Here is a 57,671-nt window from a genome sequence, read left to right as displayed (position 1 = left end):
GACGAGGCCATCGAGGCGGCAACGCGCGCGGGGTTCCTCCACGGGGCGGCGTTCAGCAACGAGCTGGCCGGGCGCTTCTATCACGGGCTCGGCCGGGCGCGGATCGCGGCCATGTACCTGCGCGCCGCGCGGCAGGGGTTCGACCGCTGGGGGGCCACGGAGAAGGCGCGCGCGCTCGCGGACGAGTTCAGCCTCAGCGCGCCCGGCGAGGATCCCGAGCTCGCCGAGGAGCGCTTGCCCGCGGCCGCCCTCGACGCGCTCAGCCTGCTCAAGGCCGCCGAGACCCTCTCGGGCGAGATCGTGCTCGATCGGCTGCTCGAGAAGCTCCTCGGCGTCTGCCTGGAGGCCGCCGGCGCGCAGCGCGGCGCGCTCGTGTTCGAGGAGGAGGGGGAGCTCTTCGTGCAGGCCGTGGGCCGCGTCGCGGCGCCGGTCTCCATCGCGCGCACGCCGCTCGCCGGGTCGCGCGAGGTCCCGGCGAAGGTCGTCGAGCGCGCGCACGCGACGCAGGAGATCCTCGTGAGCGACGACGCGGCCGGCGATCCGGCGCTCGCCGGCGATCCCTACTTCGCCGAGGGCGGCTCGAGGTCGGTGCTGGTCCTGCCGATCCGCCGGAACGAGGCCCGGCTCGGGGTCGTCTACCTCGAGAACAAGCTCGCCACGCGCGCGTTCACGCGCGACCGCGTCCACGTGCTGGAGCTCCTGTCCGACCAGATCGCGATCGCCCTCGAGAACGCCCGGCTCTACCGCGAGGCGCAGCGCGCGGTCCGCGTCCGCGACGACTTCCTCAGCGTCGCGTCGCACGAGCTGAGGACGCCCGTCACCTCCCTGCGCCTCGGCCTCCAGTCGATGCTCCGGCGCAACGACCTCGCGCCCGAGGAGCACCTCACGCGCGGCCTGCACAGGATGGACCGGCAGGTGCAGCGGCTCGTCCGGCTGATCGACGATCTCCTGGACGTCTCGCAGCTCCACACCGGCCGGCTGGAGCTGCACGTGGAGCCGGTCGACCTCGCGGAGGCCGTGGGCGACGTCGTGGAGCGGCTCGGCGCGCGCATCGCGCAATCGGGCTCGACCGTGAGCGTGCGCGCGGAGCCGTCAGTCGTGGGCTCGTGGGACAGGAGCAGGCTGGAGCAGGTGATCTCGAACCTGCTCGACAACGCCCTCAAGTTCGGCGCGGGCGCGCCGATCGAGATCGCGGTCGCGCGCAGGAACGGCACGGCAGAGCTCGTGGTGCAGGACCACGGCATCGGGATCCCGGCCGAGCGGCTCCCGCACGTGTTCGAGCGGTTCGAGCGGGCCGTGTCGAGCCGCCATTTCGGGGGGCTCGGCCTCGGGCTCCACGTGGTGAAGAGCATCGTGGAGGCGCTCGGCGGGGCGGCGCGCGCGGACAGCCGCCCGGGCGAGGGGGCGCGGATCACGGTGGAGCTGCCCTGCGACGTCGCAGGCAGCGCCGGCGGTGCTCGGCGGCCTGCCGCCTGAGGCGAACCGCCCCGGGGGAGGCGCTACGGCCTGCGCGCCGGCTGCTGCGGGACCATCAGGATGTACGGCGTCTCCGGCTCCTCGCCCGGCGGCACCGCCTGCGGCGCGGGGGCGCCCTTCTCCCCCAGGCTCCGGATGAAGCGGTACATCGCCACGAGATCGCCCTCGTGCATGGTCACGTAGTTCAGCCAGGGCATCGGCGGGCGGCCGGCGGCCGCGCGGAACATCTGCACCCACGCCTCCTCGCTGAGGTTCTGGGCGGTGATCCGGAGGTTCGCCGCGTAGCTCGTCCCCCACGGACCCCGGTAGCCGACGTCGTTGCCCGTGAGCCACTCCGAGGCCGGGAGCCTGCCGCTCGAGCGGTCCCAGCCGGGCGTGTGGCAATCGTTGCACCCGCCCACGAGGATCAGGTACCGGCCGGCCTCCTCCGGGCTCGACGCTTTCACGTACGGCGAGCTCTCGGGCTGGGCGAAGGCCGCACACCCGATCACCGCCGCCAGCGCCGCGACCGGCAGCCCGCGCACAGCCCAGCGCGCCGCGCGCGCCCGCGCGGCGGAGGAGGAGGTCACGTCAGTTCGCATTGCGCTCCCCATGCCAGCCATTCCATCCGTAGTGCAGCGAGCGTGCCGGGCCGCAGCGCGGCGCGCGGCGGAACGCGTCCGCCGGCGTCGGACGCGCGGTGGATCCTACGTCGCAAACGTCGACAGCGTCTCGCGCGTCGCGCACGTCGCGCGCCGCGTCGCGCCGGCGCGCTGCGCGCTCATCCGCCGCGGGCGGCGCGGGACCGCCGGCGCGGCGCCCCCATGAGCGGCCGGAGGCCGTTCACGCAGGCGAGGACCGCGGAGCCGTTGTTCATGAGCGTCGCCATGACCGGGTTCAGCAGCCCGGGGATCGACAGCGCGTACGCGGCCGCGTTCACGGCGAGGATCATCGAGAAGTTCTGGTGGATGATGCGCATCGCGGCGCGCGATATGTCGATCGCCTCGACGAGCTTGGACAGATCGTCCTCCACGAGGACGACGCCCGCCGTCTCCCGGGCGATCTCCGCGCCCGCGGAGACGGAGATGCCGATATCGGCGTACGAGAGCGCCGGCGAGTCGTTGATGCCGTCCCCGACGACCGCGACCGTGCGGCCCTCCTGCGTGAGCCGGCGCGTGATCTCCGCCTTGTCCTCGGGCAGCATCTCCGCGAAGAACCGCGTGATCCCGAGCTCGAGGGCCACCTGTCGGGCCACCTCGCGGCTGTCGCCCGTCAGCATGACGATGTCGTCGATCCCGCGCTCGCGCAGGCTCCGGATCGTCGCGCGGCTCTCGGCCCGGATCGCGTCGCGGTAGGCGAGCGTGGCGACGTGCCGCCCGTCGACGGCGAGGAAGAGGAGCGATTTCGCCGTCGACTCGAGCGCCTGCCTGGCGCTGGCCTCGGTGCGGCAGGCGATGCCGAGCTCCTCGATGAAGCGCGGGCTGCCGAGCTGCACGACCCTGCCGAGGACCCTCGCCTGCACCCCCCGGCCGACGAGGTATCGCGACTCCTCCCGGTCCGGGATCGACAGCCGCCACGCGTCGGCGAGCCGCAGCACCGCCTGCGAGACGGGGTGGGTCTGCCGCGCGGACACCGCGGCCGCCAGCGTCGCCGCCTCGCGCTCGGACAGGGCGTCGTGGACGAGGAAGTCCGTGACCTCGGGGACGCCGGAGGTCAGCGTGCCCGTCTTGTCGAACACCACGGTCGACACCTTCGCGAGCTTCTCGATGTAGGCGCCGCCCTTGATGAGGATCCCGCGGCGCGCCGCGGCGTTCATCGAGGCGAGGACCGTGGTCGGCGCCGAGACGCGCGGGCCGGTGCCGAAGTCGATCGTCAGGATCGCGGACACGCGGCCGAGATCGCGCGTGGCCGCGAGCACGACGGCCGAGCAGGCGAGCGCCGGCGGGACGAGGCGGTCCGCCACGACCTCCGCGTAGTTCTGCGCGCGCGTCTCCAGCGCGGGCGCGCTCTCGATGAGCCGCGCCGTGCTCGCGGCGGTCGTGTCGCCGCCGACGCGCTCGGCGCGGATGTACAGCTTGCCGTCCTTGATGGCGGTCGCCGCGAAGCAGCGGTCGCCGGGGCCCTTGAGCACGGGCATCGACTCGCCGGTCAGCGACTGCTGGTCGACGAGCCCCTCCCCGTCCGTGACCGTGCCGTCGACCGGGATCACCGAGCCGGTGTAGACGACGAGGACGTCGCCCACGGCGAGCTCGGCCACCGGGACCTGCACCTTGGCGTCGCCGCGGACCACCCACGCGAGGTCCTTCTGGTACCCGAGCAGGCCGACGATCGCGCGCCGGGCGCGGGCCTGGGTGCGGTCGCGGATGTGGTCGCCGAGCGTGACGAGCCAGATGATCCCGGCGGCGTTGATCGCGTCCCCGGTCGCCACGGCCGAGGCGATCGCGAGGCTGTCGAGCAGGTCGACGTTGAGCTTGCGCTGCCGCACCACCGAGTCCCACGCCCGCTTGAAGATGGGCGCGCACGTCGCGGCGATGAACGGGTACGCGAGCAGCGGCGAGACGAAGCCGAGCGAGAAGAGCATCCCGGCGCTCGAGAGGTAGAGCGGGCGCCGCGCGACGGCGGACGCGCGGCGCGCCTCCCGGGCGTGGCGGGCGACGCGCAGCGCCCCGCGCGGGGCCGGCGCGGCGGAGGCCTGGGCGGCGGCGCGCACGATGGCGGCGACGTCCGCCTGCCGCGGGTCGTGCTCGACGACGGCGCTCGCCGCGCCCTCGGCGAGGCGCACGGACAGGACCCCCGGCACGGCGGTGAGCCCCGCCTCGAGCAGCGGGCCGAACGCCGCGTCCCGGCGGAGGCGCGGGAGCCGCAGGCGGACCCTGCCCGGGATCGCGTGGACGACGTCGACGCTGCCCGCGCGGTCCACGACCGAGAGGACGGAGGCCGGCTCGGCCCCGCTCGACGGAAGCGCTGCCATCGTCACACCGCCTCGCCGCCGGTGGGCGCCCCCGAGCTCGCGAGGAAGCCCTGGATGCGGCCGTGGTTCAGCACCACGAACGCGTCGAATCCGTACTTGACCAGCGTGATCCAGTGAGGCGCGCTCGGGGCGCGCCGCAGGAGCACCTGGAGCAGCCCGGAGCCGACGAGGAGCCCGGGGATCACGAGCTTGAGATCGACCTGCGGCGGCGGGACGACCTGCGACGCCGCGTTCAGCCGGTCCACGGCCTTGACCACGAGGCGCGCCGTCCGTCCCGGGCTCGGCGGCTCGACCGGCCCGGCGCAGCGCGGCGGCGGGGGCGCGAGCTCGTCGAGCGAGCCGCAGCCGCAGCCGGAGAGCTCGGGGATGTGCGCGAGCTCGGAGAGGACGTCCTCGAGCGGGACGTCCGGCTCGTGCTCGACGGTGAGGCTCGCGGCCCACGCGTTCTCCCGCGCGTCGACGACGCTCGGACACGCGCGCGCCAGCTCCGCGATCTCCGCCGCCCGCGCCGGGTCCCGGCGGAGGGCGGGGACGCCGAGGCGCGCGCGCCCTGGAATGCAGTGAATGATGAAGACCCCTCGATCGCTCGGCATGGCACACCTCCCGGCCGGCGGAGGCCGGGTCACCAGGACAGCCCTCTCCTCAGCGCGCGGGCGGCTCCATCTCGACGCGCACCCCGGCGTCGGCGCTCTGCTGCTGCCGCGCCATCTCGTCCTTCACCTCGGCGACGAGGTCGGCGAGCCGCTCCCTGCCCTCGCCGAGCGCGCCCTTGACCCTCTCGAACGCGACGAAGCCGAGCCGCATGGCCCGCTTGACGGTCGGACGGGTGATCCTCGTCAAGCTGGCGAGACCAACACCGATGATGATGCCGAGCCCGAGGCGTTCCATCTCCCCTCCTCTCCTCGAATTACACGACCGGCGGCGCCGACAGGCGCGCGCCGCGGACGCATGGAATCACGGAATCACAGAATCATGAGATGACAGAGCATTTGAACCACAGAGGCACAGAGGGCACAGAGGGAGAGAGTCAGAGCGAGAATCTCGCTCTCCGCGCCTCGGCGCGGCTGGTCCTCTGGAGTCCGAGCCGCGCGGGGCGCCAGGGCCGCGCCGCGCGGCCACGACCTGGACGGGCGCACCCGCGCTGGCGGCGGCGCCGGATCCGGGATCATGAGAGGCCGCCTTCGAGCAAAACCCCCTGCTTCCGCGCCTTCCGTGAGAGCACCCACAGGAATTTGTAACACCCTAGTCGCTCGATCGCCACGTACATTTCATGTCCACTCGACACCTGACTTACGTGCTGGCGGAGCGTCCTGTCCGGACCTCCGGGGCGAGGGGCGCCGCCACGTCGGCCGCCTCGCTGGGCGCGAGTCCGCGCTGGTCGGGCGCGGGGCCGCGGGGCGCCCGGTTGTCCGTCGCTTCCAGCCGGCGAGCGACCGTGGTAAATTTGTGGACATGCAAGCGGGGCAGCACGAAGAGCCCGCGAAGGAGGGCGGCGGCTCTCTGATCGCGGCGCTCCTGGCGGAGGCGGGGGTCGCGCCGGCCAGCGACGCGTACGAGGGCGTCAAGCGGGGCATGGAGGTCGCGCTGGGCAAGGCGGTCCGCCGGCCGGAGGACGGCGCGGGGATCGACAACGCCCTGGTCGACCTGTGGATCGCCGAGATCGACCAGCGGCTGTCGCGCCAGATCGACGAGATCCTGCACCACCCGGTGTTCCAGCGGCTGGAGGCCGCGTGGCGCGGGCTCAAGTTCGCGATCGATCACATCGACTTCCGCGAGAACATCCGGGTCGAGGTCCTCAATTGCTCGAAGGAGGATCTGCTCGCGGATTTCGAGGATTCGTCCGAGGTGGTGAGGAGCGGCCTTTACAAGATCGTCTATTCCTCGGAGTTCGGCTCCTTCGGCGGCAAGCCGTTCGCGGCCGTCATCTCGAACTACGAGTTTGGCCCCGGGCCCCAGGACATCGTGCTCCTCCAGAAATGCGCGGCGGTGGCGACGATGGCGCACGCGCCGTTCCTGGCCGTCGCTGGCCCGCAGTTCTTCGGGCTCACGGACTACCGGAAGGTGCCGCACCTCGGCGACGTCAAGGCGCTCTTCGAGGGGCCGCAGTACGTGAAGTACACCGCGTTCCGCGAGTCCGAGGACGCGCGCTACGTGGGCCTGCTCCTCCCGCGCTTCCTCTTGCGCCTGCCGTACGGCGCGAGCACCGTCCCGGTCAAGGCGTTCTCGTACGAGGAGGACGTCGTCGGCGACCACGCGGCCTACTGCTGGGGCGCCCCGACGTACGCCATGGCGACCCGGCTCGCCGAGAGCTTCGCGCGCCACCGCTGGTGTCTGCACATCATCGGGCCGCAGTCGGGCGGCACGGTCGAGGGGCTCACGCTCCACGAGTACGAGGCGCTGGGCGCGATCCAGACGAAGATCCCGACCGAGATCATGCTGACCGAGCGCCGCGAGTTCGAGCTCAGCGAGGAGGGCTTCATCGGGCTCACGTTCCGGAAGGACACCGACAACGCCTGCTTCTTCTCCGCGAACTCCGTGCAGAAGCCCAAATTCTTCGGCCAGAGCGAGGAGGGGCGCACCGCGGAGGTCAATTACCGGCTCGGCACGCAGCTACCGTACATCTTCCTGGTCAGCCGGCTCGCGCACTACCTCAAGGTGATGCAGCGGGAGCAGATCGGCACATGGAAGGAGCGCGCCGATCTCGAGCGCGAGCTGAACGGCTGGCTGAGCCAGTACGTCGCGGACATGGATGTCGTGTCGCCCGCCGTGCGCTCGCGCAGGCCGCTCCGCAAGGCGCGGACCGCGGTGACCGAGGTCGAGGGGAGCGCGGGCTGGTACCGGGTGCACCTCGAGGTGCGCCCGCACCTCAAGTACATGGGGGCTTACTTCACCCTGAGCCTGATGGGAAAGCTCGACAAGGAGTGATGTAGCCCGCGCTCCAGGACGGACGTGCGGTCACGGACCGCGCATCACGCGGATCGTGGTAAAGCGCCGCATGCGCACGCAACGACAGCCTGGAGCTCTCCTCGCGATCACCCTGGCCCTCTCTGCGCTGCCGGCCTGCGGCCCCGCCGCGAGCCCGCCGCCGCTCCCCGCCGGCGGCGCCAAGGCGACACCTGCGCCGCCCGCGCCGCAGGGCCTGCCGGTCGTCGAGACGCGGCTCGAGAACGTCGGGCTCGACGAGTCCGCCCTCGATCGCTCCGCGAACCCCTGCGAGGACTTCTACCAGTTCGCCTGCGGCGGGTGGCTGGCGAAGGCGGCGATCCCGGGGGACGAGCCTTACTGGATGCGGAGCTTCAACGAGATCGAGAAGCGCAACGAGGCGGAGCTGCGGCGCATCCTCGAGGAGGCCGCGCAGGCCGGCGACCGGGATCCGGTGAGCAAGAAGATCGGGGCCTACTACGGGGCGTGCATGGACGAGGCCGCGGTCGAGGCCGCCGGCGTGAAGCCGATCGCGGACCTCCTCGCGAAGGCGCGGCGGGTGCGCGACGCGAAGGGCATCGGGGCGCTCGTCACCGAGCTCCACGGCCGCGGCATCTGGGCGCTGTTCGACATCGCCGCCGCGCAGGACATGAAGGACGCGACGCGCGTCATCGCGCAGCTCGACCAGAGCGGGCTCGGCCTGCCGGACCGCGATTACTACCTCAACGAGGACGACAAATCGAAGGCGCTCCGCAGGACGTATGAAGAGCACGTCGCGCGGATGATGCGGCTCGCCGGCGCGCAGGAGGCCGCGGCGAGGAAGGCGGCGGCCGACGTGATGCAGATCGAGACCGAGCTCGCGAAGATCTCGAAGACGCGGGTCGAGCGGCGGGATCCGAAGGGGCTTTACAACAAGCTGGACCGGGCGGCGCTCGCGAAGGCGTCGCCGGATTTCCCGTGGGACGCGTACTTCCAGGGGCTCGGCCGCCCCGACGTCAAGGAGGTCAACGTGACCTCCGTGCGCTTCTTCGAGGGGCTCTCGCGGCTGCTCAAGGCGGCGAAGCCCGCCGCGTGGCAGAATTACCTGGCGTGGCACGTGGTGCGCTCGATGGCGCCCGCGCTGCCCAAGGCGTTCGTCGACGAGAGCTTCACGCTGCGCGCAGCGCTCACGGGGCAGCAGGAGGAGCGGCCGCGCTGGAAGCGGTGCGTGAGCGCGACCGACGACGCGCTCGGCGAGCTGCTCGCGCAGCCGTTCGTCAAGACGAGCTTCCCCGGCGAGAGCAAGCCGGCGGCCGAGGCGATGGTGCGCGAGATCAGCGGCGCGTTCGGGCGCGAGGTCCGGTCGCTCGACTGGATGGATGAGGGGACGAAGCAGCGCGCGCTCGCGAAGCTCGGCGCGATGGCGTACCTCATCGGGTATCCCGACAAGTGGAGGACGTACGACTTCGAGGTCGATCCGAAGGAGTACGCGAAGAACGAGCTCGCGTCGCGCGCCTTCGACGTCCGCTGGCACCTCGGGAAGATCGACAAGCCGGTCGACCGCGACGAGTGGCAGATGAGCCCGCCCACCGTGAACGCCTATTACGACCCGCAGCGGAATCACATGGTGTTCCCCGCCGGCATCCTTCAGCCGCCGTTCTACAGCGTGACGTCGGGCGTGGCGGTGAACCTCGGCGGCATCGGCATGGTGGTCGGGCACGAGCTCACGCACGGGTTCGACGACGAGGGGTCGCAGTTCGACGCGAAGGGCAACCTGGAGGACTGGTGGGCGAAGGAGGTCGGGGCGGCGTTCAGGGAGAAGACCGGCTGTGTCGAGGCGCAGTATTCGGCCTACGAGGCGCTGCCGGGGCTCAAGGTGAACGGCAAGCTGACGCTCGGCGAGAACATCGCGGACCTCGGGGGCCTGAAGCTCGCGTTCATGGCGTACCGGGAGATGCGCAAGGGCGCGGCGGAGCAGACGGTGGCGGGCGGGCTCACGGAAGATCAGCAGTTCTTCCTGGCGCACGGGCAGTCCTGGTGCGGCCAGATGCGCGACGAGGCGCTGCGGCTGATGGTGCAGGTGAACCCGCACTCCCCGCCGCGCTTCCGCGTGAACGGGCCGCTCGCGAACCTCCCGGAGTTCGGCGAGGCCTTCAAGTGCGCGCCCGGCACGCCGATGCGGCCGACCCGCACGTGCGCGGTCTGGTAGGCAGCGCGCCGGGCCGCGCGTTGCCGCGCGCGGCGTCCTCGGTTACAGGCTGGCCATGATCCTGATTGGCCAGTACGACTCGCCGTTCGTGCGCCGCGTCGCCGTGGCGCTCCAGCATCATGGGCTCGCGTACGAGCACCGCCCGTGGTCGGTGTGGGCAGACGCCGAGTCCATCGCGAAGTACAACCCGCTCCGGCGCGTGCCGGTGCTCGTCACGGACGACGGGGAGTCGCTCGTGGAGAGCGCGGCGATCCTCGACGCCCTCGACGGGATGGTGGGGCCCGAGCGCGCGCTCCTGCCGCCCTCGGGCGAGGCGCGCCGCGCCGGGCTGCGGGTCTGCGCGCTCGCCACCGGGCTCGCCGACAAGGCGGTGAGCCTGCTCTACGAGCACGTGCTGCGCTCCGGCGACCGCCGCAGCCCGGTGTGGGTGAGCCGCTGCGTCACGCAGATCGGCGAGACGCTCGATCTGCTGGAGCGCGAGCGCGCCGCACGCGTCGGCGACGAGTGGTGGCTGGGCGCCTTCAGCCACGCCGACATCGCGGTCGCCTGCGCGCTGCGCTTCCTCGGCGAGGCGCACCCGACCCTCACCGACGCCGCGCGGCGGCCGACCCTGGCCGCGCTCGCGGCCCGCTGCGAGGCGCTCCCGGCGTTCGCCGCGGTGGTCCAGCCGCTCCACGTCGCCGTGTAGCGCCAGGCTGCAAGAATACCGCAACAACAGAACGACGTGCCCCCGCTGCCCGCTCACGCCTCGGGCGCCCGCTCCGCGGAGAGCGCGCGCTGCGCGAGCGCGCGCAGGTCGGCGAGGCTGGCGCCCTCGAGCGGCGAGGCCTCGGCGTCCAGCTCGGCGTCCAGGCGCGCGGGGGCCGCGCCCTGGCCGAGCGCCTCGAGGAGCCAGCGCGCCGTGAGGACATCGCCGCCGATCCACGCGCGCGGCGGCGCCGGCCCGCCGAGCGCGGCGGCCTCGATCCAGCCGATGGGCACCCGCGCGACCACCGCGGGGCCGGCGCCCGGCGGCACCGGGTCGTCGGGCGAGGCGATCGGCTGGAAGCGCTCGACCGCGAGCTCCGGCGCGCGGCCGCCGTCGGTCAGCGGGAGCCCCGCGCGGACGGCGACGGCCTCGATCACGACGCCCGCGAGCTCCTCGAGCGAGCGGCGCGCCGGGAGGACCTCGGCGAGCGCCGCCGGCGCCTTGCCCAGCCAGCGGTCGACCGCGCGCTCGTCCGGCGCCGCGAGCTCGGCCGGGATCGCGAGCGGCGCGTCGTGGCCCGCGAGGACCTCGATGAGCACCGCGCCGTCCGGCGCCGCGTCGACGCCGAGCAGCGCGGCGGGGCGGTGCTGCAGGGAGATCCACTCGCGCCCGAAGTAGTGCGCGGGCGCGCCCGCCCGGGCGAAGCCCCGGAGGAAGCCGCGCACGTTGCGGTTCAGGAGCGTGCGCGCCGTGGCGTCGGGCGCGAGCGCGGCGACGTGCGGCAGCGCGAGGGTCCAGACGACGCCGCGCCCGCCGAGGAACGCGGCCGTGCCCGTCGTGGAGCGCCGGAGCACCGGCGCGCCGCGCGCCGCGCAGGCCGCGAGGTCGACCACGCGCCCGGCGCGCTGGGCCGCGCCGAGCACCACGGCGGGGCCCTCGACGAGGCTGGCGGCGAGCCACGGGGCCGCCGCCGAGCGGGCGCGCTCGAGCAAGGCGGGGCCGAGCGCGAGGGCGTCCGCGAGGGGGCGGTGAGCAGGCGGGAGGGAGTGGATCGGCATGGCGGGCATCGCGTCGGAGTATCCTCGGTTGCGCGGAGGGAGGCGCCCCCTGCGCCGAGGACCGCGGTCCTGCGCCGAGGGCTGCGGCGGTGCGCCAGGGACCGCGGCCCTGCGCGGCGGAGCGGGCCGTGGCCGTCGGCCGAAGACGAGATCGGCCGGGCGGCGCCGGTGATAGCATCGCCGCATGACCGAAGAGGAGCTGGCAGAGCAGCGCGTCGGCACGCGGATCGGCCCATGGACCGCGGTGCGCGTGCTCGGGGTCGGCGGCATGGCCAGCGTCTTCTACGGCATCCGCGCGGACGGGTGCGTGGCGGCGGTCAAGGTCCTGCACAGCGAGCTCGCCTGCATCGACGAGGTGCGAAAGCGGTTCTTGCGCGAGGGGCCGATCGGCAGCGCGCTGGCCGCGGTGGCGCCGCTCTGCGAGGGGTTGCCCCAGGTGCTGGAGTCGGGGGCGACGGACGACGGCGTCGTCTACATGGCCATGGAGCTGCTCGAGGGAGAGACGGTGTTCGACCGCATGGTCCGGCACGGGACGCTCCCTGTCGGCCAGGTCATCGCGCTCGCCGAGCGGGTCCTCGACGTGCTGATCGTGGCGCACGACCACGGCATCGTTCACCGCGATCTCAAGCCCGAGAACCTGCACATCGGCAACGACGGGCGCGTGCGGGTGCTCGACTTCGGCCTCGCGCGCGTCCTCGATCCGCTGCTCGAGAACGTCGCGGGCGTGCCGGAGATGACGAAGACCAGCACGGGCGTGTCGATCGGCACCGACGACTACATGGCGCCCGAGCAGGGCCTGGGCCTCATCCGCGAGATCGACGGCCGCACCGATCTCTTCGGCCTCGGCGCGACGATGTTCCGTCTGCTCGCGGGCCGCACGATCCACGGCAAGCTGGAGGACGCGCGCCTGCTCATCGCCGTCGCCACGGAGAGGGCGCCGCCGCTCGCGCAACACGCCCCCACGGCGCCCCCCGGCCTGTGCGCCGTCGTCGACCGCGCCCTCGCCTTCCTCAAGCACGAGCGCTACCCCGACGCGAGGACGATGCGCGCCGACCTCGCCGCCGTGCGCGCCGGCCGTGAGCCGCCCTATGCGACGGCGGCGGCGACAGGGCGAGCCTAGCTCGACTCGGGCACAGCGGCGCGATGTCGGGCCGCTGTGTCCAAGCCCTCGACACCTGGATCGAGCGCCGATAGCCTCCGTGGGGGGGACGTGAAGAGCAAGAGAGACAGGCGAGCAAGCGCCCCGCCGGCCCGGCGGCCTCGCAGCCAGCTTCGGCCGGTGACGGAGGAGGAAGACGGCGAGGACGAGGCGACCGTCGCGCGGAGGCCGCGGACCCGAGCCGGCGTGGCGCTCGGCCTCTTCTCGCTGGGTCTGGGCGTGATCGGGGTGTTCTCCGCGCTCGACGAGGACCGGAGCTCGCCGGCCTCCACGGCGCTGCCCGCCGTCGCCGCGACGGCGACCGCGCCCACGCCGACAAGGACCCCGGCGGAGCAGGCAGAATGGCGGGCGAAGCAGCACGCGCGGATCGGGGCCGCCCGGCTCGAGGGCGACGCTGCGCTCGCCCGGGGAGACTTCGAGCTCGCCAGCCTACGCCTCGAAGAGGGCTTCCGCGTGGCGCAGGATGTCCTCGCGCAGACGGACGAGGACGGCGATGCGACGCTCGATGCCGCCGTCATGCTGATCGAGCTTGCCGACCTGGAGCGGAAGCGCGGCAACGAGGGGCAGATGACGCTGCGCCGGCGCGGCGCCGATGTCTTGCTGACGGTGGCCAAGCACCTCGACGTCACGGACCAACCGCTCCTCGACGCGACACTCGCCCGCTCGCACGAGATGGGCGGACCGGCGCCGTGATGGGCGGCGGCTCCCTCGGCAGGGCAAGCTGCTCTGCGGGGCGCGCCGCGCGCTTATCACGGCCCATCGCGCAGAGCCACGTCAGGGGGAGCAGGTGCTCGTGGCGTTCTCTTCCTCGCGGACGCTGCCGACCTCCTCGAGGCCCGCGACGAACGCCGCGATCTCACAGCTCGTCAAGCTCTGGTTGCCCATGACCTCGATCGAAGAGATGGACCGGGCGCCCAGGCCGCTGAGCGTCGTGAGCGCCAGGTTGTCGCTGATGACCAGGCTCTCGAGCTCGCTCACTTCCTCGAGCCCCGTGAGATCGAGCAAGGCGTCGTTGTCCGTGACGACCAATGAGCGCACGGATTCGAGGGAGGTGAGCCCCGTCAGGTCCGCGAGCTCCGGGTTGCCCGAGATATCGAGGATGCCCACCTGAACGAGGTCCTCGAGTCTTTCGAGCGAGCTCAGACTTTCATTCGTCCACAGGTGCAGCTCGTCGGCGGTCCGGAGCTTCTCGAGCCCTTCGAGCGAGCTCAAATTCAGGTTCTCATGCAGCACCAGGAGCCCGACGGTCTCGAGCGCGTTGATCCCCTTCAAGCTGACGAGCCCGTCACACCCTGTGATGTGGAGCCCGTCGAGGTGCGGTGCATTGATCCCCTCGAGGCTCGTGAGCGCATCGTTGTCGAGCAGCGTGATCGCACTTTGGCGCAAGTTGCCGAGCGGCCTCAGGCTCGCGAGCCGAGCGTTCGCCTCGAGCGAGATCACTCCCGCCTCGACCACCTCGAAACCTGAAAGGGACTCGAGGGAAGCGTTGTGGGCGATATGCCACATTTGTGCCTTCACCGCGACGCCCGCAACGCTCTCGAGCAGTGGGTTCCCGGAGACGATGATGGTACCCGCGACCTCCTCCAGGCTGCGCAGCCCATCGAGATTGCGCAGCTTTGGATTTTCCAAGATCATGAGGTTACCGTCGATGGTCGTCAGACATTCCAGCGGGGACAGGTCGGTGACGCGGCGGGTGATCTCGAGGTTGCCGCGGAGCGCGGTCATCCCGCGCAGTTGCTCGAGCTCCGCCTGACTCGTGACGAGCAGGCTGCCCTCGCGAACGTCGGGATCGCAGCCTTGCACGCACGTGCCACCGCCGCAGTCGTCCGTGCAGCGCCACGTCCCGGTCGCGGGGTCGCATTCGCAGCTCGACGGCGTGCAGCCCTCGTCGACGCAGGTCTGCCCCGCGGGGCAGCCCTCGGTCTTGCAGCCGGCGGGGCTCGGGCCGGGGCACGCGGCGCCAGCGCCGCTCGATGAGCTCGAGCCGGCGCCAGCGCCGCTCGATGCGCTCGAGCCGCCTCCGGCGCCGCTCGATGAGCTCGATCCGTCGCCGGCGCCGGAGCTGCTCGTGCTGTCTCCACCGCCGTCACCTCCTGCGCCGCTGCCGAGGGGAGATACCCCGCATGCAGAGACGAGCAGCGAGAGCGCCGAGGCGCAACAGAGCGTGGACACGGTGTTGAAGGGTGTCATGGCAAAGCCTCCTGCCGTGTCAATCTCCGGTATCGCTCCTCCGGATCACGGTTTCTCCGCGCGCGCCGATGCCGGCGGCCGACTCGACGCGATCGACGTGCGGGCTGCCGGGGTGCGCTTCGAGGAAGCGCCGCGCCGCCGCGCGCGCGCCCGCGCGATCTCCGTTGCTCGCCAGCGCCTCGACGCGGATCGCGGCGGCCTCGTCGGCGAGCTGCGCGCCGGCGAACTCGCGCGCGTGGCGATCCAGCAGCGCGAGGGCGGCCGCCGGATCGCCGCCCCGCAGCGCGCGCCGCGCGGTGTCGAGCAACGCCAGCTCGGAGGCCAGCGTCGATGGGTTCCTTTCGGGCGCGCGCGGGCCGCTCGCGGCCGGGGCGGCTTTCGCCAGCGCCGCTGGATCCGGGGCAGCTCGACCTGGGGCGGCTGGCCGGGACAGGGGCGGGACGTCGTCGACGCGCGCGCGCTCCTCCGCGACGTGCTGCGGCTCCGCCGCCGCCGCGCCGGAGGTCGGCGGCGGGGCGAGCGCCGCCGGCGCCCTGGCGGGCGGGTGTACGGGTGCTGCCGGCGCGGTGGGCGCCTCCTGCGAGCGCCGCGCCGGCGCCGCGACGCCGGTCCATTGCACGACCCCGAGCATGAGGACGCCCGCGAGCGCGCCGATCCCGAACGCGCTCAAGATCCCGCCTCCGCTGGCCGCGCCCGCCACGTTCAGCGCGGCCCCCGCGGCCGCGCCGCCCGCGGCCTCGCTCCCCGCGGCCGCGCCGCCCGAGCTCGCGGCCGCGCCGCTCGCCCCCGCCTTGGCTATGCTGCCCGCGAGCGTCGCGGCGGTCGCGACGCCGAGCGCGGCCAGCGTACGCCCCGTCAGGCCGCTCGGCGGGCTCTCGTCGAGCGCCGCGCGGAGGAGCGCCGTCTGCAGATCACCCTCCTTCTTGTCCAGGAGGCGCTCGGGATCGGTCATGGCGATTCTCCTCGGTGATGGGCCCGCGCCTCCAGCCGCTTCACGGCGGCCTGGAAGTGCTCGCGCGCGCGACGAAGCCGGGACGCGACCGTCCCCGCCGGGAGCTCGAGCAGCACCGCGATGGCCGCCGTCGTCATCTGCTCCAGCTCGAACAGCACGAAGACGGCGCGCAGGTCGAGCGGCATCGTGTCGAGGATGGCGTCGAGCGTCGCGCGGGCGCGCGCGCGATCCATCATCTCCTCGAGGCCCGGCGCCGGGTCCGCGCGCTCGTGGGGCTCGTCCTCCAGGACTTCCCGGCGCCGCTGCTGTGTCCTCCGCGCGCGCGAGGCGATCCGCAGCGTCGTGCTGAACAGGAACGCAGACTCCCGGCCCGCTTCGATGTCCCCGAGCCTCCGGGCCGCCACCAGGAAGACCTGCTGCACCGCGTCCTCCGCGTCCGCGCGCGGCACGCCGAGCCGCACCAGCGAGCGCCATACGAAGGCCGAGTGCTGCGTCACGAGCGCAGCGAGACGCCCGGGCGCCGTCCGGCTCTCGGGTGGAACGGCGGCGGGGAGCTCCGCCAGGGTCAGCGCTTCGCCACGGCTCACGCCCCGTGCAATCTCCGGATCCAGGCGACCCGATCATCAAAACGACAGGCCGGCGCCGGCGCGCAGCGTCCAGGTCACCACGGGCACCTCGTGGATGAGGTGCGCGGGGCTCTCGAACACGAACGAGCGCCGCACCAGCGGGAGCTGCGGGCCGCCTTGCACGTCGACGCGCACGCGCGCCCCGAGCGAGGCGGTCGCGCGCGCGAGGAGCCCGAGGCTGGCCCAGGGCACCGTGGCCTGCTTCGCCTCGGCGATCGACCCGCCGACCAGCCCGGCGCCGCGGAGGAAGCCGCCCTCGGCGCCCACGCAGGGCGCGAGCGCGAGCCAGCGCGCCGGACGAAACAGGTCCGCGCAGGCGTCGAGCCGAGCGATCCCGCGGGTGAAGCGGGCGCCGCCCGGCCCGGAATCGACGACGCCCGTGGCGGCCAGCTCGACCGCGCCGCGAAGCGAGACGCCGAGCCCCGCACCGGCGCGCAGCTCGATGAACGGCCCCCCGCCGAGGAGGGCGAGAGGGGTGACTCCGTACGCCGCGCTCGCGTGGAGGCCGAGCGCCCACCGGCGCTCCTCGGGCAGCGGCTGCCGCGGGGAGCCCAGAACGACACGGTCGGCCGGTGACGGCGGTCGGGCCGGCACGGGCGCGGCGCGCGCGACCTCTGCCGATGAGGCCAGGGTGGCGGCGGGCGGCGGCGTGTCGGCGCGGGGCGGGCTCGACGATCCCGGCGCTTCGCCGGCGGCGGCTTCCGCCGCGCCGGTGGGGTCCGCCGCGCCGCCGCGGGGCGCCGCCCCGCCGGGCGCCGGATCCTCGGTCGAGCGCGGCGCGGCGGCCGGCGGCTGCGGATCGACGGACGCGGTGGGGTCGACCCGGAGGGCCGTGATGAGCGCCAGGGCCGCGACGACCTCCGCGCACGTGGCGCTGCCGACCTCGCGGACGCGCGCCCCCTCCCCCGCGCCGAGGGAGATCCGGCCGCGGGTAGCGCCCGCGCTCCGGGTGATGCGCACGTGCACCTCGAGCGCCGCTTCGTCGGGCGCGGCGGCGCGGGCGCGGCTCGTGCGCTGGGTCAGCTCGCGCAGGAACGCCTCGGCGCTGGGACAGCCCTCGTGCGCCTCGTAGGTGATGCGCAGGGGCTGGACCTCCGCCCGCGCGTCCGCCCCGGCCAGGGCACCGGTGAGCACGGCGACGGCCACGAGACGGCGCGGGTGGAGCACGGCGCTCCGGGAACATCGCACGGCGGGGCAGCGTACGCGAGCCGCCGTGCGTGGCGTCGGGGTGGCGAAGAAGAGCCCCGACGGCACGAGCGCCGCGCCGAGCGCGGGCGTGAGCTCCGCGGCGCTGGCCGCGCGCCGCGGCGCCCGGACCACACGCTCCTCGTGATGCGGACACATGAACCAACAGTAAAACCAGCAAGCTGGAGGGAGCGACCGCCAGGAGGTCCTTGCGGCCGGGCTGCCTGGGTCGCGCGGCGCGCAGCAGGTCAACCTGGGTCGGGTCGCCACCGCTCTTCGTCGACTCGCCGTCGCGGGGCAGAAATCCTGCCAGGGATCTGCGTCGAGAAAGGAGAGAGATTTCAACGCAAAGGCGCCAAGAGCGCAAAGACGCAAAATGCATGGTAATTGTCTTTTTGCGCCCTGGCGTCTTTGCGCCTTTGCGTTGAAATCTCTCTCCTGATCGCTGACCGGACTCCTGGCGGGCGAAACTGGCCGGTGCGGTGACCTGTCGATCGCGTGATGGCCAGTGTGGTACCGAGCGCGGCAGCTCGTCTTGTGAGCATCCCACCATTCGAGTAGCCTTGACGGATGCGGAGCTCCTTTCCCCTGTGGCTTGCGCTCGCCCCCCTCCTGCTCGGCTGCGCCGATCTCCTCGGGATTCATGACGTGACCAGGGACCCCGGTCTGGGCGGCGGGGGCGGCGGGAGCGGCGATGGCGGCGGGAGCAGCGATGGCGGCGGTGGCAGCGGAGGCGGCGGCGGGAGCACCGAGGAGCGGCCTCCCGCGACGCCGGTCCCGAGGCTGCCGCTCCAGGATGCCGCGGTCGGCTCGATGCACGTGCCGGACACCCGACGACCCACCTTCGTCTGGGAACCCTCGGAGTCGACCGCCGAGGGGAGCATCGAGTACACGATCGAGCTCAGCGAGGACCCCTCGTTCGCCGTGCTCCTCGCGACCGAGACGACGACGGCGACGCGCTGGCAGCCGGCCGCCGATCTCGAGGGCTCCGCGGCTCCTCCCGTGGGCAGCCGCGTGTACTGGCGGGTCCGCGCGTGCGCGGGCGACGCCTGCTCCGCTCCCTCTGCCGTCCGACGGATCAACGTGGGACGGGGCCACCGCGATCTCGACGGCGACGCCTTTGACGACATCCTCGTCGGCGCGACAGGTTACGCGGTCCCGGGCTTCATCCCTTGCGGAGCCGCTTACGTGTTCCGGGGCGGAGAAGGAGAAGGCGACGGCTTCGATGCGGCGTCCGATGGGCTCCTGCTGGGGGTGAGCATGAGCGGAACCCCCATCGAAGCGGCCGGGTTCGGGAGCACCGCGGCCACCGCGGACGTGAACGGCGATGGGTTCGCCGACGCCGTTGTCGCGGCAACGGCGTTCGGGGACAACAAGGGCTTCGTCCGCGTGGTCTTCGGGAGCTCGACGGATCCGGGGACGTGGCCGCCGGGCCAGGACCTCTCGGGGAGCCTCCCTGGCGACGATCGCAGGTTCGGTGAAGCGCTGGCGTCCGGGGACATGAACGGCGACGGCTACGCGGACGTCGTGGTCGGCGCCCCGGGGCAGGGCCCCACGCTGGCGACCGACCCCGGCAGCGCCTACGTATTCCCGGGCGGCCCCGAGGGCCTCGATCGCGACGCCAGCGTGATGTTCACGGGGGTGCAGAGCTCCAGCGCGTTCGGCGCGTCGGTCGCCTCGGCGGACTTCAACGGCGATGGTTTCTCGGACGTCGCGGTCGGCGCGCCTGGCAGCCAGCGCGTCCATGTCTATTTCGGCTCGGCCGGGGCGCTGGACACCGTACCTGACGGCGTCCTGGTCGGCGAGGGTGAGCTCGGCCTTGCGCTGGACGCAGGGGACGTCAACGGAGACGGGTTTGCCGACCTGCTCGTCGGAGAGCCGGTGAGCAGCATGGCTTTCCTGTTCCTCGGCGGGCCGGGCGCGGAGTTCGACGCGACCGCCGACCTGGAGCTTCACGGAGAAGGGCCGTCCGACCGCTTCGGTCAGACGGTCTCGTCGAGCGGGGACCTGGACGGGGATGGCTTCGCCGAGATGCTCGTGGGCGCGCCGGAGGTCGGGGCCTCCGGCAAGATGTACGTGTTCCGCGGCGGCGAGAGCCTCGACGCGGAGCCCGACGCCGCGATGACCCCGCTGCGCGCGGGCGCGGTCGAAACGAAGATCTCGCGCCCCGGCGATTTCAACCGCGATGGCCTCGGGGACGTTGTCGTGGTGTTCGGTGACGGCCGCAACATCCGCCGGGAGGTGCTCGTGTTTCTCGGCGGGAACCTCGCCGATAGCTCCCAGGCGGCCCTGGAAGGGGCGGGCGCCGCGAGCGACGAGCGCTTCGGATCGGCCGTGTCGCCCTAGCTCCGCCCGCCAGGATTCCGGCCAGGGATGAGGAGAGATTTCAACGCAAAGGCGCAAAGACGCAAAGACGCAAAAAGGCATGAAATGATTGGTTTTTTTGCGTCTTTGCGTCTTTGCGTCTTTGCGCCTTTGCGTTGGCTCTCTCTTCTCGCGAGGCAGATCCCTGGCAGGATTTCTGCCCGGCGGACCTAGCCGGCGCGTCCGGGCGCAGCGCGGCGGCCGATCTTCAAGGAGCTCCCCTGCGCACGGGCCTGGAGCGCCGATCAGCTTGAAACCCCCATGAGGGAAGAGATTTGAACCACAGAGGCACAGAGGACACAGAGGAACAACAATAAAACTCTGTGGCCTCTGTGATTCGTTTTCTCAGGGCTGCCTCATGGTCGGTGTCCAAAGACTCCAGGGACGGGGCGCGTTCGGGCGACGCACCTGAGATCGGCGTGATCCCAGCCCGGGCGTGAGCAGAAGCTCTCCCCCACGCGCTCGACGCTGCTGTCAGCCACTGTTTGCTCGCGGGTAAGGATCGCCTGGGCGGCGCGAGGACCTCGACGGACTCGAGCCTCTCGCTCGTGCCCCGTCGCTGCCTGCTCTCGCGAGGTCCGGGCCGCGCGGCCAAGGCGCAGGCCGAGACCGATGCGTTTCCGACGGCCCCTTACCCACGCCCACCCACGAGCCTCGGATGCGACACGTCATCGACACGAATGTATTTTGAATAACAATTTCTGGACCACAATTTTCGCGCCAAGAATTAACAAAGGTTGCACAAGCATGAACAAACGATATTAACCGGAGTGCTCACCGCACAGAAAAGTGAGCCATCAAACAGTTCGACCGTCGTTCGAAGGCGACGTTCAGGAGGTTCGACCGTGAAGCAAGATCTCCTCCGTTCACCGCATGCGCTGCTGGGCGCTGCGCTCGTGGTTTCGGCCCTCGGAGGGCTGGGCGCCTGTCAAGGAGACGAGGACAAGGGCGACCAGGAGGCGTTCGTGGCGCCGGGTCGTTGCGTCTATACGAGCCCCATCACCCAGGCCGAGGAGTGCCGCGACTACACCGGCACAGGCTGGACCGCGGAGGCTGCGGAGGCCGACTGCAAGGCGCTCCAGGGCGGCACCTTCGCAGCGGGCGAGAGCTGCGCCTATCCGCAGGCGCTCGGCCGGTGCGTGCTCGGCGGCGGGACCGAGGACGAGTACAGCATCGTCCTGCCCGGCGACGACGTGAGCCAGTGCGCCGCGACCCAGCGCGGCTGTGAGGTCTTCGGCGGCGGCCGGTTCGAGCCCGGCGTCTGCCAGGGCGTGACCGGGGAGACCGGCGGCAGCGGCGTCGGCACGGGGGGCGCCGTCTTTCAATGGCCCGAGCAGGTCTGCGTCGATCCGAAGGACGGCGAGCCGGCCGGGCAGAGCGACGGCAAGGTCTGCACGTTCGGCACGATCTCGGCCTGCACCGAGCCCGGCCGCCTGTTCACCGACTATGCGTCGTGCGAGCCGGTCCTCACGCAGCGCCCGTACTGGCCCGCGCCTCCCTCCGATTTCAAGACCCCGAGCGACGATCCACGCCTGTCCGACCCGGAGTGGCTCGGCGAGCTCGCGTGGGTCACGGAGCAGACCGAGGCGTGCGGGTGCGTGTGCTGTCACTCGGAGCAGGCCGCGCCGGCCACGGGGACGTCGAACTGGTACATCGAGGCAGGGCCGGTCTGGACCGACAGCTTCTATCCGACGGGCCTCGCGCTGGCCGCCGGCTGGGTCTCCTCGGCGGCGCTCGGCGCGTATCCGGCCGACCAGAACAACGGCTTCTCCCGCGACACGGCCGGCCTGCCCACCACGGACCCGGCGCGCATGATCGCGTTCTTCGAGGGCGAGCTCGAGCGCCGCGGATACACGAGGGAGGATTTCGCGGACATGACCCCGTTCGGCGGGCCGCTCCACGAGCAGAGCCTGTACGAGCCGAGCGATTGCGCCGCAGGGGAAGGCGTGGACGCCGCCGGCAAGGTCACCTGGGCCGGCGGCGACGCCCGCTACGTCTACGTCCTGTCGGCGGACGCCGCGAACCCGGGCGCTCCGCCCAACCTCGACCTGCCCGAGGGGACGATCTGGCGGCTCGACGTGCCCTGGCAGGCCGAGCCCGTGAAGAGCGGCATCACCTACGGCGAGGTCCTGCCGAACACGAAGCAGGGCTATCCCGCCCAGGGGCGCCCCGAGGAGCTCGTGCCGGGGACGAAATACTACCTGTATGTGTGGGCCGACGTCGGTATCCCGATCACGCGGTGCCTGTTCGAGGTCTCGCCCTGAGAGGGTGCGCGAGGCCGCGGCGACGCTCCCTCTCCGCGTCGGGAGAGGGAGCGTCGCCGTGGCCACCGGTGTATCACCTGAGGAATTCCCTCATTGTGCAGCCCTTTCCAGCGGGGAAATTGAACAGGGAGGCGGGGAGTATCTTGAAGATCTGCCTCCCCGCCTCCCCGCCTCCCTGTGATTATTTTCCGAAGAATTTGAGGCGATGCCTCAGGTGGATCCGATGACGCTCGCCTCGTTGAAGCGATAGACCACCGTCCCCAGGGCGTGCACGTCCCCCGTCGCCGGGCTCGTGACGGTGACGTCGACCCAGTGCACACGGTGCTTGTGCGCGCGGACGGCGGCGCGCGCGACAAGATCCGCCGCCGGCAGCGGCCCCAGGATCTGGGCGTGCAACGCGATGGTGGCTCCGCCTGCCCCGGCCGTCGCCGGGACGGCCGTCCATGGACATGTGGCTCCCGCCGCGTCGAGGAGCGACAGGACCGCGCCCTCGTGCACGCCCCCGGTGCGGTCGAGGTTGACCGGCGCCGCGCTCAGCGAGAGCTCGACGGCGCCGCGCGCCGCCCCCGCGAAGCTCACGCGCCGGCGCGACAGAAACGGGCTCGCCGCGATCGCCTCCTGAATCGCGCTCACGACCTCGCGCGACGCGCTGCCCAGCGGGCGTTGCGATGGTCCGGCGATCTCTGCCGGAGCCGGCGAGGTGCCTTGACGGACGATCGAGGACGCGAGGGCGATCGCATTGCCGTCGGCGTCGGTGATCCGCGTCTCGAAGAACTCGAGCTCGCGCGCCCGGCGCACGGATCGGGTCTCTGCCACCACCGGTTTGCGCGCCGCGCGGACATAGTCGACATGCATCGATACGGTGCTGAGCTCCGCGGCGGCCGCACCGCGCGCATGCATCGACGAGGACGTGGAGATCGGAACCAGCGACGCCAGGGCGCCGCCGTGGATGTGCCCGAACATCGTGTTGCGTTCCTCGAACGGGAGGGCGAGGACAACGGCGGCCTCGCCGGGTTGCAGCGAGACAGCGAGGTCTTGCGCGTAGGGCGCATCGATGGGCGCGGGGGAGATCTCGTTCGTCATGGGGCCTCCTCGATATCGTGCCAGCAGCGGTGAGGGAATCGGGGAGATGCCTGCCGCTGTCGATCGACCGTACCGACTTACCACGCGAAGGCGACAGGCCAGCAGGTTCGGCCCCGGAATGGGGCCCGCCGGCCGGGGGCACGGTGGAGCGCCGAGCCCTGCCGCCCTCCGCACGCCGTGTGACGAATCCACGAGGCGGCTCGGAATTTAAGAGAGGCGGCTGCTTCGACCCTGCGGGCTCCACCGCACGCGCCGGACGTACCGCTTCAACCCAGCAGAACTGTACCCAGTCGAGAGATTGCCGATGCCCTTAGCAACCCATGAAGCCCTGGTAGAGCTGTTCAAGAACCGGCCGACGCTCGCCGCCGAGATGCAGCACGACGCGCTCGGCCACCCCGTCCCGACCTTCACGGAGGCTCGCGTCGTTTCCTCCGACCTCACCGAGATCGTGCCCTCGGACCGCCGCGCGGACGTCATCGTCGTGCTGCTGGTCGGCGAGCAGCAGCAGCCCGCGATGGCGATCGTCGTCGAGGTCCAGCTCGGCGTGGACCCGGACAAACCGTACGTCTGGCCGGTGTACGTCACCCACACGCGGCGACACATTGCTTCACTTTCCGGCGGTTCTGCGTCGTCCTGACGATTGCCTGACGGATCGTCATGGCTGCCGTCGTCCAGCAGGCTGGCGGGGAGCGGAGGGAACACCGCCTCGAACCGGCCGGCAAGCTGCTCCGCCTCCCGGACGTAGCGCTGGGTTGTGCCGAAGTCGGCGTGGCCAGCCCGGCGCATGATCTTGATCGGGTCGTCGCCTCGGATGGCCATCCACGTGATGCCCGTCGCGCGGAGACCGTGGAACGTGAGGGGCTTCCGCGTCTCGTCGTCCGCGAAGAGCTCCGGCCGGTTGACGCCCGCGAAGTTGAGATAGCACCGCAGCTTCCTCGCCAAGCTCTGGCCGCAGACCATCCTGATCACCAGCGCGTCCGGGTCGGCCTTCGCCTTAATCGCGCGCAGCACCGGCAGCAGGTTCTGTTCGTTCGGGAACCTTCGCGCAAGCTTGCCCTTGGTCGACTTCTCCCTCGCGTGGAGCCAATCGATGCAGCGGTTCACGTCGATCACGCCGTGCTCGAGGTCGACGTCGCTCCACCGCGGCGCCTCGAGCTCACCAGCGCGGAGGTACAGGTACACGGCCAGCGCGATCATCCGGCGCCAGTGGAGGGGAACCCTGTCGCTGTTCATGAGCGCCAGGAACTCGGAGGGGTAGAGATAGCTCTTCGCCCGTTCGACGCCGCGATCCGGCCCGGCCACGTCAGCGCACGGGTTGTCCTCACGCACGCGCAGCGCCGCGACCTTGGAGCGGTGCGCGTCCTTGAACATCTTGGTCGCGATGACCCATGTCCGCTGCATGGTCTGCCACGAGTGCGAGCCTGCGGCGACCTTGGCGTCCACGGCCTCCACCACCGCTTCGATGTTGGCGCGCATTAGAGCGGCGATCGGTTTCGTGCCGATGGTCGGTTCGATGTGCAATCTGAAAGCGGACGCGTCCTTGTTGATCGACACGAGCCCACGCACATCGCGAGCGGCGTTCCAGCGCTCGAAGTACTCGGAGACAGTCTCGCGCGGGCTGAGCGCCGATATCTTGCCGCCCTGCTTCGGCTTCTGCTCCAGCCCCCGCGCATTCTCGTTCCAATACTTGGCCTTCTCCCTCGCCATCGCCTCCGTGCAGCCCGCGGGAAGATGGTAGACGGGTCGACTCCCTCATCCAGCGCAACCCGGACGTCCCAATGATTTCCATGTCAAAAAAAAAAAAAAAAAAACCGTTCCAGTGCGCTGACGTGCCATAGCTCTACTCCTTAAAACTCCGACACTCCTGTTCACCTGTATCGTCGATGATGGCAACACGAGGCAATCTACTCGCCGTCCTCGGCCCTCTGCGCCATGACTGCGATCTCGCGCAGAACTTCGCCCGGCGTGTGCCCTTCGTTGTGGGTGATGGCGGCGATGATCGGCTCCAGCGGCTGAGAGCACAGCCGCGGGCCGCGTACGAGGCGGGGCCGGATGGGAAACGGCGGGGCGCGTGGGTCGGGCCACGTGGGCGGCAGCCAGGCGTAGGCGACGCCGTCTGGCCAGTTGCGGTCGATGGCCCCGGCCGGCCGGTAGCCCTTCGCTCTCAGGTGGCGCTCGATGTCGTCAGGCGAGATGCGGCGCGTGACCGGCCTGCCGGGGAAGGGGGGAAGGTGACGGCGATCCGGTGCTTGGGATCGCGGATGTTCATCGGCGCCACCTCTGGAGCCGCAGGGCCAGCATGGCGCGGGCGATGCGGAGGCGGCTGGCCGCGGTGAACGGGTTCATCCCGCGCTGCGCGGCCTACGCGGAGAGCGTCTCCGGCGTGTCGACGGCCAGGAGGATCTCCTGATGGCACAGCTCCAGCCGTTCGATCGCCCTGAGCAGGTCCCGCGCCTCGACTTGGGCGTCGAGGCTCGGACCGAACCCCGCGGAGCCTGCCGAGCCGGCTGGCGCAGTCCGAAGCCGAGCGAGCGTACGCGGTCGCGTGGAAGGTGGGTGGTGGTGGTGTCCCTGCCGGGTCGCCCCCCGCCCTGCTGGACCAGTGCCTACCGCAGGCAGAGCATTCCTCGTCATGACACGGGACGGTATCTCCGCTGGCCTCGTAGAGGGTGGCAGCTATAGGGGTAACCTAAGCAGCATCGAGGACCGGAGGGATGCCTCCGGCGGGCACGTTGAGCGGTGGGCGATCCGTGACTTTATTTACTCAGCATCCCCCCACACCACAAACATGTTACTACACCACGCATTAGGCATGGAAGGCTCTGCCTTGACTACGCAATACGCTTTGGCCGGACCGCCACAAACGAGATTGGAGTTGAATGGCGGCAGGTGGATCCGCAGCATGCCCGGAGGGAACCGAGCATGCGCCTTGACAACATTCCACGGCTGACAGTGACTCGACGGATCACCATCTGCGGGATCGAAAACGTATACGTAATAATCTCCTTCGGTACCAAAACGACTACCGTCGGCCTTTGTCACACTAATACGAACATTCCCTTCGGCATCAATCGACCCTTCCCCTTTGAGGATTACATTCATAGGACATACATAATCCTCCGAGATCCACTCACCAGAGTATTTACATTCAGACCGCGGAATCGCGAGCACTGGAGCAATCTCTGGCAGTTTGCTAACCGCTCGCGCGAACGCGTCGGCAGTCGCAGCCAGTGCCGCGGACCCGCGACTAGCACCGTCTAACCTATCTTGAACAAGACGGAGCGAAGCGCGCTCTTGCCGAAGCTTTCGGTTTTCCAGCCTCAAAACAACCGCGCAAATCGCAAACAAAGAAGTCACCAGTAACAGGGCAGCCCGCCAAGCTAATTTATTTTTGCGCGGCATTGCTGCGCCCCTTCAGCTCACCGATCTCGGCAGCCTGGCTCATCAACACAGACCTAATCTCAGGCAACTCATCGAGACGCTTGTTGAGAGAGTCGATTCGAGAATTGGACAGCTCAATCTGCGCTCCAATGCGACCAACCGTAGTCGTGCTATTTTCGACAGTTGAACCTACTGTCTCCAGCTTCTTTTCCAATTGATTAAGACGAAGGGCAAGCAGCTGCTTCTGCGCTTCAGCGTCGGAACGAAGCTCAGTATAGAGGCGCGAATGCTGAACAACCTCGTGCGCCGTCCATGACGCGGCTGCCACCATCAAGCATGATAATATGGTATCATTTTGACTACGAAGAAAGCGGGTGATTCGTCCAATCGGCACTGGGGCGGAAGGGTTGTGGGAAGACCCAGAGGCCGGAACGTCGTTGCTTGCGGGGGCGATCTTCGCCGTCTCATCACGAGCCGAGACGGGCGGGGCGTCTTTCGCATCTACAACTTCGGCTACGTCCGTTTGAGTCGGCTGGTTCTTGGAAGTGAGTGATGGTTGCATGCTGAGCTTGCTGGTCTCGCTCGGTGCTTTCCCAATCTTCTTACTCCTAGGAGCCATACTACACCGCCCCATCGGCGCCGTTGGGCCAAGGCCCACCGAGCTCATTCGGCAAAGATCCACCTAGTCCCGTCAGCTGCGACCCGTCTGCCGGAGGCCGAGCCCAAGCAACTCTGTTCGCCAGAGCCCCGTCAGGCATCGCCGCTGCTGGTCGGCTAGACGTACCGCCCCTCCGTGGCCACCACGCCCCCTCGGCTATCTGCATCAGCTGATACTACACGACTCTGCCCCGTGTGGGTCGCTCCTCGGCCCCGCGAGCGGGGTCGAAGCGGATCCGTCTGAGATGAATTCACCCAAGATAGTTTGCCTAACGGCTAAAATCGTCCGCTCGGCTGTCAAGGCTTGGCATCGTGAACCGTTCCTGGATCCCCGGCGTTCCCGGAGCTCCGCCCCCCAGAACAGTGCCAGGAGGTGCGCGTCGATCTCCCCCTGAGGCGACAGCGCCCGGCCGATGACGTAGGCCAGCGGCTCCGCGACGGGAACCTGCCCGGTCCGACGCCACGCAACCGGCGTCCCCGCCCCGTCGATACCTCGGGCATGATCGACCCCGACGAGCTCGACGCCATCGAGGAAGCTGTTCTCGCGGAGGAAGCCGAGACCCTCTCCCTGCTCGTCGCGCTCGGCCTCGTGCTGGAGCTCGCCTACTACGGCTCCGACTGTTCGCCGCGACCTGGCGGGCCGGGTCATGGTGGCGGGCGGCCAAGATCGGGGAGGCGTGATGCCTCGCGGCAGGCATGCCTGCGGCGGCGGGATCCCGTGCCCCACGTACAGCTACAGCGGAACGCCCCAGGAGTCGCTCGCCGGAAGCACGGCGGCCGGGCGCCCTTCGCCCTGCGGCAGGCATCCCTGCCGGAGGTATTCCTGCTTTGACGCGGAGCGGCATTTTCGCTGGCCTCGCGGAGTGAGCTAGCCATGCGAGCAGCCGGAACGGTAGCGAGGGTCAGACAGATGCCTCCGAGCGCCTACCCAAAGCGGCGCACAATGCGCATAGTCCTTCTTCGAAGCTTTCCGCTCGGCGCGCCTGATCCCTCTGGCCCTCTCCTGCGGCTCGTCGTGCGGCTTATCATGCCAAGTCAAGTTCGTGTTCTAGCAAGCCGATCTTCTCGGAAAACACGACGTCGCCGGAGTAACTTGGATAGAGAAACTTGGTGGAAAGTCGCATAATTTCATACAGTTACCCACCTACACAGTCGACCGCGCTGCACTACCATTTCATAAGAACGCAAGTTGGACAGATGAATTTTCATCTCGATCAAATATTTATCAGACTCGTATGACCCTTTCGCAACGCCCCGCTCGCTACGTCGTGGAGGCCATCGCTCGCGACGCGCTCTTCTTTCGTCGTCTGCTCGAGGTGGGTCGTCACCATCCGAACCGCTCGTTGATCTTCCTTGGCCTCGTCCCGACCGCATCGATGTTCATCGTCGAGAGCTACGGAAGCCTGCTGCCCTTCGCTCCCGAGCTCGGTCAGTTGCTATCACAGGAGAATCTGGACCTCGTCCGGCCCGCCCGGCATCGCGCCAAGCTTCTCCTGAGCGATCGAAGCCAGATCACCGATACTGCTGCTGAGCTCGCAAAGATCGCCACCCGCCAGCGCGAAGCATTCTTGCGGCCTCATACTGGCCCGCTGCGATGGCTCAAAAGAATAGTTCAAGCTGACATGGGAGTCTTCACGTTCGATGGTCACGTGTTTTCGTCAACCCACGCCGCCATCTTTAGCTTCGGAACCGATGAGGAACTAGAGTCTATTGGACACGACTTTGGATACCTCCTGGGGAAATACATCTCGACCCTGGCGTCTGGAATGCGATTTGAAAAACCATTCGACACTGGATCGGCAACCCCGCCAATCGCACCAGTCGAGATGAAAGATATAAAATTTGAGTCCCTCTACAAACGTGGACCCCTGGGTTCTCTCGAGTTGGGCATGGCAGCTGCATGCTCAATTGTTCTCGCGAGTGTGAACATGACCCACCGAATGCTTAGATCAATAGTGGACCCGACGGAACCGACGTTCTTTAAGCTCAGGTTTCTTAGCGCCTATCATGCACAGTCGAGTATTCAGCTACTTCAGGACGCGCTTCGCCCCGCGGGGAAGCTCTCTCCTGCCGCCGCCACGGTATTCGTCGAGGTGCTTCGACATCCATTCGCGCGCTGGCTTCGAGGGCGAAAAGAACTTCGCGATGTCCTCGTGCACTACCAGCCGCGGCTGCCCGGCCGATTTGACCCAACTACGACTGCAGATACGGTCGTCGCCAGTCTTCTAGGGCGCCGCAGTATGGCTGACGTAGACCAAGATTTAGACACCTTTCTCGATCACATCACATTGATACTGTCAGGCGGTTTCGCTCTTGACCGACACACGTTCTGGTACGGCGCTGTCGAGCCCGACAAACGCGCGAGGTAGTATGCGGTTGCAGGCTGAGGGCGAGTTTTCTCCTTGCGGTCAGCCGGCCCGCAGCGACTGAACAGCAAGGCGCAATGTCGACACGCACTGCCACTGCTTGAGCACCGCGATAAGGCGTCGGCGGCCCCGGCGGAGCCGCGAGAAGGCGGTCCCGAGGGGCAGCCCGAGGCTCCGTACGACCTCGCTCACCTGCTCACTCTCGCTCAAGAGGATGCGCACCTTGCGCTCCCGGGGCTCCACTAAGCAGAGCAGTTCCAGCAGGGCACGCGCCTCGAACTCCCCACGGGGGGATGGCACCCGGCCGGCGACGTAGGTCAGCGGATCGGGGACAGGGACCTTCGGGCGGCGGTAGGCCTTCTCGTGGTACTCCCCGGCCTAGTGGACGGCAGCAGCGTGCAGCGTGGCCGCGGTGGCGTTCAGAATGGGATTAAGATCGCGCGTGCCGGGCGCGAGTGAGGTCGACGACAGGCGCTACCCGCGGCGTCGCCTGCGGGCCGCTGAGGAGCTCCGCGAGGGTGCGAGCGGCGATCTGCGCGGTCGCGAGGTCGCCCGCCGCGTGGGCGGCAGTGATGGTCTGCGTGAGGGTCGCGACGAGCACCTGGCGCGGACTGCTCGCCGGAGGCGTGATCAGGGCTGCTTCGGGTCGGGGAGAGGTCGCCAGCGCCGCCTGCTCCACGGCCGCCGAGAATCCCGTCGAAAGCGTCACCGAATCGTCCGGCCGACCAGAGATCGCGGGGTTAGCGCCCGCGATCGGCGTGTTGACGTCGACCTCGATCCCGTCGAAACCTGCGTAAATCCGCTCGATCGTGTCATCCCCCTCCCTCAGACGAGGGCGCGGCACCGGTGCCCGACCCGACTGCTGGTCGTGACCATCGACGCAGCGATCGCGCGGTGGTGCGCGCGGCCGATCGACACGGGCCACCCCGGCTTGACGTTGACGCCGCTGGTGCTCGGGCCCGAGGGCGTCCCGGTCGTCACGGACGCCGAGCAGGCGAAGGCGGCACCCGAGGCGGCCGTGCTCTCGGCGATGGCGCACGGGCAGAGCGCGTCGGCGGAGGCGATCGGCGCGGCGTTCCTGGCGGCGGCCGCCGGGCTCGACGAGGAGCGCCGCGCTGTCTATGCAGATCTGGTGCTATCCTCGTTGAACGAGGCGGTGAGGCGGACGTTGGAGGCGACGATGAAGAGCGGTTACGAGTTCCAGAGCGAGTTCGCGCGCAGCTACGTGGCCAAGGGCCGGGAGGAAGGGCTGCGGGAGGGTACCCTGAAGGCCAAGGCGCAGGCCGTGCTCGCCTTCCTCGCGGCCCGCGGGCTGGAGGTCCCCGCGGAGGTGCGGGAGCGCGTCCTCGCCAGCACCGACCTCGCCGAGCTCGACGGGTGGATTCGCCAGGCCGCGATGGTCAGCGACACAAGGGAGCTCCTCACCACGACCGACTCCTGAACGGACACCTCGGGTTCCGAAGGCCGCCAGCATCGCCTTTCCCGCCGCCCCCCGGGAGCTCCCCCTCTCGCGGAGCCCCAGACCCCGAGATCGGGGCACGCGCTAACCCCCGGACGCGCGCGCTCCGCAGATGAACCCGGGCGACGACATACGGTAGCCTCACCCCTCGTGGATCCGTCCGACCCCGTCGCCCGGTACCTGCCGACCCTCGGGCGCGCCCGCGCGGAGGGCCTCACGCTGCCGCCAGGCGACCCGGCCGAGGAGCGCCGCGTGGCCGCGCTGGTGGTGCTCGCGTCGATCGTGCGCCGCGAAGCCTGGGCCCAGGTCGTCGACCTCAGCCCGGAGGCCGCGCAGCAGCTCGAGCGGGGAGCGCCGCCGCTTCCCGACGCCTTCCAGGCCCGCGACCACCGGCGCCTGGCCGAGGACCTCGGCCCCCGGCCCTGCACCGCGTGCCTCGGCGCCGGCACAGCGCCGGCGGCCTCCACGCCCGCCGACGCTGCGCCCGCCCGGTGCGCGTCCTGCAAGGGCGGCGGCCGCATGCGGCGGACGCGCCTCCTCCACGTGCACGACCGCCTGATCGAGGTGCGCGAGCTGTACGCCCCGCCCGAGATGTCCTTCGTGCCCGCGCTGTTCTCGTTCGAGGGCACCCTGAAGCGCTCCCTGGGCGCCGCCGATCCCCCCGAGCCCCTGCGCTGCCTCGACCTCCGCCCCCGCGCCGTGCGGACAGCCTACCGGGGCGGCGGCGACCGGGTGGTCGAACCGGAATTTTACAGTCACCGTTTTGCCGGCACGATCGAGATCGCGGCGGCCGCGCTCGCCGCGCTCGCCGCCGGCCGGCGCGTCGTGGCGCAGGCGGTGCGCGCCTATGCGTGGCCGCTGCTCTGGCTGCGCTACGGCCCCGGCGAGCCCGCGCGCGACGTGGTCGTCTTCCCGGACCTGACTGGCGCGCTCCAGGTCTTCGCGGGCGCGGCCCAGGGCGGGCGCGAGGGCGCGCCGCGGGAGAAGCTGCGCGCACGCGGATAGGCAGGCTCCCGCCCGCGCCCCCCTCGCCCGCCCCACCTGAGAAATCCCCTCCTTGTGCAGCGCTTTTCAGCGGAGAAATTGAACAGGGAGGCGGAGAGACAGGGAGTATCTTGAAGATTTTTCTCCCCGCCTCCCCGCCTCCCTGTGAATCTTCTCAAGAATCCGAGGGAATTCCTCGCCCGCCCCACCTCACTCGGCGGCCGACGGCTGCGACCCCGGACCGGGCTGGATCCCCGGCTCCCCCGCCTCGACCGTCCCCTTCGTGGGATCGAACGACCGCCCCGTCCAGAGCCCGAAGACGAACCAGCCGAGCAAGAGCGCGCCCAGCGCGAACGCCGTGTCGCCGAGCACCCGCATCCAGCGCAGCGTGTCCATCAACCCCGTCTGCAGGAACTCCGCCGACCGCGCATACCAGGTGCCGCGCTCGACAGCGGCCCACGCCTGCAGCAGGCCGATCGGCAACAGGCTCAGGAGCACCATCGCGGCGAGACCGCCGTTGATCAGCCAGAACGCGGCGGCGAGCGCGCGCTCCTTCCACGCGAGCCCGGGCCGGAGCGCGCGCAGACAGAAGAGCATCAGCCCGAGGCCCAGCATCCCGTACACGCCGAACAGGGCCGTGTGGCCGTGGACCGGCGTCGTGTTGAGTCCCTGCATGTAATAGAGCGCGATCGGCGGGTTGATGAAGAACCCGAACAGCCCCGCGCCAACGAGGTTCCAGAACGCCACCGCCACGAAGAAGTAGATGGGCCACCGGTAAGCGCTTATCCACGCCGCCCGCTCGGTCCCGCGCGCGATCCGGATGTTCCCCCACGCCTCGAAGCCGATGAGGACGAGCGGGACGACCTCGAGCGCGCTGAACACCGCGCCGAGCGCGAGCACCTCGCTCGGCACCCCCGTGAAATAGAGGTGGTGGAACGTGCCGATGATGCCCCCGGCGAGGAATATCACCGTCGAGAACAGCACCGCGCGCGTCGCCGGCGCCACGCGGATCAGCCGGAGACGCGCGAAGAGGAACGCGATCACGACCGTGGCGAACACCTCGAAGAACCCCTCGACCCAGAGGTGAACGACCCACCAGCGCCAGTACTCGGCCGTGACGAGCGGGCTGCGCTGCCCGTACATCAGGCCAGCCGCGTAGAAGAGCGGGATGGCGAGGCTCGCCAGCGCGAACAGGAGCAAGAGCGGGCGGCTCTCGTCGCGGCGGGCGAGCGCCGGGCGGAGCGCCCGCATCATCAGCCAGAACCAGAAGACCAGGCCGCCGAAGAGCAGGATCTGCCAGAAGCGGCCGAGATCGACGTACTCGTAGCCCTGCGCGCCGAACCAGAACCAGTACTCGCCGAGCCGCTGCTGGATGCCGAGCCACTCGCCCGCGAGCGAGCCCACCACCACGAAGAGCAGCGCGGCGAAGAGCACGTTGACATAGAGCCGCTGGCCTCTCGGCTCGACGCCGCCCACCGCGGGCGCGACATAGAGCCCGGTCGCGAGCCACGATGTCGCGATCCAGAAGATGCCGATCTGGACATGCCATGTCCGCGCGACGGAGTACGGCAGCCAGCGATCGAGCGGGATGCCGTAGAAGCCCGACCCCTCCACGCCGTAGTGCGCCGTGATCGCGCCGAGCGCCACCTGGACGACCCAGAGCGCCGCGACAACGAAGAAGTACTTCACCGTCGCCCGCTGCGAGGGCGTCGGGCTCAGGCCGAGCAGCGGATCCCGCCCGGGCGGCGACGCCGCCTCGGGCTCGTGCTCCCTCGACGCAAAATACCACACCATCCCGCCGACCCCGGCGAGGAGCAGGACGAAGCTCACCACGCTCCAGACAACCGCCTCGCCGGTCGGCCGGTTGCCGACGAGCGGCTCGTGCGGCCAGTTCTGCGTGTACGAGACGGTCTCTCCGGGGCGCTCCGCGGCGGACGCCCAGGCCGTCCACCAGAAGAAGGCCGCCATCGCGCGCTGCTTCTCGGCGTCGACCAGCGCGCCCCGCGGGATCGCGTACTCGTCCCGGCCGTCGCCGAAGACGCTCGCGTAGTACACGGCGAGCGCGTCGAACGCCTCGGCGCGCGCGGGATCGATGGAGATCGTGCCCTGCGCCGGGTCGTAGGTGTTCCGGCGCATGCGCTCCTGGAGCCGCGCCTGGAGGGCCGCCTGCCGCTCGATGTCGAGCGCGGCGAACGAGGGAGCGCCCTGCTCCCGCGCCCACCGGTCGAGGACGAAGACGGCCTCGCGATGGAGCCAGTCGGCGGTCCAGTCCGGCGCCACATAGGCGCCATGACCCCAGATCGAGCCGATCTGCTGGCCGCCGAGCGACTGCCAGACGTTCTGCCCGTCCTGGATGGTGCGCCCCTCGAAGAGCGTCCGGCCCTCGGTCGTGACCACGCGCGCCGGGATGGGCGGCCCCGAGAGGACAGCCCGGTACCCGACGCCCCCGAGCACGGCAAAGGAGGCCAACAGGACGACCGCGAGGGCAATCCACAGCTTTCGGTACTCCATTCCTGATCTCCCGTCTCGTTCCGCTCCTCACCCTCGCTGCGCATCGAGGGCGCAGCGGAGCGGCCCCGGAGCATACACAAAACGGGCCGGCGCGCGACGGCATGGGGGGCACGGCGCCGCGGCCAGGGCGGCGCCGGCCCGCGTGCTCTCAGGGACGCGGCGTCAGGGAGCCAGCCGGCTCATCCCTCCTGGCGAGGGAGCCGAGGCACGGTGTCTGGACCAGGCGCCGTCACCGCACGACGTGCAGCATCCCCATCATGCCGGCGTCGGCGTGGTCGAGGATGTGGCAATGGAACATCCACATCCCGGGGCGGTTGTCGTAGCGCACCACGAAGCGCGCCGCGCCGTCGACAGGCACGTTCACCGTGTCCTTCCACTCCAGCGGCCTGACCGGCTGACCGTCGGCGCCGAGCACCTGGAAGAAGAAGCCGTGCAGATGAAAAGGATGGTCGAAGACCATCGTGTTCTCGACCGTCCACACCGCGGTCTCGCCCACCGCCGCCACGAGCGGCTCCGCCTCCCACGAGGGCACGCCGTTGATCCCCAGCACGAGCTCGCCCGGGCCCTCCCGCTGCGTGAGCTGCAGATCGACGCGCCGCGCGCCCGCCGTGTCGAGCGGCGCGATGGCCCGCGCGACCTCGGGGAGCGGCTCGTCCTCGGCCGCTCGCTCGTCCGCGAGGCGGAGCCGGAAGGCCTCGACCTCGGGCCGCCCGAAGGTGGCGCCATAGCCGCGATCATAAGGCACCCAGCGCACGGGGAGCGTCGCGCCGGGCGCGCCGCGCGGCTCGATCAGCACGTCGGCGCGCTCGCCGGGGGTGAGCAGGATGCGGTCCGTCTCGACCGGGTGCTCCAGCAGCCCGCCGTCGCCGCCGATGCGGATGAAGCGATGTCCGTCGATCGCGAGCTGGTAATAACGTGACCTGGCCGCGTTGACGAGCCGCCACCGCTGCCGCAGCCCGGCGCGCGCCTCGATCACCGGGTTGACGCGGCCGTTGACGAGCAGGACGTCGCCCTCGCGCCCGAACAGCGTGCCGAAGCTGCCGCCCGTGTCCGGCGGCACCAGCGCGCCGTCGTCCTCCACGCCGATGTCGCTCAGCACGAGGACGAGCTCGTCCCCGAGCGCCGCGGGCTCGGCCGGATCCTCGACGAGCAGCGCGCCGTACAGGCCATTGCCCGCCTGCGCGGCAGAGTCGACGTGCGGGTGATACCAGTAGAGACCCGCGTCGGGGACGACGAAGTCGTAGGTGAAGCTGCCGCCCGGCGCGGTCTCGGGCTGGCTGTGCCCGGGCGCGCCGTCCATCTCCGCCGAGAGCCGCACGCCGTGCCAGTGAATCGTCGTGGGCGCCGGGAGCTCGTTGCGAAAATGCACGATCACCCGATCTCCGACCCGGGCGCGGATCATCGGGCCAGGGATCCCGCCATCGTAGGTCCAGGCCGGCGTCCGCAGGCCGGGGACGATCTCCACCTCCTCGACGCGCGCCGTCAGATCGACCTCGACGACCCCGGCCCTGGCATCGAGATCCACCGCCGGGCGCAGCGCCACCGCGCGATCCCACCCTTCGGGCTGAGACGGCGGCCCCCCCGCGCAGCCCGACGCGGCGGCCACCAGCAAGAGGCAGAGAGGAAGGCTCGTGTTCTCGCTCGACATGATGCGCGTCGAGCTTACCATCCCGTCCAGGGCCGAAAAAGGACGCTGTCCCCGCAAATTCTGCCGTGCTGGCGCCGCATGACACGCCGCGTGACACACGCGTGATCCGCTGCGCGACGCGGCGATCCCGGCGCTACTTCGGCCAGGTGAACCGGAACGTGGCGCCCTCGCCGAGCGCGGACTCGACCCACACCCGCCCGCCCCGCGTCTCGATGATCTTCTTGACCACCGAGAGGCCGATGCCCGCGCCCTCGACCTTGTCGCGGGCCTCCAGCGTCTGGAAGATGCCCCAGATGCGGTCGTGGTACGCGGGCGCGATGCCCGGGCCGTTGTCGGAGATGGCGAACTCGTACGCATCGCCCGCCGGCCGAAAGGTGAGCCGGACGAGCGGATCCGGGCGCGACAGCGCCGAGTATTTGATGGCGTTGCCGAGCAGGTTCATGAACACCTGCTGCAGCGGCACCCGCTCCGCCATCAGCGTGGGCAGCCCCGGCTGCACCTCGATGCGGACGTGCTCCGGCGGCGCGAGCAGATCCAGGCTGTCCTTGACCATCGCCCCCGTGTCCACCGGCGCGGCCGACTCCCGCACCCGCCCCGCGCGGGAGTAGGCGAGGATCCCGTCGATCAGCGCCTCCATGCGGTGGACGCGCCCGAGCAGCAGCCGCACGTGCTCCTGCGAGCCGGACGACAGCTGCTCCCCCACGTCCTCCTGGATCCACTGCGCCAGGCTCGCGATCCCGCGGAGCGGCGCCTTCAGGTCGTGCGACGTGACGTACGCGAACCGGTCGAGCTCGCGGTTCGACTGCTCCAGCGCCTGCGTGAGGCGCGCGAGCTCCGCGGCGCGCTGCTCGGCCTGCTGGCGCGCGCGCACCATGTCCGTGACCTCGATCGCGTGGGTCATCACCCCGAAGGCGCTGCCGTCCTCCCCGATCAGCGGCTGGTAGACGAAGTTGAAATACGCCTCCTCCGTCCGCCCGAAGCGCTCGACCCGGACGAGGGCCTCGTTGCCAACGTACGGCTCGCGCGTGGCGAGCACCTGGTCATACAGCGCGGGGAAGCCCTGGTCGACGAGGTCCGGGAACGCCTCCGGCACCGTCTTGCCGAGCAACGCGCGGTCGCCGGTCACGTGCGCGTAGAGGGGATTGGCGGCCTCGATGACGTGGCTGGGCCCGCGCGTCACCATGATCGCCGCCGGCGCCTGCTGGAACACGTCGTTCAGCCGGTTGCGCTCCGCCTTGGCCTCCGCCAGCGCGCGGTCGCGCTCGATCCGCGTCCGCACCTCCTGGGTCACGTCGAAGACCGTCACGGCGACGCCGCCCACCGCGCCCGACTCGTCGCGGACGGGGCTGTAGCAGAGCGTGAGGTGATGCTCCTCGACCTGGCCGTGCGGCGCGATCGGGTACATCGTCTCTTTGAACGAGATCGTCTCTCCCTGGAAGACGCGCGGATAGATGCCCTCGTTGATGTGCCAGACCTCGGGCCAGCACGCCCGGTTGCCCTGCCCGAGCCCCGCCGGGTGCTTGTCGCCCATGAGCAGCCGGTAACCGTCATTGTAAATTTGCACGAGCTCCGGCCCCCAGAGCACGATCATCGGGAAGCCCGAGCCGAGGACGATGCTGACCGCCGTCTTCAGGCTCTGCGGCCAGCGCTCGACAGGGCCGAGCGCCGTCGCGCCCCAGTCCTTCTCCCGGCAGAGCGCGGCCAGCGCGCTCGTGCCGGGAAACACGTCATCGACGGTGGCCGCGCGGCGGCCTCCGCCGGCGGTCACGGCGCTCTCTGCGGGAGCGAGTGGCGTGCGAGGAGCTGGCTTCATTCCTGGACGTCCGTGCGGACAGACGAGCAAACGTGTCCCGCGACGTCAAGTCCATCATCCCTGCGTGATCCCCGCGCGAGCGCGCCTTGGCGAGCTCTTCAGACGTAGCGCCCGACCGCGTCGAGCAGCGCGATGAGATCGATGGGCTTCTTCAGGATATCGACGTGTCCGAGCTCGGTCGCGCGCGGCGCCGCCCCCGCCGTGAGCACGATCACCGGGACATCGGCGATCGCGGGCGTGCGGAGCTGCTCTGCGCGGAACGCATATCCATCCATGACAGGCATCATCAGATCGAGCACGATGAGCGCCGGAGTCGGCGCCTCGCGGAGCCGGGCCAGCGCCTCGGCGCCGTTCCCGGCCGTCATCACCTGATATCCCTCGTCCGACAGGACCTCGACGAGCGCCTCGCTGACGCCGCGGTCGTCTTCGATGACGAAGATCACGCCCTCTCGCGAGGGGTCACTCCCCAGCTCAGGTCCGCGCGGGACATCCGCGCTGTCTCCCCCGCGCGCTCCGTTCGCGTCCATCGAACGACCCCATAAGCCTTTCCTCCGCAGCGCGCAATTTGAATCGCGCCGCGCGGGTCGAGGCGCGCGCCGACGGATCGACCATGGATGCGCTCATGACGGTACGCGAGGCGGGCTCTTCCGCGTCGGCGAGGCGCGCCCCGGTCGCGATGACCGCGGTACGAGGGCTGCATGCGCGCACGGCATGAACGCGCACGGCATGAACGTCGCCGTGATCTTCTATTCTCTCCACGGCGATACGGCCGCGCTGGCGGCCGCCGTCGCGCAGGGCGCCGAGCAGGCCGGGGCGAACGTGCGGCTCCGGCAGATCGAGGGCCTCGCGCCGCCGCAGGAGAGGTGGAGCTCGAGTGAGCGGATCCGTGCCACGCGGGAGCGCCTCGCGTCCGTCCCGCTCGCGCGGCACGCAGACCTGTTCTGGGCGGACGCCATCGCCCTCGGCTCGCCCGCGCGCTACGGCGCGATGAGCGCGGAGCTCCGCCGCTTCCTCGACGGCCCGGGGCAGATCGCGGGAGACCTCGCCGGCAAGGTGGCCTGTGTGTTCTGCTCTCCGTCCACGATCCAGGGTGCCCAGCGCGCCGCGCTCCACGCGATGATAACCTCGCTCCTCCGTCATGGAGTCATCGTCCAGGCCCCGGCCCGCGCGCAGATGGATCCGGCGGAGACGACGAGCGCGGCGGCGCGTCGCGGCCCGCCCGAGGCGCCGGGCGGGCTCGATCTCGCGCAGGCGCGCGCCCTCGGCCGCCGGCTCGCGCTGCTCGAGGATCGGATTCACGGATAGGCGCGGAGACCCGGCCGATCCGTCGGCCTGTGCCGTGACCGCGCCGGCGCCTCGGGCCCTGGAGTCCCGGACAAGGGCGCAGCAAATCAGCAGGAGCTCGCCTCGCTTTACGGCGCACGGGAAGAGCGCGGTCGCGATGGGCTGTTACACCTCGGTACCTCGCTACTGGTCGGAACCGATGGACTGCCAGGCATCGCCCTAAGGGGCCGCCGGCGCTCACCTCAGCCGTAGACAGGAAGAAAGCTGAACCATCCAATGAGCGCACAGGCTCAGCGCAAGAACTATCGCCCTTCGCCGCCGCGGCGCGAAGGAAGGATATCGAGGCTCTCCCTGAGGAGCACCGCGCAGCGGCTCGCCGCGCCCAGCCGCTCGGCGGGCGCGGAGCGGCTCCGGTTCTTCCTCCGGGTGGGCGCCTATTTCAAGGGCGAGTGGGCGCGCATCGGGGCGCTCTCCCTGCTGGTCTGCGTCTCCATCGCGATCAGCCTGCTCCAGGTGTGGCCGGTCGCCGTGATCGTGGACCTCATCTCGAGCGGGCCGCGCGAGGGGGACCTCGTCCATCGCCTGCTGCTCGCGCCGCTCCCGGACAGCCTGCTCGGCCGCGTCCTCGGGCTCGCGGCGATGACGCTCGTGCTCCGCGTGGCGCAGGAGTTCGTGGGCATGGGCCGCGCCCTGCTCAACTTCCGCATCGGCTACGGCGGGCTCATGCGCGTGCGGTGCGACGTGTACCGGAAGCTCCAGGCGCTCCACATCGGCTACCACCGCGCGCAGCCGCAGGGCGACGCGCTCTACCGCCTGAACCAGGACGCGACCGGGTTCCACGGGATCCTCAACGTGGCGGTCTCGGTGCTGGGGAGCGCGCTGACGCTCGCGGTCATGCTCTGCATCATGGCCGCGCGCAGCCCCGGGCTCACGCTGCTCGCGCTCGCCGTGGTGCCGCCGCTGCTCCTGACGAACGTCAAGTTCGGCCGCGCGCTGCACCGGAAGTGCACCGAGGCGAAGGAGGTCGAGAGCCAGCTCACGACGTCCGTGCAGCGCTCGATGGCGTCGATCGGGCTCGTCCAGGCGTGCGGGCGCGAGGCGGACGAGGAGGCGCGCTTCCACGCGACGCTGGGCAACAGCGTGAAGGCCTGGCTCAGGCTCCACCACGACGAGCTCCGCCACACGCTCACGGTCGGATCGATCCTCGGGCTCGGCGGCGCGCTCGTGCTCGGCTACGGCGGCCACCTCGTGGTCGAGGCCCGCACGGGGGCGGCCGACGCCGGCATGACCCTGGGCGCGCTCACCGCGTTCCTCGGCTACCTCGGGATGCTCTACGACCCGCTGTGCAAGCTGACCGGCGCCGGCGCCGCGGTGCAGGGCGGCGTGGCGGGCGCGCAGCGCGTCTTCGAGGTGCTGGACCGCGACCAGGCGGTGACCGACATCCACGACGCGGCCGCGCTGCCGCCCGAGCCGCGCGCGCTCTCGCTCGAGAACGTCGGGTTCGAGTACCGCCACGGGCACCCGGTGCTGCGCGGGGTCGACGCGACGATCCGGCCCGGGGAGATGGTCGCGTTCGTGGGCTCGGCCGGCGCCGGCAAGACGACGCTGTTCAGCCTGCTGCCGCGCTTCCACAACCCGACGCACGGGGCGCTGCGGCTCGACGGCATCGACACGCGCGCGGTCCGGGTGGCCGACCTGCGCCGGCACATGGCGCTCGTCCTCCAGGACAGCATCCTCTTGCCGGCGACGATCGCCGAGAACATCGCCTACGGCCGCCCGTCCGCGACCGACGCGGAGATCCGCAAGGCGGCCGAGATGGCGGGGGCGGCGGGCTTCATCGAGGCGCTGCCGGACGGCTACGGGACGCAGATCGCCGACGGCGGGCTCAACCTCTCCGCCGGCCAGCGGCAGCGCATCGCGATCGCGCGCGCGCTCCTGTCGGGCGCGCCCATCCTCGTGATCGATGAGCCGACCGACGGGCTCGACGCCGAGCACGAGCGGACCCTCGGCGAGGCGCTGCGCTCGCTGAAGGGCCAGCGCACGATCATCCTCATGAGCCACCGCCTGAGCACGGTGGTCGACTGCGACCAGATCTTCGTGATGGAGCGCGGCCGCATCGTCGAGCACGGCGCGCACGCGGACCTGCTGCGGCGCGGCGGCGTCTACACCACCATGGCGCGCTGGCAGCACCTCCACACCGGCCACGCCGGCCCGCGCGCCGAGGCCCGGCCCGGCCCGCGCCGCGCCCACCCGGAGCCGTTCCGCGGCGACGACGCCGTGATGGGCTGATGGGCTGAAGGGCTGATGGGCTGAAGGGCCAAGGGCCGAGCCGGACGGAAGCCGCGCTTTTCGGCTCGCCCGGCGCCCCGGCGCGCCCCCGGACGTGATAGACGTCCGGGGGCGCGCGCGCGCCTGACGCCGGATCGCCATCGATGCTGCGGGCCACGAACATCGACAGCTTGAGCCGCGAGACGTTCGACGTCCTCGTCCTCGGCGCCGGGATCAACGGCGCGGTCGCCGCCGCCGCCCTCGCCGGGAGGGGCGCGAAGGTCGCGCTGATCGATCGGGGCGACTTCGCGGGCTTCACCAGCCAGGAGTCGTCGAACCTCGCCTGGGGCGGTATCAAGTACATGGAGAACTTCGAGTTTCCGCTGGTGCGGAAGCTCTGCGTCTCGCGGAACCTCCTCCTCCGGAGCTACCCCTCGACGGTGCAGGAGATCCGGTTCTACACCGCGCACGAGCGGGGCTTCCGGCACGGCCTGTTCAAGCTCTTCCTCGGCACCTGGCTCTACTGGATCATCGGCAGCTTCTTCACGAAGATCCCCCGCCTGCTCTCCCGCCGGACGATCGCGCGGGAAGAGCCCATCATCAACCTGGACGGCTGCGACGGAGGATTCGAGTACTCCGACGCGTACCTGGTCGACAACGACGCGCGGTTCGTCTGGGGGTTCGTCCGCGCCGCGCTCGATCGCGGCGCGTGCGCCGCCAACTACGTCGAGTCGCTGGGCGCGCGGCGCGACGGGGACGCGTGGGTCACGCGGGCCCGCGACGTCCTGTCGGGCAGGGAGCTCGCCGTCCGGTCGCGCGTGCTCGTGAACGCCTGCGGTCCGTTCGTGGACGCGCACAACGCGCTCACGGGGCAGCGGACGGGCCACCGCCACATCTTCTCCAAGGGCATCCACCTCATCGTGGAGCGGCTGACCCCGAGCCGGCGCGTGCTGACGTTCTTCGCGGACGACGGCCGGCTCTTCTTCGTGATCCCGATGGGCTCGCGGACGTGCATCGGCACGACCGACACCCGCGTCGAGCGCCCGCAGACGGAGGTGACGGCCGAGGACCGCCGCTTCGTGCTCTCCAACATCAACAAGCGCCTCGACCTGCCCCGCCCGCTGACCGAGGAAGACATCATCGCCGAGCGCTGCGGCGTGCGCCCCCTGGCGGTGCAGGACGGCGGCGGCGCGGCGGACTGGCTGCAGCTCTCGCGCAAGCACGTCCTCGAGGTCGACCGGGCAGAGGGCCACGTGAGCATCTTCGGCGGCAAGCTGACCGACTGCATCAACGTGGGCGACGAGGTCTGCGCCGCCGCGCAGGAGCTCGGCGTCGCGCTGCCCCGCCCGGCGGCGCGCTGGTACGGCGAGCCGGACGAGGCGGTTCGTCAGGAGTTCTTCCAAAAGGCGCTTCAGCTCGACCTCGACGGGCTGACGCCGCCGCGCGCCTCCGAGAAGCTGAGCGCGCGCCTGTGGCGCCGCTACGGGGCCGACGCGCTCGATCTGCTCGACGAGATCCGGCGCGACCGGAGCATGGCCGACGCGCTGATCGACGGGGCGGACGACCTGCGGTGCGAGATCGCGTATGCCGCGCGGCGCGAGATGGTCGCCAGGCTCGAGGACTTCCTGCGGCGGCGCACGAAGATCGCGCTCCTGATCCGCCGCGACGAGCTCGCGCGATCGCCCGGGCTGCGGGAGGCGTGCCGGATCCTGTTCGGCGACGACGCCGACCGGCGGCTCGAGGAGTACTTCGAGGAGCGCGGCGCGCAGCGGGCCGCGAACGCGCCCGCCGCCGAGCTGCCGCTCAGGTAGCGCGGCGCGCGGCGACAGCGTGCGCTCACCCACGAATTCGGCTGCTGATGCGTGATCATGGGGAGTCATCGACCATCCCACGCACCATCGCTCCACATGTAGGTCAACGAGGCAGCGTCGAGGGAATCTGCGGTTGTCATCTCCCACTTCCGCCGGGCGGGACGCCGCCAAACGTCGGCGCGCCACCGCGCCCCGCTCACGATTCGACGCGCTCGGGGGCGCGATGGGCCGCTGATCACGCGGCGGCGTCCGCCCCGTGTTGTCGCCCTCTCCAACGTCCCCATTCGCCAGGCTGATCGGATCGCATGGCCCTTCGATGGCGTGCTTGACAAGCAGGGTTGGCCGTCGGGTACGCTAGCCAATCACGATGACCGGGAGGACATGAGGAGCGTGAAAAGGATACGCAGGCGCTCCACACGGGCACGGCGGTCAGCGATCGGGTCAGCCCTGGGACACCTCGCGTGTCAAGCGCAGATCGCATACCGCTGGATGTCATCGTGTGCGCGGCAAGACAATGATTCGGCTGCTTCTGTTCGGTACCGCGCGCTTTGCTCCCTCTCCAGCCTTCTCGGCGCGGGCCATCGACGCGAGGCTCCCCGCGGGACTCGCCGCGTCCTCCGGACCCCGCGCGCGCCGGCGCTCCTGCTCGCGGCGGCGGTGCTCGTCGGGTGTTGCCTGCTGCTGCTCAGCCCGCCCAGCACCGCCGGCCCCGAGGCCACGCTCTACGTTTATGCGGTGACGCCGCTCCGCGCTCGAGCGCTCGAGCAGAAGATCGAGGAGTCGATGCCCGGCGTCGATGTCACGGTGTTCGGCAAGCTGAGCGATTTCAAGACGGCGCTCGAGACGACCCCGCCGAACGCGGCGCTCTCGCCGAGGCCGGTCCTGGCCTCGCTCAACCGGGGCGCCGACCTCCAGGGCATGAAGGCGGGGAGCGACGCGGAGCAATACCTCCTCATCTCGACGAGGGGGCTGACCAGGGAGATGTTCCCGTCGCTGAGGTACGGGATCGTCGATCTGGTCGAGCGAAAATCGCTCCCGAAGTTCGTCGCCGGGCTCCTCGGCGTGAGCGTCGCGCCGGAGGTCCAGCGCGTCACGAAGATCGAGGATCTGCTGCAGCTCCTCCAGTTCCAGACGGCCGACGCGGTGCTCCTCCCGGAGCGGTTCCGCGCTGATTTCGAGTCCAAGAGCAAGATGAGCTTCACCATCCTGAGTCTTTCGACAGCCAAGGTAGGCCTCGTGGCGGTCACGTTCCTGAGCGATCGTCCCGCTGTCGAGTACGCCGTCCGGAGGCTCCCGAAGCACGTGATGGCCGATCTGGGGGTGGACGAATGGAAATGAGATCGACCCGCCCCCTCCGCCGGCGCTCGCTGTGGCGAGCCTCTGCCCTCGCGGCGCTGATGCTGACGCTGAGCTGCTCGTCGGGCACGGCGCAGCACGTCGCCGTGGATCCGGCGCCGCCGCCCGAGACGCCGCCCCCGGACGGGAGGCCCGTCATCTCCGTCATCGCTCCCGCGGGCTCCCAGCTCGACGGCATGCTGGAGTCGCTCCGCGTCGAGCTGTCCGACGACTACCGTGTCACGATCTCGCCGCTGCGCGTCGAGGAGTCGAGCCCCGATAACGTGGGGAGGATCGTGGCGCGAGATCGACCGCGGGCGGTGGTGCTGGTCAACAACTCGACCGTGCTCCTCTACCGCAACTGGGCGCGCACCACGCCGACACCGCCGGTCGCGCTGATCCTCATGGCGTCGTTCGCCGAGGAGCTCCAGCGCACCGTCCCCAACTCGGTGGCGATCTCCTACGAGGTGCCGGCGGTCACGGCCATGGTGGGGTTGCGCACGCTGGGCCTCGACGTCCGTCGCGTCGGCGTCGTGTACCGCCAGGGCTTCGCCCGCCATATCGCCCGGCAGGAAGACCTCATGCAGGTGGAGAAGCTGACCTTCGTGCGGGAGGAGCTCTCGAACAAACCGCACGTCCAGGATCTCCGCGCCGCGCTGGTGAACCTCCACCGCGCCGAGGTTGACGCGATCTGGCTGCCGAACGACAATGGCCTGCTGAGCCCGGCGTTCCTGACGAACGTGTGGCTCCCTTATGTGGACCGGCTCGACGCGCCGGTGGTCGTGGCCGTGCGCTCGCTCGTCAACGAGCACGCGGAGTTCGGGACGTTCGCGGCCATCCCCGACACCCAGGCGCTCGCCGTGCAGGCGGCGGATCTCCTGTACGAGCTCGCGGAGGAGGACTGGAAGCTCCGCGCCTCGGACGTCCGGCTGCCCATCTCCGTGAAGCGCCTGGTCGACGTGCGGCTCGCGCGGCGGTTCGGCCTTGACTCCAGCCAGTTCGGGCAGGTTGACTTTCTGATCGGGCGGTGAGCGCGCATCGCGGGAATGGAGGAGCCATGCAGGTACTCTCTCAACCGGACACATGGTCTCGAAGCTACGGGCCGGCTCGGACCATGGCGCGCCCGGGCGATGGCTCGACGCTCCCGCCACCCCGAGGGCGTCGCCCGCGCGGCGCGCGGTCGTGGAGGGAGCGCTCATGATCCGGGTGCTCGTGATCGATGACGACGACATCGCCCGTGAGGCGATGTGCTCCGTGCTTGTCAAGGCTGGTTACTATGTCTTCGAGCTGGCCACGCCCATCGGCGCGACGTCGGTCATCAAGCGCGACGGGATCACGGTGGTCGCGCTCGACATCAACATGCCGACCATCAACGGCGACAAGCTGGCCAAGCTGCTCCGGGAGAACGCGCAGCTCTCGAACCTGGGGATCATCCTCGTCTCCGGCTGTGACGTCGAGCAGCTGAGCGCGCTCGGAGAGAAGGTCGGCGCCGACGGCATCGTCTCGAAATCGAAGCTCCACGTCGCCCTGGCGCCGGCCGTCGAGCGCGCGGCGGCCGCGCGCGCCGGGAAGGGCGCCGCGCCCCCGTCCTCGGCCTCCTCCCTCCCCGCTCCCCCGTCCTCGGTGAGGCGCCCTCGATAAGCATGGTTACCCCGAATACCCACGGGTCGCTCCGCATCAAGCTGCTGCGCCTGATCCTCGGCGCGCTGCTGCTCCTCGGCGGCGCGACGCTCCTGTCGAGCGGCGCGCTCATCTATTCCGCCGATCGCGAGGTCCAGGCCAAGCGCGAGGAGGAGCTCCTCGGTAGCCTCGAGGAGAAGGCCCGCCTCCTCGGCTTCAACCAGGCGCTGGCGCTGCGCAGCCTGGTGGCGGACAACCTGTTCGGGGACGTCAAGGCGCTCATCTTCCAGACCGTCTCGGAGAACAACGACATCGCCTATGGACTGTTCTTCGACGCGGAGAACCGGGTCTGGGCGGCGAGCGGGCTCGGTCAGGCGGCTGGCGCCAAGGACGCGCCCGCCCTCACGGCGAAGGATCTGCAGGCCCTCGGGATCAGCGCGGAGCACCACCCCCGGCTCGTGCTGAAGCGGCGGCAGAACCCGATGGGCGGCAGCGACGTCCTGGAGGTCGCGGCCCCGGTCGTCACGGAGGGGACGCACGCCGGGACGGTGATCTACGGCATCAGCACGAAGAGCGTCGTCGAGCGCATGGTCCAGGCCCGGGAGCTCGCCAGGAGCCGGCTCGTCACCACGCTCGGGCTGATCGGGGCGCTGATCCTCGGCAGCGTCGCGGCCAGCTATTTCCTCGTGAAGCGGGTCGCGGTCCACATCACGGAGCCGCTGTTCGCGCTGCGCTCGGCGGCGGGGGCCATCGCCAACGGGCTCCGCTCGAGCGCGCCGCCGTCCCAGACGACCGGCATCGAGCCGAAGAAATGGGAGCGCGTCCGGATCAAGAGCGGCGACGAGCTCGAGCTCCTGGGCGAGGCGTTCAACAGCATGGTCGAGGCGAACGAGCAGGCGTTCGAGGAGCTGCGCGTGAAGACGGAGCAGGCCCTCGAGGCGTCCCGGCTGAAGAGCGAGTTCCTCGCCAACATGAGCCACGAGATCCGGACCCCCATGAACGGGATCCTCGGCGTCATCCGGCTCATGCAGAACCAGCCGCTCGACGGCAAGATGCGGCGCTACGTGGAGACCGTCGACGCCTCCGCGAACACGTTGATGGCGATCATCAACGACGTCCTCGACTTCTCGAAGCTCGAGGCCGGCAAGTACGTGGCGCAGCACGTCTCCTATGATCTGCGCCTCGTCGTCCAGGAGGTCGCGGAGCTGATGGCGAGCCAGGCGCACGAGAAGGGGATCGAGCTCGTGTACCGCGTCGAGCGCCGCGTCCCCACCGGCGTCGTGGGCGACCCCGACCGGTTCCGCCAGGTGCTCACGAACCTGGTCGGCAACGCGATCAAGTTCACCGACCGCGGCGAGGTGCTGGTCGACGTCGCGGCGCCCCAGCAGGACAAGAGCTCGGCGCTCGTCAAGCTCGCCGTCGTGGACACCGGCCCCGGCATCGCCGCCGACGACCAGAAGAAGCTGTTCGCGGCCTTCACGCAGGTCGACGGCTCGATGGTCCGCAACCACGGCGGCACGGGCCTTGGGCTCGCCATCAGCAAGCACCTCGTGGAGGTCATGGGCGGCGAGATCGGCGTCGACAGCACGCCGGGGCAGGGCAGCCGGTTCTGGTTCACGATCAAGGTCGGCGTCACGTCCGGAGGCGAGCAGATCCGCTCCGCCGAGTGGGCGAGCGGGCGCCGCGCGCTGGTGGTCGAGATCAGCAAGAGCTGGCGCGATGTCGTCGTGGAGCACCTGGTGGCCTGGGGCTTCGACGCCGAGTCCACGACCTCCGGCAGGGACGCGATCAGCCGGCTGGAGCTCGCGCTGCTCGAGAAGCGGCCGTTCAGCGCCGCCGTCGTCGGCGTGCAGATGGACGATCTCGACCTCGAGGCGTTCCTCCGCACCATCCGGTCGGTGCCGGGGCTGGAGAGGCTACCCGTCGTGGCGCTCTACCACATGGGGTCGAGCGTGGCGCTGAGCGGGCTCGAGTCCACCGTGGTCACGCAGCTCCCGAAGCCGCTCCGCGTGTCCGAGCTCTACAACACGCTGCAGAGCGCGCTCACCGGCACCAAGATCGCGCCCGTCAGCAAGCCCGGCGTGGAGCCGGGCAAGATCGCGAGCAAGCTCCCCGTGCTCGTCGTCGATGACAACGAGATCAACCGCTACGTGGCGATGGAGCAGGTGGAGCAGCTCGGCCTGCGCGTGGAGACCGCGTGCAACGGCCTGGAGGCTCTCGAGTGCGTCCAGCGGAAGCAGTACGTCGCCGTCCTCATGGACTGCCAGATGCCGGTCATGGACGGGTACACCGCCACGCAGAAGATCCGTGAGTGGGAGCGCGGGAAGAACCGCCACACGGTGATCATCGCGCTCACGGCGCACGCCCTTGTCGGCGAGCGGGATCGGGTGCTCGCCGCGGGCATGGACGACTACCTGGCGAAGCCCGTGCGGCCTCAATCGCTGCAGAAGACCCTGTGGCGGCACGTGGTGCTGCACCGGGACGAGCCGGAGCCGGCGCCTGCGCTCACGAACGGCGCCAGCGAGCCGGCGCCCCTGCTCGTGCTCGACCCCGAGGTGCCGCGCTCGCGGAAGCTGATCGAGCTCGTCCTCAAGAACGTCCCGCAGCAGCTCGACGGGCTGGAGGCCTCCCTGCGGGCGTCGGTCGCCGCAGAGGTGAAGGCGAGCGCTCACAAGCTGAAGGGCAGCATGCTCTCGATCGGCGCGTCGCGCGTCGCCGAGCTGGCGGAGAAGATGCAGTTCGCCGCCGGCCGGGGAGAGCTGCCGGCGACGGGCGATCTGGCGCGGATACGGGAGGAGTTCGATGCCGTCAGCGTCGCTTTGAAGGAAGAGCTCGCCGCGACCGCCGAGGCGACGTGACGAGCAAGTGCGCCCATTCTGCCATGGTCCAAGGCTCAGAACGAACCCTACCCGCATGACCTTTGCCTCGCTCGAAGCCAAGTGGATGGTTGCCCTGGTGATCGCCGCGGCGCCGGGCGTCGCATGGGCTCAGCCGACGGCCGCCGCGGCCCCGGGAGACCCGAACGCCGCGGGGAAGGAGCAGCGCAACGACGCGCTCGAGGGCGTCGACCTCTTGCGGCTGCTCGACGTCGAGGTGTCCACGGCCTCCAAGACGATGGAGTCGCTGGACGACGCGCCAGCGGTCGTGACGGCGATCACGGCGGAGGAGATCCGCCGCTGGGGATACACGAGCGTCGGCGAGGTGCTCAAGCACGTCGTCGGGTTCTACCTTATCGACGATCACATCCTGCCGAACGCCGGCGTGCAGGGCATGACCGGCGGGCTGGGGGCCGAGAGCGGCGGGATCAAGGTCATGATCGACGGGCGATCGGTGGCCTTCCGGACGACCAGCGGCAACTGGCTGGGAGCGGAGCTGATCCCGCTGTCCGCCATCAAGCAGATCGAGGTCGTCCGCGGGCCGGCGTCGGCGCTCTATGGCGCCGACGCGTTCCTCGGGGTCGTCAACATCATCACCCTCGCGGCGGAGGACATTCCCTTCGTCGACGGCACGGCGCGCTTCGGCGTGACGGGGACGCACCTGGGCGGCGGCCTCGACGTGCTGGGGGGGATGTCCACCGACCGCTTCGACATGATGTTGACGGCCGCGGGGGAGCTCGACGATCGAGGTGGCCTGGAGATGCCTGGCCAGTCGCCGGCCCCGCAGATCCCGGCGTACAACGCGGGGCGCCTGGAGGCCGAGAACCTCAGGCGGTCGGCGGCGGTCCTCGGCTCGCGCCTCGCGTTTCGCGATCCGGAGCACGGTCACCACCTCGTGGTCAGCGCCTACTGGTCGGCCTTCAGGCGCGGCGGCGACTTCGCGCAATGGGCGCAGCTCACCGGCGGAACGGACACGTTCGGGAGCCCAGCCGGCACCGTGGTCAACCTGCAGCAACATCGCGTCGCGGTCGACGGGCTCCTCCAGCTGAACCGGGAGTTCGCGCTCGCGGTGCAGGGGATGTACTTTCAAGGCGGCGTCCTCCCGGGGGACCGCGTGGACGTCGCCGGCGGCTGGTATTACATCGAGCGGCGCATGGCCTACCGCGGCGTCGACGCGAATGTCGAGCTCCGGTGGGTCCCCTGGAGCCGCTTCAACGTCATCCTGAACCTCGAGTCGGTCTACGACAACGAGGATCTGCCCTCCTTCCGTCGGGTCAGCAAGATCACGGGGCAGGCGTTCGGCTCGCCGGAGCGGGAGCGGCGCTCGACCGAGCTTGTCGACCTCGGGGCGCTGCTCAGCGCCAACCTCAAGGTGCTCGATCCGTGGCTGAAGCTGACGGGCGGTTTCCGCTACGATCACCACAGCAGGTACGAGAATCAGCTCACCGGCCGCTTCGGGGCGACATCGCACCTGGGGAAGACCGTCGTGGCCAAGCTGCTGTACGGCAGCGCCTTCAAGGCGCCGTCGCCGTACCTGCAGTACGCCGAGCCGCTCGTGCCGGGCGACGTGATCGGGAACGCGGACCTGAAGCCTCAGTCCATCCACACCGTGGACGCCGAGGTGACGTGGCGGCCGCGCGCCTGGGTCTCGGCGAGCACGGGGGTGTCCTACAGCCTCCTGAACGACAAGGCGGAGTTCGTCCCGCGGGGCATCAACCAGACGGCCGTGAACGTCGCCAATCAGAAGTCGCTGATCTGGGCGACGCGCGCCGAGCTGCGGCACGGCGACGCCTATGGCGGCTACGGGTCGTTCGAGACAGTGCACTCCACCCGGGACTCCGGCCAGGTGGGCTACCAGGCCGAGCTGGTCGGTCCGGAGATGGTCGCCTACCCGCGCTGGATCGCCCGGGGCGGGGCGTACGTGAAGCTGCCGTCGCCGAGCGCCGTTCCGCTCGAGCTCTCGACGCAAGGGATCCTCGTCGGGCCCCGGCGCGCCGCCGACGCGAGCATCCTGGAGAACGGCGGCAGCTTCGACCTGCCCACGTACCTGTGGTGGAACGCCAGCCTGGTCGCGCGCAACCTGTGGGTCATCCCGGGTCACGAGACGACCGTGGCGTTGCGCGCCAAGAACATCCTCGGCGCCAGCGGGCCGGACCCTGGGTTCTCGGGCTTCGAGTACCCGCTGGCGCCGCGCGAGGTGTTCCTCGAGCTACGACACCGCTACTGAGCGGCGCCGCGCGAGGCGAGGAGGTCGCTGCGAGCCCGAAGGCCGCCACGCGACATCGCCCAGGCATCCTCATGGGATACCCCTCCTCGATCCTCGACTGGCTCGATCCCGCGCGGCCCCTGCGTGAGCCTCGGGCCTCACGGCGAGGCTATTTCTGGCCGGGGCACGTCAGGGCGATGGGGGCGAGATCGACGAAGGCGTGCCCCTGGATCGTCCACCGCTGCATGAAGTGATGTATGCTCGCCCCGTAGTCGTCGAACTCGTACTCGGCGGCCGCCCCGACGTACCGGAGCCGGGTCCCCGCGCGGAGCCTGGCCATCGCCGAGCTCAGATCCCGCCACGAAGCAGCCTCGTTCTCCGGGCTGTTGAGGTCGCGGATGATCTTCTGCAGCTCGTACCCGGACAGCGGCATCTCCTTGCCCGTCGCCTGGGCGTACACGAGGCCCATCGCGATGAGGACGGCGCCGTCGTAATAGAAGTGCGCCGCGGGCAGCGGCGCCTCGCCGTCCCACCGGCGCGAGAAGTGGTCGATGAAGGCGGCGGCGTTCTCGGTCGTGCAGCCGGCCATCTCCACGGATTCGTCCACCAGAGGGCACTCGCTGCGCAGGCTGAGCGAGGGCGAGACCCCGAGGTACCCGTCGAGGGAGCCTGTCGGGATGTTGGCGAGCAGCACGTCGGTGCGCAGGGCGGGACCGAGGAACCAGGTGCCCGGGCGCCCGGAGACGGTCCACTCGGTCACGATGGTCGAGGCGGTGGCGGGATACGCCGCCAGGAGCGTGCGCCCGGCGTTCGACGCGAAGGCCGACTCGATCTTCTTCGTGTACGTGTGCTCGCCCGACGTGAACGTCACCGAAGGGAGGACCCTGCCCCGGAGCGCCACGAACTGGGTCGTGAACTCGCTGCTGACGCGGGTGTTGTAGTCGTCCCGCGCGGCGAGGCTGTTCACGGTGGTGATGCCCTCGCTGACGGCGGTCATCGCCAGCGCGCAACCCACGTCGAACGGGGCCGGGGCGAGCCGCATCCAGCCCCCCCTCGTCTCGCTGCGCGCGACCGAGGGCGCGGCGTACCCCGGCAGCATGTGGAACACGTCGAGCGCCTTCACGTCCGGCGCGATCTCACGGGCGAGCTCGTCCTCCTCGGGCCCCACCAGGTAGTCGACTGCGTCTTCGTCCGCGTAGAGCAGCTCGAGCACCTGATTGAGCCCACGCTCCGTGCTGGAGTGGCTGTCTCGACTCCGGAGGTCGAACGGCTTGCCGTCGAGCCCTCCCGCGGCGTTCAGATCCTCGATCGCGAGCAACATCGCCTGCTCGAGGTTGCGGCCGATGGCCGACTCGCTGCCGGTGAAGGGCAGGAGGGCCCCGATGACGACGGCATCCTCGGGGTGCGCAGGCGCTGCCGGCGAGCATGACACCGAGAGCAGGGACGCGAGCCCCAAGAGCAGCCTGGTCTCCGTGCAGCGCATGTGTCGTCCGAGGTGGGTGAGCCACATGCCGGCTCGATGGAAGCAATGCAAGGCGGCAGGGCCCCCCGAAGACGATGGTTCGCCTTCACACCGATGACATCGCATCGAGGACCGATCGTCAAGGGGGGATGCACGCCGGTCGCGCCGATGGCTGCGTCGATGACCTGAGCTCCAGTTCCAGCCAAGGCGCTGCGCGCCAGGCGCCACATCGGCGAAAGCGCGGCGGGCCGCTGGGTTATCGGCGTCGATCGCGCCCTGACGCCGCGCGCCGCGCGAGGTCTCCCTCGATCCAGGGCACCGCGATTCGTTCACGCCGATCGCGTCGAGGACCGTCCGGTTCCGCGCGAAAGCCAGGCTTTCAGCGGGCTCATTTCCAGGGCTCGCACGTCACCGCGACGGGAGCGAGGTCGACGAACCTGTCACCGTCAATCGTCCATTTCTGCATGAAATGGTGCACGCTCGCCCCGTACCCATCGAACTCGTACTCGGCGGCTGCCCCGACGTACCGGAGCGGGATCCCCGCGCGGAGCCTCGCCATCGCCGAGCTCAGATCTTGCCACGAGGCCGCCTCGTTCTCCGGGCTGTTGAGCTCGCGGATGATGTTCCGCAGCTCATGTCCGGACGAAGGGACCGTCCCGCTCGTCGCCTGGGCGTACGCGAGGCCCATCGCGATCAGGACGACACCGTCGTAGTAAAAGTGCGCCGCGGGCAGCGGCGCCTCGCCGCCCCACCGGCGAGAGAAGTGGTCGATGAACGCGGCGGCGTTCCCGGTCGTGCAGTCGAGCGACTCCGCGGCTTCGTCCACGACCTGGCACTCGCTCCGCAGGCTGAGCGAGGGCGAGACCCCGACGTATCCGTCGAGGGAGCCTGTCGGGATGTTGGCGAGGAGCACCTCGGCGCGCAGCGCGGGGCCGAGCAACCAGGTGCCCGGGCTCCCGGAGACCGCCCATTCGGTCACGATCGTCGAGGCCGCGGCCGGGTTGGCGGCCAGGAGCGTGCGGCCGGCGTGTGAGTCGAAGGCCGTCGTGATGTTCCTCGTGTACGTCTGCTCGCCCGACGTGAACGTCACGGAGGGCAGGACTCTGCCCCCGATCGCCGCAAAGTGGGTCGTGAAGCTGCTGCTGACGCTGGCGTTGTAGTCGTCCCGCGCGGCGAGGCTGTTCGCTGTGTCGATCTCGTCGTGAACGGCGATCTTTGCCAGCGCGCAGCCGACCTCGAACGAGGAGGGGGCGAGCCGCATCCAGCCCCCCTTCGCCTCGCTGCGCGCGACCGAGGGCGCGGCGTACCCCGGCAGCATGTGAAATGCGTCGAGCCGCTTCACGTCCGGCGCGATCGCACGGGCGATATCGTTCTCCTCGGGCCCGATCAGGTAGGCGACCCGATCCGTGTAGAGCAGCTCGATCAGCTGATCGAGCCCGCGCTGCGCGCTCGAGTGGCTGTCGCGGCTCCGGAGGTCGAACGGCCTCCCGTCGAGCCCGCCCGCGGCGTTCAGGTCGTCGACCGCGAGCAACAGCGCTTGCTCGAGGTTGCGGCCGACGGCCGACTCGCCGCCGGAGAAGGGCAGGAGGGCCCCGAGGAGGACGGCGCCGTCCGGATGATCGGGCGCTGTCTGCGCGCAGGACGTCGAGAGCAGGGACGCGAGCCCCGCGAGCAACACGCCCTCCGTACGGCGCGAGCGCCGTACGGGAGGCGCGAGACACAGGCCGCTTCGATGGTGACGATGCGAGTCCGCAGGCCCCCTGCAAGACATGTTTGACCCCCGCGCGGATGACATCCCATCGAGGACTGATCGTCAAGAGGGCACGGCAGCGAACATCGAGAAACGGTTCGAAGGACAGAGGCGAACGTCCACCGCGCCATGCAATACAGACAACAATACCAGCGACGGTCTTGGAGCCGCCGCTACTGCGCCGCACATCGCGCCCTCCAGGCCGAGAGGTGAGCAGGGTGAGTATGAAGATGTGCTCCCCCGACGACCCGCGCTCCCAGGACCGCACCGGTGCGCTCCTGTCGCTCCAAACCTCGTTGTTCATCCCATCAAGCGAGCTCCGACGCCCCCAACGAGTTCACTCCCGTGGAGCTCGAGGCGACGATCGACGGCCTGATCGCAGAGCTCAACAAGCACGCTACCCGGTCGATGCAGATTTCGATCCGAAGACCGTCGATCACATGCGCGAGGGGCGCATCAAGGCCACCCACACCCAGCGGCGCCGCCGCGCGCTCAGCGCCCCGGCGCCCCGCAGATCCGGTGGACCAGCTCGAGCAGCGGCTCGATCTGCAGCGGCTTCTTCAGCAGGCCCGCGACGCGGAGCCGCGACGCCTCCTGCTCGGCCCGCACGTCGGCGGACACGATCACCACCGGGATGGACGCGAGCGCCGGGTCGCGCTGGAGCTCGGCGCGGAGCTGCCAGCCATCCATGACCGGCATCATCAGGTCGAGCAGGATCAGCGCGGGCGGCTGGTCGCGCCGCAGCAGCGCGAGCGCCTCGGCGCCGTCCGCCGCCTCCTCGACGTCGTAGCCCTCGAACACCAGGAGCTGCGACAGGATGCTCCTGATGTCCAGATCGTCCTCGACGACCAGGATGCGACCCGTTTTCTCGCCCATGCTCCAACCTCACGACCGGACCGCGCCGCGCGGCGCGCTCCCTCCCGCTGATCCGCGGTTCCGCTGAACAGCCCCCGCTCTCGGCCGTGACCGATCGAGCGTCACGGGCCCGTGCGGCACCTTGGGCGCGCGCAGCCGCGCGCGCAAGCGGCCGGCCCACCGGCCCGCCCGGGCGCCGGCGCCGGCGTGACGGCCGGCCCCACGCCTGTCCGCCTGGGGCGGGCGCCACGCCTACTGCGCGGCCTCCTCGGGGTACTCGTCGAGCGGATCGCCCGGCGCGCCTCCGCGCTCGTCCCGCTCGTCCGGCGCGCCGGCGTCCGCGCGCCAGACGGGCAGGAGCACGCGGAAGCACGCGCCGCGGCCCACCTCGCTCTCGACCCCGATCTCGCCCCCGAAGCTCGCCACGATGCCGTGGCAGATCGCAAGCCCGAGCCCCGTCCCCTCCCCGATCGGCTTCGTCGTGAAGAACGGGTCGAAGATGCGGCTCCTGAGCTCCGGCGCGATCCCCGGCCCGGTGTCGCGCACCTCGATGCGCACGCGGCCGGGCGGCGCGGCGGCGGTGGCGATCCGGATCTCGTTCTCGGCCTCTTTCCCGTCCGGCAGCGCCTGCGCGGCGTTCACGAGCAGGTTCAGGATCACCTGGCCGAGCTGCGCCTCGTTCGCGTGGACGGGCGGCACCGGGCCGAGCTCCAGGACGAGCCGCGCCTTGCTGCGGATCTGCTGCTGCGCCATGCGCAGGACGAGCTGGATCACGCGGTCGACCTCCACCGGGCCGAGCGCGCCGTCGTCCGCGCGCGAGAACGTCTTCAGGCCGCTCACGATGTGCCGGACCCGCGCCCCGCCCTCCGCGGCCTCGTCGAGCGCCGCGACGAGCGCGTCGACGCGCGCGGCGGCGCCCCTGGCGCGGAGCTCCTTGCGCGCGAAATCGACGTTCGTGACCATGTACGCGAGCGGGTTGTTGATCTCGTGCGCCACCCCGGCGGCGAGCGTGCCGAGCGACGCCATGCGATCGGCGAGCAAGAGCCGCGTCTCCATCTGCCGGCGCTCGGTGACGTCGGACACCGCCCCGAGCATCCGGTACGCCTTGCCGGCCCCGTCGCGCAGGACGATGCCCCGGTCCTGGACGTCGGCGTAGCTGCCGTCCGCGAGCAGGCACCGGTACCAGAGCTCGAACGTGCTCTCCTTGCCCTCGATCGCGCGCCGCAGCGCGTTCATCACGCGGTCGCGGTCCTCGGGGTGGACGCGCTCGAACCACCACGCCGCGTCCTCCTCGATGTCGGCGCCGCCCGTCCCGTAGAAGCTCCGCATGCGCTCGCTCCCGGTGACGCGCCCCGACGAGAGATCCCAGTCCCAGAAGGCGTCGCTCGTCGCGCGCACCACGAGCCGCAGGCGCTCCTCGCTCGCGCGGAGCGCGCCCTCGGCGGCCCGGCGCGCCGTCATGTCGAGGACGAAGCAGACGCCGCGATCCCGGGCCCCCTCGACCAGGGCGGGGGCGATGAGGACGGGCAGGCGCCGGCCGTCGCGGTGGAGGAACTCCTTCTCGAACGGCGGGCAGATGCCGTGCTTCCGGACCTCCGAGAGCGCGCGCTCGTCCGCGGCGCGGAGCTCGGGCGGCGTCAGCGCCACCCAGTTCAGCCGGCCCGCCTCGACGTCCTCGCGCGCACAGCCGACCATGCGGAGGAACGCGTCGTTCGCGTCGAGGATGCGCCCGGTGACGTCCCAGACGAAGAGGCCGATCACCTCCGCGGATCCGTCGCGGAACGAGCGCCCGGCGCGCTCGAGCAGCGCGCGCTCCGCGGGCGCCCTGTCGGCCGCGCGCGCGGCCGGCCGCTGCACCCACCACGACGCCGCGTCGAGCTGGATCGCGATCGACCGCTCGTCCGCCGCCGCCACGACCGTGGCGCCCGCCTCGAGCAGGGCCGTTGTCTCGGCCGCGTCCCCGGCGATGGCGACCACGGCCACGCGATCGCCCCCGGGGGCCGCGCGCAGCCGCCGGCACAGCGCCAGCGCCTCGCCGAGCGCCCCGTCGGCCCCGACGACGGCCACGTCGAACGGCTGGGTCGCCAGCAGATCCAGCCCGGCCTCGACGTCCCGCGCCGGGACCGCGGCGTGGCCGCGCGCCGCGGCGGGCGCCAGCGCAGCGTCCGCCGAGCCGCCGGGGAAGACCAAGATCCTGGGCCGATGTGATCCCGCCACCCGCGCAACATCCCGCGCGCGGCGCGCAGACGCAATACCGGCGCAGCCCTGTCTTCCCCTCCT

At 70.6% G+C, this 57,671-nt stretch carries 40 protein-coding genes and 2 pseudogenes (1 of these 42 running past the window's edge); 20 read left to right on the top strand and 22 right to left on the bottom strand.

Features of this window, described 5'->3' with window-relative positions; all coding sequences use genetic code 11:
- A protein-coding gene (locus WME96_RS07020) for a sensor histidine kinase (protein ID WP_437289394.1) crosses the window boundary here: on the top strand, nt 1–1,476 show its final stretch. Its footprint begins 3,597 nt before the window's first position; 1,476 of the gene's 5,073 nt are visible here — the last part of the coding sequence; its start codon lies off the left edge, out of view; its stop codon occupies nt 1,474–1,476.
- Nucleotides 1,477–1,499: 23 nt separating this feature from the next.
- Here WME96_RS07020 and WME96_RS07015 read toward each other — a convergent pair whose 3' ends face one another.
- The 4 genes from WME96_RS07015 to WME96_RS07000 all read right to left on the bottom strand — a co-directional run bounded on the left by WME96_RS07015 (nt 1,500) and on the right by WME96_RS07000 (nt 5,314).
- A complete protein-coding gene (locus WME96_RS07015) occupies nt 1,500–2,057 on the bottom strand; it encodes a cytochrome C (protein WP_437289393.1) in 558 nt (185 codons plus the stop codon).
- A gap of 179 nt (nt 2,058–2,236) precedes the next feature.
- Nucleotides 2,237–4,426, bottom strand: coding sequence for a heavy metal translocating P-type ATPase (locus WME96_RS07010; RefSeq protein ID WP_437289392.1), 2,190 nt, complete (start codon nt 4,424–4,426; stop codon nt 2,237–2,239).
- A gap of 2 nt (nt 4,427–4,428) precedes the next feature.
- A complete protein-coding gene (locus tag WME96_RS07005; protein ID WP_437289391.1) occupies nt 4,429–5,019 on the bottom strand; it encodes a hypothetical protein in 591 nt (196 codons plus the stop codon).
- Nucleotides 5,020–5,068: 49 nt separating this feature from the next.
- Nucleotides 5,069–5,314, bottom strand: a complete 246-nt coding sequence (locus WME96_RS07000; protein WP_437289390.1) for a hypothetical protein — start codon at nt 5,312–5,314, stop codon at nt 5,069–5,071.
- A 564-nt stretch (nt 5,315–5,878) separates the two neighbouring features.
- Here WME96_RS07000 and tssC point away from each other — a divergent pair.
- The 3 genes from tssC (at nt 5,879) to WME96_RS06985 (ending at nt 10,224) form a co-directional block, all read left to right on the top strand.
- Nucleotides 5,879–7,351 carry a type VI secretion system contractile sheath large subunit gene (tssC, locus tag WME96_RS06995; protein WP_437289389.1) on the top strand — a complete coding sequence of 491 codons (1,473 nt, stop codon included), beginning with the start codon at nt 5,879–5,881 and terminating at the stop codon, nt 7,349–7,351.
- Nucleotides 7,352–7,421: 70 nt separating this feature from the next.
- A complete protein-coding gene (locus WME96_RS06990) occupies nt 7,422–9,536 on the top strand; it encodes a M13 family metallopeptidase (protein ID WP_437289388.1) in 2,115 nt (704 codons plus the stop codon).
- Nucleotides 9,537–9,591: 55 nt separating this feature from the next.
- Complete coding sequence (locus WME96_RS06985; RefSeq protein ID WP_437289387.1) at nt 9,592–10,224, top strand: glutathione S-transferase family protein; 633 nt, start codon at nt 9,592–9,594, stop codon at nt 10,222–10,224.
- A 53-nt stretch (nt 10,225–10,277) separates the two neighbouring features.
- On the opposite strand, the gene WME96_RS06980 is transcribed toward WME96_RS06985, so the two are convergent.
- Nucleotides 10,278–11,291 carry a lipoyl protein ligase domain-containing protein gene (locus WME96_RS06980; protein WP_437289386.1) on the bottom strand — a complete coding sequence of 338 codons (1,014 nt, stop codon included), beginning with the start codon at nt 11,289–11,291 and terminating at the stop codon, nt 10,278–10,280.
- 175 nt (nt 11,292–11,466) lie between these two features.
- Here WME96_RS06980 and WME96_RS06975 point away from each other — a divergent pair, with 175 nt between their 5' ends.
- Both WME96_RS06975 and WME96_RS06970 read left to right on the top strand, forming a co-directional pair.
- A complete protein-coding gene (locus WME96_RS06975) occupies nt 11,467–12,402 on the top strand; it encodes a serine/threonine-protein kinase (RefSeq protein WP_437289385.1) in 936 nt (311 codons plus the stop codon).
- Nucleotides 12,403–12,561: 159 nt separating this feature from the next.
- The gene (locus WME96_RS06970; protein ID WP_437289384.1) at nt 12,562–13,134 is read left to right on the top strand and encodes a hypothetical protein; all 573 of its coding nucleotides are present in this window, start codon (nt 12,562–12,564) and stop codon (nt 13,132–13,134) included.
- Between the two features lie 81 nt (nt 13,135–13,215).
- On the opposite strand, the gene WME96_RS06965 is transcribed toward WME96_RS06970, so the two are convergent.
- From WME96_RS06965 to WME96_RS06950, 4 genes are read right to left on the bottom strand one after another with little or no spacing between them, the layout of a single operon-like run.
- A complete protein-coding gene (locus WME96_RS06965; protein ID WP_437289383.1) occupies nt 13,216–14,631 on the bottom strand; it encodes a hypothetical protein in 1,416 nt (471 codons plus the stop codon).
- A 19-nt stretch (nt 14,632–14,650) separates the two neighbouring features.
- A complete protein-coding gene (locus WME96_RS06960; protein WP_437289382.1) occupies nt 14,651–15,583 on the bottom strand; it encodes a hypothetical protein in 933 nt (310 codons plus the stop codon).
- The gene (locus tag WME96_RS06955; RefSeq protein WP_437289381.1) at nt 15,580–16,170 is read right to left on the bottom strand and encodes an RNA polymerase sigma factor; all 591 of its coding nucleotides are present in this window, start codon (nt 16,168–16,170) and stop codon (nt 15,580–15,582) included. The genes WME96_RS06960 and WME96_RS06955 overlap by 4 nt, the downstream gene beginning before the upstream one ends.
- 36 nt (nt 16,171–16,206) lie before the next feature.
- Nucleotides 16,207–17,553, bottom strand: a complete 1,347-nt coding sequence (locus WME96_RS06950; RefSeq protein WP_437289380.1) for a hypothetical protein — start codon at nt 17,551–17,553, stop codon at nt 16,207–16,209.
- Nucleotides 17,554–17,964: 411 nt separating this feature from the next.
- Between WME96_RS06950 and WME96_RS06945 the strand changes: the two genes are divergently transcribed.
- Together WME96_RS06945 and WME96_RS06940 are read left to right on the top strand one after the other, a co-directional pair.
- Nucleotides 17,965–19,740 carry an FG-GAP-like repeat-containing protein gene (locus WME96_RS06945; protein WP_437289379.1) on the top strand — a complete coding sequence of 592 codons (1,776 nt, stop codon included), beginning with the start codon at nt 17,965–17,967 and terminating at the stop codon, nt 19,738–19,740.
- Nucleotides 19,741–20,603: 863 nt separating this feature from the next.
- Complete coding sequence (locus WME96_RS06940; protein ID WP_437289378.1) at nt 20,604–22,022, top strand: proteinase inhibitor; 1,419 nt, start codon at nt 20,604–20,606, stop codon at nt 22,020–22,022.
- Between the two features lie 210 nt (nt 22,023–22,232).
- On the opposite strand, the gene WME96_RS06935 is transcribed toward WME96_RS06940, so the two are convergent.
- Nucleotides 22,233–23,105 (bottom strand): PaaI family thioesterase, encoded by an 873-nt coding sequence (locus WME96_RS06935; protein WP_437289377.1) that lies wholly within the window; start codon nt 23,103–23,105, stop codon nt 22,233–22,235.
- A 304-nt stretch (nt 23,106–23,409) separates the two neighbouring features.
- Between WME96_RS06935 and WME96_RS06930 the strand changes: the two are divergent.
- Nucleotides 23,410–23,706: pseudogene (locus WME96_RS06930) on the top strand (hypothetical protein); the annotation flags it as partial.
- Nucleotides 23,707–23,843: 137 nt separating this feature from the next.
- Here WME96_RS06930 and WME96_RS06925 read toward each other — a convergent pair.
- The 3 genes and pseudogenes from WME96_RS06925 to WME96_RS06915 all read right to left on the bottom strand — a co-directional run.
- Nucleotides 23,844–24,476, bottom strand: a pseudogene (locus WME96_RS06925) (tyrosine-type recombinase/integrase); the annotation flags it as partial.
- 2,014 nt (nt 24,477–26,490) lie between these two features.
- Nucleotides 26,491–27,048, bottom strand: a complete 558-nt coding sequence (locus WME96_RS06920) for a hypothetical protein (RefSeq protein ID WP_437289376.1) — start codon at nt 27,046–27,048, stop codon at nt 26,491–26,493.
- A gap of 261 nt (nt 27,049–27,309) precedes the next feature.
- On the bottom strand, nt 27,310–27,792 hold the full coding sequence (locus WME96_RS06915) for a hypothetical protein (RefSeq protein ID WP_437289375.1): 483 nt from the start codon (nt 27,790–27,792) through the stop codon (nt 27,310–27,312).
- 586 nt (nt 27,793–28,378) lie between these two features.
- Here WME96_RS06915 and WME96_RS06910 point away from each other — a divergent pair.
- Complete coding sequence (locus tag WME96_RS06910) at nt 28,379–29,512, top strand: hypothetical protein (protein WP_437289374.1); 1,134 nt, start codon at nt 28,379–28,381, stop codon at nt 29,510–29,512.
- A 427-nt stretch (nt 29,513–29,939) separates the two neighbouring features.
- Here WME96_RS06910 and WME96_RS06905 read toward each other — a convergent pair whose 3' ends face one another.
- Nucleotides 29,940–30,353 (bottom strand): hypothetical protein, encoded by a 414-nt coding sequence (locus WME96_RS06905; protein ID WP_437289373.1) that lies wholly within the window; start codon nt 30,351–30,353, stop codon nt 29,940–29,942.
- A 24-nt stretch (nt 30,354–30,377) separates the two neighbouring features.
- Between WME96_RS06905 and WME96_RS06900 the strand changes: the two genes are divergently transcribed.
- A complete protein-coding gene (locus WME96_RS06900) occupies nt 30,378–30,950 on the top strand; it encodes a hypothetical protein (protein WP_437289372.1) in 573 nt (190 codons plus the stop codon).
- Between the two features lie 168 nt (nt 30,951–31,118).
- Complete coding sequence (locus WME96_RS06895) at nt 31,119–31,973, top strand: hypothetical protein (RefSeq protein ID WP_437289371.1); 855 nt, start codon at nt 31,119–31,121, stop codon at nt 31,971–31,973.
- Between the two features lie 189 nt (nt 31,974–32,162).
- Here WME96_RS06895 and WME96_RS06890 read toward each other — a convergent pair whose 3' ends face one another.
- The 4 genes from WME96_RS06890 to WME96_RS06875 all read right to left on the bottom strand — a co-directional run bounded on the left by WME96_RS06890 (nt 32,163) and on the right by WME96_RS06875 (nt 38,367).
- Nucleotides 32,163–34,463, bottom strand: coding sequence for a nitric-oxide reductase large subunit (locus WME96_RS06890; protein ID WP_437289370.1), 2,301 nt, complete (start codon nt 34,461–34,463; stop codon nt 32,163–32,165).
- Between the two features lie 229 nt (nt 34,464–34,692).
- The gene (locus WME96_RS06885; RefSeq protein ID WP_437289369.1) at nt 34,693–36,111 is read right to left on the bottom strand and encodes a multicopper oxidase family protein; all 1,419 of its coding nucleotides are present in this window, start codon (nt 36,109–36,111) and stop codon (nt 34,693–34,695) included.
- 133 nt (nt 36,112–36,244) lie between these two features.
- Nucleotides 36,245–37,879, bottom strand: coding sequence for an ATP-binding protein (locus WME96_RS06880; protein WP_437289368.1), 1,635 nt, complete (start codon nt 37,877–37,879; stop codon nt 36,245–36,247).
- A 143-nt stretch (nt 37,880–38,022) separates the two neighbouring features.
- A complete protein-coding gene (locus WME96_RS06875) occupies nt 38,023–38,367 on the bottom strand; it encodes a response regulator (RefSeq protein ID WP_437289367.1) in 345 nt (114 codons plus the stop codon).
- Nucleotides 38,368–38,635: 268 nt separating this feature from the next.
- On the opposite strand from WME96_RS06875, the gene WME96_RS06870 reads away from it, so the two are divergent.
- The 8 genes from WME96_RS06870 to WME96_RS06835 all read left to right on the top strand — a co-directional run bounded on the left by WME96_RS06870 (nt 38,636) and on the right by WME96_RS06835 (nt 51,345).
- Nucleotides 38,636–39,229: an NAD(P)H-dependent oxidoreductase gene (locus tag WME96_RS06870; RefSeq protein ID WP_437289366.1), complete on the top strand. Its 594-nt coding sequence runs from the start codon at nt 38,636–38,638 to the stop codon at nt 39,227–39,229.
- Nucleotides 39,230–39,484: 255 nt separating this feature from the next.
- Nucleotides 39,485–41,497, top strand: coding sequence for an ABC transporter ATP-binding protein (locus tag WME96_RS06865; RefSeq protein ID WP_437289365.1), 2,013 nt, complete (start codon nt 39,485–39,487; stop codon nt 41,495–41,497).
- 143 nt (nt 41,498–41,640) lie between these two features.
- Nucleotides 41,641–43,287, top strand: coding sequence for a glycerol-3-phosphate dehydrogenase/oxidase (locus tag WME96_RS06860; RefSeq protein WP_437289364.1), 1,647 nt, complete (start codon nt 41,641–41,643; stop codon nt 43,285–43,287).
- A 657-nt stretch (nt 43,288–43,944) separates the two neighbouring features.
- The gene (locus tag WME96_RS06855; protein WP_437289363.1) at nt 43,945–44,625 is read left to right on the top strand and encodes a hypothetical protein; all 681 of its coding nucleotides are present in this window, start codon (nt 43,945–43,947) and stop codon (nt 44,623–44,625) included.
- Nucleotides 44,622–45,653 (top strand): hypothetical protein, encoded by a 1,032-nt coding sequence (locus tag WME96_RS06850; RefSeq protein ID WP_437289362.1) that lies wholly within the window; start codon nt 44,622–44,624, stop codon nt 45,651–45,653. Before WME96_RS06855 ends, WME96_RS06850 begins: the two co-directional genes overlap by 4 nt.
- Nucleotides 45,654–45,819: 166 nt before the next feature.
- Nucleotides 45,820–46,263 carry a response regulator gene (locus tag WME96_RS06845; protein WP_437289361.1) on the top strand — a complete coding sequence of 148 codons (444 nt, stop codon included), beginning with the start codon at nt 45,820–45,822 and terminating at the stop codon, nt 46,261–46,263.
- A gap of 2 nt (nt 46,264–46,265) precedes the next feature.
- Nucleotides 46,266–49,100: a response regulator gene (locus WME96_RS06840; RefSeq protein ID WP_437289360.1), complete on the top strand. Its 2,835-nt coding sequence runs from the start codon at nt 46,266–46,268 to the stop codon at nt 49,098–49,100.
- Nucleotides 49,101–49,155: 55 nt separating this feature from the next.
- Complete coding sequence (locus tag WME96_RS06835; protein ID WP_437289359.1) at nt 49,156–51,345, top strand: TonB-dependent receptor plug domain-containing protein; 2,190 nt, start codon at nt 49,156–49,158, stop codon at nt 51,343–51,345.
- Between the two features lie 148 nt (nt 51,346–51,493).
- Here WME96_RS06835 and WME96_RS06830 read toward each other — a convergent pair whose 3' ends face one another.
- From WME96_RS06830 to WME96_RS06815, 4 genes are all read right to left on the bottom strand, one after another.
- A complete protein-coding gene (locus tag WME96_RS06830) occupies nt 51,494–52,807 on the bottom strand; it encodes an ABC transporter substrate-binding protein (RefSeq protein ID WP_437289358.1) in 1,314 nt (437 codons plus the stop codon).
- A gap of 367 nt (nt 52,808–53,174) precedes the next feature.
- The gene (locus WME96_RS06825) at nt 53,175–54,464 is read right to left on the bottom strand and encodes an ABC transporter substrate-binding protein (protein ID WP_437289357.1); all 1,290 of its coding nucleotides are present in this window, start codon (nt 54,462–54,464) and stop codon (nt 53,175–53,177) included.
- Between the two features lie 564 nt (nt 54,465–55,028).
- Nucleotides 55,029–55,412 (bottom strand): response regulator, encoded by a 384-nt coding sequence (locus WME96_RS06820; protein ID WP_437289356.1) that lies wholly within the window; start codon nt 55,410–55,412, stop codon nt 55,029–55,031.
- Nucleotides 55,413–55,643: 231 nt separating this feature from the next.
- On the bottom strand, nt 55,644–57,608 hold the full coding sequence (locus WME96_RS06815) for an ATP-binding protein (protein WP_437289355.1): 1,965 nt from the start codon (nt 57,606–57,608) through the stop codon (nt 55,644–55,646).
- Between the last annotated feature and the right edge of the window lie 63 nt (nt 57,609–57,671).

This window comes from Sorangium sp. So ce406 (assembly GCF_051474675.1).
GTDB classification, from domain to species: Bacteria; Myxococcota_A; Polyangia; order Polyangiales; family Polyangiaceae; genus Sorangium; species Sorangium cellulosum_G.
Note: the sequence above shows the minus strand (reverse complement) of the source record. Positions and strands in the feature narration are given on the sequence as shown.

Excerpts from the sequence above, each read along its gene's own strand:
- WME96_RS07015 (WP_437289393.1), bottom strand. The coding sequence starts at position 2,057 with ATGCGAACTGACGTGACCTCCTCCTCCGCCGCGCGGGCGCGCGCGGCG.
- WME96_RS07010 (WP_437289392.1), bottom strand. The coding sequence starts at position 4,426 with ATGGCAGCGCTTCCGTCGAGCGGGGCCGAGCCGGCCTCCGTCCTCTCG.
- WME96_RS07005 (WP_437289391.1), bottom strand. The coding sequence starts at position 5,019 with ATGCCGAGCGATCGAGGGGTCTTCATCATTCACTGCATTCCAGGGCGC.
- WME96_RS07000 (WP_437289390.1), bottom strand. The coding sequence starts at position 5,314 with ATGGAACGCCTCGGGCTCGGCATCATCATCGGTGTTGGTCTCGCCAGC.
- tssC (WP_437289389.1), top strand. The coding sequence starts at position 5,879 with ATGCAAGCGGGGCAGCACGAAGAGCCCGCGAAGGAGGGCGGCGGCTCT.
- WME96_RS06990 (WP_437289388.1), top strand. The coding sequence starts at position 7,422 with ATGCGCACGCAACGACAGCCTGGAGCTCTCCTCGCGATCACCCTGGCC.
- WME96_RS06985 (WP_437289387.1), top strand. The coding sequence starts at position 9,592 with ATGATCCTGATTGGCCAGTACGACTCGCCGTTCGTGCGCCGCGTCGCC.
- WME96_RS06980 (WP_437289386.1), bottom strand. The coding sequence starts at position 11,291 with ATGCCCGCCATGCCGATCCACTCCCTCCCGCCTGCTCACCGCCCCCTC.
- WME96_RS06975 (WP_437289385.1), top strand. The coding sequence starts at position 11,467 with ATGACCGAAGAGGAGCTGGCAGAGCAGCGCGTCGGCACGCGGATCGGC.
- WME96_RS06965 (WP_437289383.1), bottom strand. The coding sequence starts at position 14,631 with ATGACACCCTTCAACACCGTGTCCACGCTCTGTTGCGCCTCGGCGCTC.
- WME96_RS06960 (WP_437289382.1), bottom strand. The coding sequence starts at position 15,583 with ATGACCGATCCCGAGCGCCTCCTGGACAAGAAGGAGGGTGATCTGCAG.
- WME96_RS06950 (WP_437289380.1), bottom strand. The coding sequence starts at position 17,553 with ATGTGTCCGCATCACGAGGAGCGTGTGGTCCGGGCGCCGCGGCGCGCG.
- WME96_RS06945 (WP_437289379.1), top strand. The coding sequence starts at position 17,965 with ATGCGGAGCTCCTTTCCCCTGTGGCTTGCGCTCGCCCCCCTCCTGCTC.
- WME96_RS06935 (WP_437289377.1), bottom strand. The coding sequence starts at position 23,105 with ATGACGAACGAGATCTCCCCCGCGCCCATCGATGCGCCCTACGCGCAA.
- WME96_RS06920 (WP_437289376.1), bottom strand. The coding sequence starts at position 27,048 with ATGCAACCATCACTCACTTCCAAGAACCAGCCGACTCAAACGGACGTA.
- WME96_RS06915 (WP_437289375.1), bottom strand. The coding sequence starts at position 27,792 with ATGACCCGGCCCGCCAGGTCGCGGCGAACAGTCGGAGCCGTAGTAGGC.
- WME96_RS06910 (WP_437289374.1), top strand. The coding sequence starts at position 28,379 with ATGACCCTTTCGCAACGCCCCGCTCGCTACGTCGTGGAGGCCATCGCT.
- WME96_RS06890 (WP_437289370.1), bottom strand. The coding sequence starts at position 34,463 with ATGGAGTACCGAAAGCTGTGGATTGCCCTCGCGGTCGTCCTGTTGGCC.
- WME96_RS06885 (WP_437289369.1), bottom strand. The coding sequence starts at position 36,111 with ATGTCGAGCGAGAACACGAGCCTTCCTCTCTGCCTCTTGCTGGTGGCC.
- WME96_RS06870 (WP_437289366.1), top strand. The coding sequence starts at position 38,636 with ATGAACGCGCACGGCATGAACGTCGCCGTGATCTTCTATTCTCTCCAC.
- WME96_RS06865 (WP_437289365.1), top strand. The coding sequence starts at position 39,485 with ATGAGCGCACAGGCTCAGCGCAAGAACTATCGCCCTTCGCCGCCGCGG.
- WME96_RS06860 (WP_437289364.1), top strand. The coding sequence starts at position 41,641 with ATGCTGCGGGCCACGAACATCGACAGCTTGAGCCGCGAGACGTTCGAC.
- WME96_RS06850 (WP_437289362.1), top strand. The coding sequence starts at position 44,622 with ATGAGATCGACCCGCCCCCTCCGCCGGCGCTCGCTGTGGCGAGCCTCT.
- WME96_RS06845 (WP_437289361.1), top strand. The coding sequence starts at position 45,820 with ATGATCCGGGTGCTCGTGATCGATGACGACGACATCGCCCGTGAGGCG.
- WME96_RS06840 (WP_437289360.1), top strand. The coding sequence starts at position 46,266 with ATGGTTACCCCGAATACCCACGGGTCGCTCCGCATCAAGCTGCTGCGC.
- WME96_RS06835 (WP_437289359.1), top strand. The coding sequence starts at position 49,156 with ATGACCTTTGCCTCGCTCGAAGCCAAGTGGATGGTTGCCCTGGTGATC.
- WME96_RS06830 (WP_437289358.1), bottom strand. The coding sequence starts at position 52,807 with ATGCGCTGCACGGAGACCAGGCTGCTCTTGGGGCTCGCGTCCCTGCTC.
- WME96_RS06820 (WP_437289356.1), bottom strand. The coding sequence starts at position 55,412 with ATGGGCGAGAAAACGGGTCGCATCCTGGTCGTCGAGGACGATCTGGAC.